The sequence below is a fragment of the Fulvimarina endophytica genome, from assembly GCF_003403015.1.
GTDB classification, from domain to species: Bacteria; Pseudomonadota; Alphaproteobacteria; order Rhizobiales; family Rhizobiaceae; genus Fulvimarina; species Fulvimarina endophytica.
The window spans coordinates 57,672-115,342 of the sequence record NZ_QURL01000001.1; the positions used below are offsets into that span (position 1 = coordinate 57,672).

The following is a 57,671-nucleotide window of genomic DNA, read 5'->3' on the forward strand; positions in this document are numbered from 1 at the left end:
GGGAGTGGAGACGCCGTCTGCCAATGGCCAGGAGAGGCCGGCCCAAAGCGAGCGCGTCGTACTCGGCGAGACCCTGTATCGCGGCGCATGCGCCCGGTGCCACGAGGCGAGCGGCGAGGGGGTGGCGTTCGCACGAGGTTCGTCGCAAGGCCTGCCGCTCTCCCAGTCGACCGCACTTCATGCGCCGGATGGACGCAACTTCGCGCAGTTCGTGCTCTACGGCGTCGAGGCGCCTAAGGGTGAGGCCGGCTGGCCGATGCCGGGCTTTGCCGACCTCCTCACCGACGAGCAGATCGCTGCGATCGCCGACTATCTGCGGCACGATCTCGCCGGTCAGCCCGCCTGGGACGACATGACGGGGCGCATCGCCGGCATCCGGTCGCAAGGAGAGAGCGGCCAGTGACGCCGTCGGGAAAGGGAAGGATCGGATCATGGTCGCAATGACTGTCAATGGCGCGGCGGTGTCGGTTGACGCCGACCCCGAAACGCCGCTCCTCTACGTTCTGCGCAACGAGCTGGAGCTCAACGGCGCGAAGTTCGGCTGCGGGCTCGGTCAATGCGGCGCCTGCACGGTCCTCGTCGACGGCAAGGCGGCGGTCTCCTGCATCCTGCCGATTGCAGCCCTCGAAGGGCGAGCCGTCACGACGCTCGAAGGGCTCGGCACCGCCGAAGCGCCGGGGCCGGTGCAGGCCGCCTTCATCGAAGAACAGGCGGCCCAGTGCGGCTACTGCATCCCGGGTATGATCATGCGGACGGCAGGTCTTCTCGCTGAGACGCCCGAGCCGAACGACGAGGAGATCCGCGCGGCCCTTCAGCCCAATCTCTGCCGCTGTGGCACGCATATGCGCATCCTGCGCGCGGCCCGGCGCGCCGCAGGCAGGCCTTCCGAAGAGGACAATTTCGCCTTCGTGGGCTCCAGGCCGAACGAGGAAGGAGCGCCTTCGTGACCCATTCTCGCTCCTCGTCCTCCATTCTTCCTGCGATCACTCGGCGCGGTTTCGTCGCCGGCGCGGGAAGCCTCACCCTCTCTTTCGCGCTCTCCGGCAGGGCGGCGGCCCAGAGCGAGGAGGCGGGCGTCGTAGACCAGACGGCCGAGCTCCCCGGCAGCCTGTCGAAGGCGCCGTTTCTCGACAGCTGGATCAGGATCGAGGCCGATGGTGCGATCACCGTATTCACCGGCAAGGCCGAACTCGGCCAGGGCATCCGCACGGCGCTTCACCAGATCGCCGCGGAAATGCTGAAGGTCGATCCGCAGCGGATCGAACTGCGGACCGCCGATACGGATTAGACACCGAACGAAGGCTACACCGCCGCGAGTCACTCCATGGAGGAGAGCGGTTCGGCGATCATGAACGCGGCCGCCGAGGTGCGGGCGATCCTCGTTCAGCGGGCCGCCGAGCGCCTTGGGGTCGAGACGGAGAGGCTCCGGGTCGAGGACGGCGTCGTCGTCGGGGGACCCGAGGACATCGCCTACGGTGCGCTCGTCGACGGCGAGACGCTGCATGTGCGCTACGAGGGGCGCGGCAGGCGGGCCGATCCGGCGAGCTACCAGATCATGGGGACGTCGTTCCCGCGAACCGACATTCCGGCCAAGCTCACCGGCGCGCCGGCCTATGTGCAGGATCTGCGCCTGCCGGGCATGGTGCATGCGCGCGTCGTCCGCCCGCCGGTCTACGGCGCGAGGCTCGCCGAGTTCGATCGGGCCGCGGTCGAGGCGATGCCCGGCGTGACGGCGGTCGTGCGGAACGGCAACTATCTGGCGGTCGTTGCAAGCGGCGAATACCAAGCCGTCGAAGCCAAGCGGGCGGCCGAGGGCGCGGCCAGGTGGAGCGGTGGCATCACGCTTCCCGAACGCTCCAAAATCTACGATCGGCTCCAGGCCTCGGCCGCCGAGGAGACGGTGATCCACGGGACCGATGCCGGCTCCGGTTCCCCGGTCAAGCGCCTCGAAGTCCGCTACACACGGCCTTTCCAGATGCATTCCTCGATCGGCCCGTCCTGCGCGGTCGGCTTGTTCGAGGACGGAAGGCTTACCATCTGGACCCATACGCAGGGCGTCTACCCCGATCGCAAGGCGATCGCCGAGCTTCTCTCGATGGAGGAGGGCGCGGTTCGGCTCATCCACATGCCGGGCGCCGGCTGCTACGGCCATAACGGAGCGGACGATGCGGCAGCCGATGCCGCCCTCATCGCGACCGCGCTGCCCGGCCAGCCGGTGCGCGTCCAGTGGATGCGCGAGGACGAGCATCTCTGGGAGCCCTACGGCTCAGCGATGGTGGTGGAAGCGAATGCCGGGCTTTCTGCGGAGGGGAAGATCGTCGACTGGACCTATGACGTCTGGTCCTATCCCCATTCGACACGGCCGGGCGGGGCAGGGAACCTCATCGCAGGCAACCTCGTCGCCGATCCGTTCAGGCTGACGCCGCCGACGAATATTCCGCAACCGGCAGGAGGCGGCGACCGAAACGCCGTCCCGCCCTACGACATTCCCGGGGCGCGGGTGACGAAGCACTTCGTCACCGACATGACGCTCCGCGTCAGCGCGCTGCGCGGGCTCGGCGCCTTCATGAACGTCTTCTCGCTGGAGAGCTTCGTCGACGAACTCGCCGAAGCGGCAGGGGCCGATCCGGTCGCGTTCCGGCTCGCCATGCTCGATGACCCGCGTGCAAGCGACGTCGTTACCGCAGCGGCGACGGATTTCGGCTGGGACGGCTGGACGGCGCCCATGCCCGGCTTCGGACGTGGTTTCGCCTACGCCCGCTACAAGAACCTCGCCGCCTACTGCGCCGTCGCGATCGAACTCCAGGTGACGCCAGAGACCGGTGAGATCCGCATCCACCGTGCGGTCTCCTCGGTCGACAGCGGTCAGATCGTCAACCCCGATGGCGTGCGCAATCAGATCGAAGGCGGGATCGTGCAGTCGGCGAGTTGGACGCTTTTCGAGGAAGTCCTGTATTCATCCGACAGGATCGAGAGCCGGGACTGGTCGGCCTATCCGATCCTTCGCTTCGATGCCGTACCCGCAAGCGTCAGGGTCAGGCCGATCGACCGGCCGGGCGAGCCGTTCCTCGGCACGGGCGAGTGCGCACAGGGCCCGACGGCCGCAGCGATCGCCAATGCCCTAAGGAACGCCACCGGCGTGCGCATTCGCGATCTGCCCTATTCGCCAGAACGGTTGCGGGCAGTTCTTCAGGACACTTGATCGGCACGAGACCACTGGCGAAAACCCGAACGCGTGTCGACTTCAGACGCAGGCAGCGAAGTTCATGGCTGCGTTGGCAAATTCTCATAAGGGCCCGAAGCCGTCGGACCGCGTCCGCGCGTCGGCTTCCTGGGCGCCGATCGGCTCGCCTGGATGGTGAAGGCAACGGTTCGGTTTCAGCCGGGCTAGTCGAAAAGCCGCCGCATCCGGACAGAGTTGGCTTCTCAGTTCGAAGGCGCACCAGTGCCGGTCGGGATGCGGGCGATGACCTTGATCTCGAAGTCGAACCCGGCGAGCCAGGTGGAGCCGATCGCGGTCCAATTCGGGTAGGGTGCCTGCGGCAATGCTGGCATAGCGAATACGGGTCGCAACAGTCGAATGCCGATCCCCGAGGCGCAGTGCGCCGACATTCGTTTCCTCAACGGCCTCGAAACATGGTCGTCAGGCTTGCTCCAGAGCCCTTCCGCGACTGGCCGGCACGGACTTCGCGCCTCGCGAGGAACCCTGTCCCGCATTCGGTTCCCCCGATGCCCGCTTGACGAAGCGGCGGATCGAGAAATGCGAGGCGCGGATATCGAGGGTGATCGCACGGCGTGCAGCCGCACCGTCCCGGCGCGCGATCGCTTCGATGGCGTCGTCGTGGATCTGGACGCCGATCTGGAACAAACGTTCGAACAGGGCGTCGTCCTGGCGCGCGGAGGCGAGGATCGGGCCGGTGCGAAGCCAGAGCGTGGAGACGATCTCCAGGAGCGGTGGCAGACCCGCCGCAGCGTAGACTTCAAAGTGAAACGCCTGGTTCCCGGCCAGCGCACTGTCGAAATCGCCCGCATCCGAGGCTTCGCTGATGGACCGGTTGATCTCGCGCAGTCGCTCGAGCAGGTCCGGGTCCTTCCAGGTGAGGGCGGCTCGTTCGCTCGCATATCCCTCGAGCTGCATCCGGATGCGGATATAGGCTTCGTGCTCGGCGGCGACGTAAGGGGCGACCCGAAGGCTGCGCGGCCCGGACTGTTCGACGGCCCGCTCGGCGATGAGGCGGGCGACCGCATCGCGCACGGGCATGGGGCTGGTTCCCAGAACGTCCGCCAGTCCCCTGATCGAGATCGTCTCTCCCGGCAGAAACTCACCCTTCAGGAGGCCGAGCCGCAGGGTCTGGTAGACGCGCTCCTGAACCGTCGTCAGGTCGACGGGTCCAAGGCCACTCTTCTTCTGCGCGTCTACGATCAAGGCGAACTCCAACCTGTGGTGATGCGGCACGGCCCGGTGAGGCTCGTCCATGCCGTGATGAGGACCTACACTAAGCCGCGACGGACCAGACCGCCACCAGGAACGATAACAAATTTTCGATGTGTGATCACAAATCAAACATATTTTCAAACCGTTCGAACCGGTCTATACGGTTCATGCGCTGGGAGGCGCAGCCCGATCCGATAGGTCCGGGCCTCTGCCGGAAGAGGAGTTCCGGCGAAATTTTGGGAGGAGAACGCTCATGAAGCATTTGACCCTGGTGGCGACGGCGTCCGTGGCAGCCCTTGCGACATCGATCGCCCATGCCGAACCGCTGCGTATCGGCATCATCGAGAGCCTTTCGGGTGCGCAGACCTCGACCGGCCGCCTCTACGCCAATGCAGTGAAATACGGCGTCGATCGCATCAATGAGGCGGGCGGCTTCAATGGCGAACCCGTCGTCGTCACTGAATACGACAATGCCGGCGGAGCGCCGGAGGCGGCCGACAAGTTCCGGCAGGCCGTCGCCGACGGCGTCGACATCATCGTCCAGGGTGCCTCGTCCGCGATCGCCGGCCAGCTGACGGAGGATGTGCGCAAGCACAATATCCGCAATCCCGGCGACGAGATCCTGTTCATGAACCTCGGCGGCGAGGCCATGGAGCTGACCGGCGACAAGTGCCAGTTCTACCATTTCCGCTTCACGACCACCGCCCCGATGCGCGTCAACGCGCTCACCTCGGCGATGAAAGAGGCCGGCGACCTCGGCACGAAGGTCTACGCGATCAACCAGAACTATTCCTGGGGTCAGGACATGCAGGCCGCGATCGAAGCGGCCGCGCCCGAGGAAGGTTACGAGGTCGTCGGCGAAGTGCTGCACGACGTCAACAAGATCCAGGACTTCGCGCCCTTCGTCGCGCGCATCAAGTCGGCCGCGCCCGATACCGTGATCACCGGCAACTGGTCGAACGATCTCCTGCTGCTCATGAAGGCGACCGGCGATGCCGGGCTCGACGTGACCTTCGCCACCGCCTTCCTCGATCAGCCAGGCAATATCGCCAATGCGGGCAAGACCGCGCTCGGCCACTACATCGCCAACAACTACGACAACGCCGCCGGCGACGGCACCTTCGCCGAGACCTATCGCCAGGCGACGGGCCATCTGCCGATCTTCGTGGAAGGGCATTCGGCCTTCGCCATGGCTCAGCTTCAGGAGGCCTTGAAGGGGCTCGATTTCGCCGGCGGTCCGATCAACGTCACCGAGATCGCGCTGGCGCTCGAGAACTCGACCTATGACAGCCCGGTCGGGCCGATCTCCATCCGCAAGGAGGACCACCAGTCGATCCGTCCGGTCGTGGTGTCGAAGGTCGTCGAGAACCCGAAATTCCCGGCCGAAGGCACGACGCTGGGTTTTGCACCGGTCAAGATCGTCGAGGGCAAGGACGCGATCTATCCCGTGCAGGAGAGCTGCGAGATGGATCGCCCGGAGGGCTGATCGCAAGAGGTCGCCGGGTCCGGCAGGCATCCAGCGCCGGGCCCTTCCTCCTGTTCCTTTGCCGGAATCACCATGGAATTTGCGATCATCTCAACGCTCAACGGCGTGACCTACGGCCTCTTGCTGTTCATGGTCTCGGCCGGCCTCACGCTGATTTTCGGCATGATGGGCGTCCTCAACTTCGCGCATGCCTCCTTCTACATGCTGGGCGCCTACGTCGCCTACGCGATCTCGCCCATCATCGGCTTCTGGGCCGCGCTCGTGATCGCTCCGCTCTTCGTCGGCCTCGTGGGCATGGGGGTCGAGCGCTACCTGCTGCCGCGCGTCCATAAGCACGGGCACGCTCATGAATTGCTGCTGACCTTCGGGCTCGCCCTCATCATCGAGGAGCTGATCAAGCTGTTCTTCGGCGACTTTCCGGTCAACTACCAGATGCCGGCGGAGCTCCGCTTTTCCGCCTTCACCATCTTCGGCACCGACTATCCCTTCTACCGCCTGTTCATCGGCGGGGTCGCCGTCGTGATGTTCACGACGCTCTGGCTGCTCCTGACGCGCACGCGCACCGGCATCGTCGTGCGCGCTGCCGAACGTCTGCCGCATATGGCCGAGGCCCTCGGCCACAATATCCCGCTCGTCTTCATGTTCGTGTTCGGCACCGGCGCCGCACTCGCAGGCCTTGCGGGCGCCGTCGCGGGCGCCTTCTATCCCACCAATCCCAATATGGGCATCGAACTCGGCGTCATCGTCTTCGTCGTGGTGGTGGTCGGCGGCCTCGGCTCGCTCAAGGGCTCGCTCCTCGCCTCCCTGCTGATCGGGCTCTTCTCCTCCTTCGCGGTCGGGCTCGACTGGTCTCTGGCCAGCCTTCTCTCGCTCGTGGGCCTTGGCGACTAGGCCCGTTCCATCGGTGGTCTCCTGACACTGGAGCTCTCGTCGGTGAGCGCGACCATCCCCTTCGCCCTGATGTTGATCGTCCTGCTGGTGCGTCCGGCCGGCCTTATGGGGGAGCGCAACTGAGATGATGTCCTTCAGATCCGTCCTTCTCCTCGCAACGCTTCTCGCGCTGCTCCTCGCGGTCCCGCCGCTCCTCGACCTTGCCTGGCAGAACGCGCTGGTCAACGTGCTGATCGCGAGCCTCTTCGCGCTGGCCTTCAATCTCCTCGTCGGCCAAGCGGGCCTCCTGTCCTTCGGCCATGCGGCCTATTTCGGGGTCGGCGCCTTCGCGGCGCTTCATCTGATGATCGCGATCGAGGACGGGCTTGCCTTTCCGACGCCGCTGGTGCCGCTGGCTGGCGCTGTCGTAGGCCTGGTAGTCGGTCTCGTCGCGGGCTTTTTCGCGACCAAGCGCTCGGGCGTCTACTTCGCCCTCGTCACCCTTGCGATCGCGGAACTGATCCACGCTCTGGCGCCGCGTCTGGAAGGCCTGTTCGGCGGAGAATCGGGCATCGGCTCGATGCGCATGCCCTTTGCCGGCATCGTCTTCGGCTCGACGATCGAGGTCTACTATCTCACGCTCGGCTGGGTCCTTTTCTGCGGGTTGGGTCTCTATCTCTACACCCTCACGCCCTTCGGGCGCCTGACCCTCGCGCTGCGCGACAACGAGCAGCGCGTGCGCTTCCTCGGCTACGACGCCCATTCCTCCAAGGTCATCGTCTTTGCGATCTCCGGCATGGTTTCGGGGGTTGCAGGGTCTCTCCTCGCCATCTCCAACGAAACCGCGAACTACTCCCTCTTTGCCACGGATGTCTCCGCCCAGGTGGTGCTCCAGACCTTCGTCGGCGGCTCCACCGTCTTCTTCGGCCCGGTGATCGGTGCGGCGATCTTCGCGCTGTTCTCCTTCCTCGTCTCGGACCTCACGCGATCCTGGGTGTTCTACCAGGGGCTGATCTTCGTCCTGGTCATGCTCTACGCGCCGACGGGGATCGGCGGGGCGATCCAGCATCACATTCGCCATCGCCGTCAGCTCGACTGGCCGGCTCTGGCCGCTCCCTATGCGGCCATGCTCTTCGGCGGCCTTCTCGTGGCGGCCGGCATCGTCTTTGCGACGGAGATGGTCGCGGTGATGTTCGGCGAGGATTATGCCCGTACCCGGGAGGCCGCCGGCGGCGCCCTCATCCCCTTCGAGCTCTTCGGCGCGACGTGGAGCCCGACCGGCCCTTCAACCTACCTGATCCCCCTCGTGCTTCTCGGCGCCGGGATCGCGATCCTCGTAAAAGTCCGCCGCCGGATCGATGCCGTCTGGGCCGCACGGGGCGAGCAAGGATCGAAGACCCAGACACTCGCCACCACGGGAGGCATCCAGTGAGCGCAGACACCAGAGTTCGGCCCGCGTTGAAGCTGTCCGGCGTGACGAAGTCCTTCGGGCCCATCGAGGTACTGAAACACCTAGATCTCGAGATCGCATCCGGTGAACGCCATGCGGTGATCGGCCCGAACGGCGCCGGCAAGTCGACGCTCTTCAATCTCATCTCGGGGATTTTCGCCCCCTCGTCGGGCGAGATATCCCTCAACGGGCGCTCTATCGGCGGAATGGCGCCCGAACAGATCAACCGAGCAGGGCTCGCCAGATCCTTCCAGATCACGAACATATTCCATCGCCTCAGCGTCTTCGAGAACCTGCGGATCGGCGTCCTCGCCCGCTTCGGCGTGCGCTACGGTCTCTTCCGCCCGATCTCCGGAATGCGCAGGATCAACGAGGAGACCGAGAAGGTGCTCGCACAGGTCGGGCTGGAATCGCGCGGACACGATCTTGCCGGCGACCTCACCTATTCCGAGCAGCGTGCGCTCGAGATCGGCATGACGCTGACGACGGGAGCCGATGTCATTCTCCTCGACGAGCCGACCGCCGGCATGTCGCGGGAGGAGACGGCCGAAGCCGTCGAACTCATCCGCGCGGTCACCGTGGGCAAGACGCTCCTGATGGTCGAGCACGACATGAGCGTCGTGTTCAGCCTGTGCGACCGGGTCTCGGTCCTCGTCTATGGCAGCATCCTGGCCACCGACACGCCGCAAGGCGTCAGCGCGAACCACGCGGTGCAGGAAGCCTATCTCGGTCAGGAGGCGGCATGAGCCTGCTAGAGGTGAAAGGGCTTCACGCCCATTACGGCAAGAGCCACATCCTGCACGGGATCGACCTGTCGATCCCGGAGGCTTCGATCGTCTCGCTTCTCGGGCGCAACGGCTCGGGGCGCTCCACCCTCCTCAAGGCCATGATGGGCCTCGTTCCGCCCACGGCCGGTACGGTGACGCTGAACGGCAGGCTGATCTCCGGGCGCCGCCCCTTCGATATCTGCCGCGAGGGCCTCGGCTATGTCCCGGAGGAGCGTCTGGTCTTTCCGAACCTGACGGTCGAGGAGAACCTCGTGATGGGCGTCCAGAAGGGCTCCGGCGCAGGGCATCGATGGTCGCTCCAAGAAATGTACGACTACTTCCCCCGCCTCAAGGAGCGCCGTGCGATCCGCGCCGGCTACCTGTCGGGAGGCGAGCAGCAGATGCTGACCATGTGCCGTTCGCTTCTCGGCAATCCCCGCGTTCTCCTGATCGACGAGCCGACCGAGGGTCTCGCGCCGCGGATCGTCGAGGTGGTGATGGAAGTGATCCTCGATATCGCCCGCCGGGGCGTCGCCGTCGTCCTCGTCGAACAGAAGCTGACCATCGCCCTGAGGGTCGCGCGGACGGTGATGGTCATGGGGCATGGCGAACTGGTCTTCCGGGGGACACCGGAGGATCTCGAAGCCTCCCCCGATGTGCGCCGCAACTGGCTCGAAGTCGCATGAGCCGCGCGATGCCGATAAGCCTCTTACCGAATTGGGGAGACCCGTCATGAGCCTCATGGAACGGATGCGCCCGAGGCCCGGCCTTCGCGTCCTCGTTACGGCGGGCGCGGGCGGCATCGGCTCGGCCATCGCGCGCGGCTTTCTGGAGGCCGGTGCGAAAGTCCTCGTCTGCGACGTGGACGAGGCCGCGCTCGACGCCTTCGCGAGCGCCTACCCGGATGCCTCGACCGTGCGCGCCGACGTCTCGCTGGACGCCGATGTCGCCTCGCTCGTCGATGCCGCTACCGAGCGGCTGGGCGGCCTCGACGTTCTCGTCAACAATGCCGGCATCGCCGGGCCGACCGGCGCGATCGACGAGATTTCCGTCGAGGACATCCGCCGTACGCTGGACGTCGATCTGTTCGGGCAGTTCCTCGTCCTGCGCCGCGCCGCGCCGCTCCTGCGTGCAAGCCCAGCGGGCGCGGTGATCAACATCTCCTCTGTCGCCGGTCGCCTGGGCTACGCCCTGCGCACGCCTTACGCCGCCTCCAAATGGGGCATTGTCGGCCTGACCGAGAGCCTTGCCAAGGAAATGGGACCGGACGGGGTGAGGGTGAACGCGATCCTGCCGGGCATCGTGCGGGGTGCCCGCATCGAGGGCGTGATCCGCGAGCGCGCCGAGGCCGCCGGGGTGAGTTACGAGGAGATGGAGGCGCGCTACCTCGCCAACACCTCGCTGCGCCGCATGGTGGAGCCGGAGGACGTCGCGTCCATGGCGCTCTTCCTGTGTTCGCCCGCCGGCGCCAACGTGTCGGGCCAGGCGATCAGCGTCTGCGGCAATGTCGAAACCATCTGAACGACTGATCGGGAGAGCCGTCCATGGCCGCAGCCGCACGTAAGGTCATCATCACCTGCGCGATCACGGGGGGCATCCATACGCCCTCGATGTCGCCGCATCTTCCCGTCACGCCGGACGAGATCGCCTCCCATGCGATCGAGGCCGCACAGGCCGGCGCGTCGATCCTCCATCTCCATGCCCGAAACCCCGAGGACGGACGCCCGACCCAGGATCCGGAGGTCTTTGCGCAGTTTCTGCCCCGCATCAGGCAGGCGACCGACGCCGTCCTCAACCTCACCACCGGCGGCAGCCCGGTCATGCAGGTGGAGGAGCGCCTCCAGCCGGCGCTGCGCTTTGCACCGGAACTCGCCTCGCTCAACATGGGCTCGATGAACTTCGCCCTGTTTCCGATGCTCGGGCGCTACGACAAATTCCAGCACGCCTGGGAGCCCGAATATCTGGAGAAGACGCGCGACGTCGTGTTCCGCAACACGTTCAAGGACATCGAGTACATTCTCCAGTCCTGCTCGGGCAATGGCACGCGCTTCGAATTCGAATGCTACGATACCGCCCATCTCTACAATCTCGCGCACTTCCTCGACCGCAAGCTCGTGACGCCGCCACTCTTCGTACAGACCGTGTTCGGCATTCTCGGTGGCATCGGCACGCACCCGGACGACATCTCCCACATGCGCCGCACGGCCGAGCGCCTGTTCGGCGACGACTATGTCTGGTCGGTCCTCGGCGCCGGCCGTCACCAGATGCCGATCACGACCATGGCGGCTTCCATGGGCGGCAATGTTCGGGTGGGCCTCGAAGACTCGCTCTGGGACGGACCCGGGCGCCTCGCCGAAAACAATGCCGTTCAGGTGCGCAGGATACGGGGCGTGCTCGAGGGGCTCGGCCTTGCGATCGCAACGCCGGCTGAAGCGCGCGACATCCTGAGCCTCAAGGGAGGCGATCGGGTCGGGTTCTGAATTCCGGCATCGTCCCGCATACTGCTTTCCGTTTTCGCATAGAGGAGGATGCATCATGCTTCGATATCCAGTGGCGGTCCTGACCGCGGGCCTGACGCTCGGCTTCGCCGGCGCAGCGCTTGCGCAAGCCCTGCCGTCCGCCGATCCCGGAAGCGTCGGCATGTCGTCGGACCGGCTGGACCGGATCGGCGACGCGTTTCAGGCGGAGATCGATGCCGGCGAACTGCCGGGCGTCGTCGTCATGGTCGCCCGGGACGGAAAGCTCGTCTATTCCACGGCGCTCGGGGACCCAGCGCTGGGCTCTGCGTATCGCGTCCTGTATCGTGCGGTGTATCGCAGATTAGTGTGATCGTTTCGGGCGATAGCCGAATTTGCGGAATTCCGGCTTAATTGACGGAGAGTCCCCCTCTCCACCATCTGTTTCTCATTTCGAACGCGGATAGGTCTCGTTCAGCCCCATGAACGGCATCGGATCGAGGTCGATCAGGGATCGACTGTTCACTTCCGCAAATTCACCTGTCGCAGCCGATCAGCATGGTGCCTGGTGTCCTCGATGCGTTCCGGCGGCATCTGGTTCCTGGGCAAACACGGTTGGAAGCGTGAGGTCAGTCACGGGGGCAAGATGAGGGGAGACCAAATGGCGCATGCCCGTCTCAAGCGGCCTTGCAAGGGCGTATTCGAGATATCCGATCGAGAATGGCGAGCGCCCAAGCGCACTCGATGAAACCGCGTCCCCTTCGACCGCTCCGCAAGCCCGATGTCGATTGAACGATTCATCGGATGGTTCGTTCGAGCAGACAAGCTTTGGGAGACCCGAACGTGCAGCATGTGAAGACGACGGCTGATTCCATCAGCAGAATCAAGCAGGTCTTCCCCCTGCATCCCATCGGCGCCGTCGCGGCTATGCTTGCCAGGCGCGCTGCCAAAGGCGGAAAACCAGTCGTCTACATCGCTGAAACCGGGCGGCGGCGGCAGGATATTCTTGAGCTGGCAAACCTTCTGGCCGAACCGGGCACGATCGCCGAATTTGCGGCTCCCGATGGCCTCCCGGGCGACGGGCTGCCGGTCAGTGCCGCCATCGCGGGCAACCGAATGGCGGTGTTGCGATGGTTGCTCGATCGCAGGGAGCGGCCGTCCGTCGTCGTCACCACGCCGGCCGCGCTCATTCGCCTCGTGCCTCCGCGATCGATCTGGACGGATCGCCACCTGGAAATCCGGGTCGGAGAGACCCTCGACACGGATCGGCTGGCGACGCGGCTGCGGGGTCTCGGTTACTGGCAGGACGAACGGGTCGACGAGGCTGGCGAATTTGCCTGTGGCGGCAAGGTCGTCGAGATATTCCCCGCCGCCGCCCCGCGCCCTTGCCGGGTCGAGCACGAGGAGGGTGTCGTCACCAGCATCCGATCCTACGATGCCGCAAGCCAGCGCTCCGTTGCCGAGACGGATTGCCTGATCGTCGATCCGGCGAGCGAGTTCGTAACGCTCGGCGACGACAGGCGAGCCGATGCCGACGAGGACGATCACGATCACGATCACGATCATGACGGCGACGACGGGGAAGGCTCGCGGACGCACGAATTTCTCTGCCGCCACTACGATGCCTGCGAAACCCTGTTCGACTACCTGCCGGAGGCCGAGGTGATCGTCGAGCGCAATGCGGACCTGCGTGCGGACGAGATTTTTAAAGCCCTGGGAGGATTGGATCGGGACAGCTCGACAGGCCGAGCGGTCGGGGCCGATCATCTTCGCCCGGAGGATTGGGACGGCATCGTCGCCGATCGGCTCGCGGCGCTCGTCGACAAGGTGGAGGCCGATCACTCCGTCCCGGACTTCGCCCTGGAGACCCAACCTTACAGGGCCTTCGCGGCGTTCGCGGCCTCCCGGCTCGAGGACGGCCATCGGATCGTCATCTCCGGCAGCGACGGCAAGGCCCTCACGGCGGCGAAACGGAAGGCGTCCAGGCTTCTCGATCGTGACGTTACGGACGCGGCCACCTGGCGCGATGTCCTCGACGCCGAACCATCCTCGGTCCTCGCCTTCGAGGCGCCGATCGTGGAGGGTTTCGTCGTTCCGGAAGGTCGCATCACCGTCGTCAGCCTGCACGATCTCGAAGGCGAGATATCATCCCCTCTGTCGAACGAGCGGACGGCGGGCTTTACCGCCCCGGTCGATACGGTCTTCATTGGCGACAGGGTCGTGCATATCGATCATGGTGTCGCGATTCTCGAAGGGCTCGCAACGATCGGAACGGATGAGACTTCCGCGGGCGCCGAGGAAGCACTCGTCCTGCGCTTCGGCAAGGACGAGACGCTCCTCGTTCCCTTAAGCGATATCGGAGCGATCTGGCGTTATGGCGGGCCCTCGAGCGAGGTGACGCTCGACACTCTGAAAGGACAAAGCTGGGCGAAGCGTCGTAACGCGGTGTTCGAGGCGATCTCGTCCACTGCCGAGGGGATGGTGCGACGACTGAAGGAAAAGGCGTCCGCGAAAGCGGCGGTGCTGAAGCCCGACCGCGTCTCATTCGAACGCTTCTGCGCGCGCTTTGCCTATGATCTGACACCGGATCAGAGCCGGGCCGCGAGCGAGGTGCTTGCCGACCTTTCCTCCGGTCGTCCAATGGACCGGCTCGTCTGCGGTGATGTGGGATACGGCAAGACCGAGGTCGCGTTTCGTGCGGCTGCTGCGGCGGTGTTCTCCGGCAAGCAGGTGGCGATCATCGCGCCGACGACGGTGCTCGCCCAGCAGCACTATCGCGAGTTCGTCAAACGCTTCACGCCCCAGGATATCGAGGTCGTTCGGCTGTCGCGCCTTGTCGATAAGGACGAGGCTGCAGCCGCGAATAAGGCTTTGAAGAACGGCACGGCGAAGATCGTCGTCGGCACCCATGCGATCCTCGGCAAGGAGATCGGCTTCAAGAATCTGGCGCTCGTCGTCATCGACGAGGAACAGCGCTTCGGCAGCCAGCACAAGGCCGGGATGCGCGCTTTGGCCGAGGGCCTCCACGTCCTTGCGATGACCGCGACGCCGATCCCGCGAACGCTGGAAGCGGGCTTCGTCGGCCTGAGCGATCTCAGCATCATCGCAACGCCTCCCGTCCGCCGCAGCCCGGTACGCACCGAGATCGGCCCGTTCGAGGACGAGGCGGTGAGGAAAGCGCTTTCGGCCGAATACGCCCGCGGCGGGCAGAGCTTCGTCGTCTGTCCGCGGATCGAAGACCTCGAGTCGATGGCGGCGAAGCTCGCCGAACTTTCTCCGGACCAGTCCGTGGTCACGCTGCATGGCCGGATGAAGCCCGACGAGGTCGAGGATTCGATGCTCGCCTTCGCCAACGGGCAATACGATATTCTCCTTGCCACGACGATCGTCGAGAGCGGGCTCGACGTCGCCAATGCGAATACGATGATCGTCTGCCATGCCGATCGCTTCGGCCTCGCCGAACTTCACCAGCTGCGTGGTCGCGTCGGGCGCGGCGTCAGCCGGGGGCATGTCCTGCTGACGACGGAGGCCGGCGAAGAGATCGGCGAGGAGGCGGGCAAACGGCTTCGCGCGCTTGTCGAGTTCGACACCCTCGGTTCCGGTTTCGACATCGCCGCACGCGATCTCGACCTGCGAGGGACGGGGGACCTTCTCGGAGACGAGCAGGCCGGCCATCTTCAGACGATCGGCGTCGCGCTCTATCGCAAGACGCTGGAGCGGGCGATCGAAGTCGCGAAGGGAAACCCCCAGAGCGACGATGTCCGTCCCGTGATTTCGGTCGGGCGCGCCCTTTCGATCCCGGCAGATTACGTGACGGAGGCGGACATGCGCATCGAGATCGCCAATCTTCTGGAACACGTGCAGTCGGCATCCGAACTCGACGATCTGCATGCGGAGATCGAGGATCGCTTCGGCCCCATGCCGGAGGGCCTCGAAACGAGCTTCGCACTCGCGAGGCTTCGCCTGCGCTGCTCCGAACTCGGGGTTGCGAAATTCGATCTTGGCCCGAAGGCGATCGCTCTCAGCTTCACGCCTTCGACCCTCGAAAGTCTCGAGCTTTCGAAGCTCGGCGAGGAAGACGGCATCAAGCGCTCGAAACAGCGACTGCTCTTCGAACGCCGTAAAGGTGAGGGAACCGCTCCGATGGCGGAGGCGCAGGACGTCCTCGACCAGCTCGAGCGCCTGCTGCATGCACCCGGTTGATTCAGACGCCCGCACCATGGGACTGCGGGCGTCGAGAGGCACGGATTCGACGGGAGCCTGATCTCGTCACGCGCGGGACCCGCGCATCCTCTTCCAAGCCGCAGCAGGCTGATGTCCACGGCTCTGTCGGAACGGTCAGTCGATCCTTCGGTCGGGGTGGACGCGCGAGATCGCGACTTCCCGCTCGATCACAACACGGAAAATCCGGTTCCTGATCGTTGGAGACGGACCCTCATCGCGGCAACTGCCGAAGGTATGGGCTCGATGATTTCCGTATCGAAGGCCGACGAAAGGGATTGCGCGATGTCGGCGAGCGGTCCGCCGCCGATGATGACGGCCTCCGCCTTATCGAGCCGGATGCACCGCTCCACCACGTCGAACAGTTCCTCCCGAAGCAGAGCTGGATCTTGCATGAGCTCCATAGGGTCCAGGGCGGGGGTTCTGATCGAAACCAGTTGGCGATCGAATCCGTAATCTGCGGCGAGCCGGGCAATCGCATCATGCAAGGACGGTGTCGTCGTCGCGATCGCGAAGGGGCGCCGGTGTTCTGCGGCAGCCGTCATGGATGCCTCCGCAATCCCGATGACCGGAATGTCGAGCCGATGTTTGAGGGCCGGAACGCCGGGGTCTCCGAAAGCGGCGACGATGACGCCGCCAAAGAAGCGAGGGATATGAAGGCCGCCGACGACGGTCGCAGCCTCGCCGAGCGCGCGCTCGTCGCTGATGAAAGGCTCGCCTCTGTCTGCGGTGAGGCCGACGATTTCCATGTCGTCGGCATGGGCCCGCGCGACCGCGACCATCCGATCCGTCGTGGCAAGGGATGTGTTGGGATTGATCAGGGCGATGCTTGGAACCGTCATCGATCCGAAGCGCCCCCATGCGTGGACCCGAACGCGGCAAGCTCGGGCGGGACATGGCGAAAGCCATTCCTTTCGAGCCGGCAGGCCATCTCCCGGAGCAGGGGCTCGCGGCCCGGCGGCACGACCAGCTGGAGGCCGAAGGGCAGCGCGCCCGGCCGCCGGGGCGCGGGGATCGACAATGCCGGAAAGCCGATCAGCGATATGATCGCGGTTGGGGCGAGATAGTCGATGATCGATCCGAGACGCTGTCCGCCGACCTCCAGCACCTCCTCCTGTTCGTTCGCAAAGGGCAGGATCGAGCAACTCGGCATAACGAGAAGGTCGAACCTCTCGAAGAACGCCATGGCCCGCCGCCAGATCGCCGAGCGCATCGCCTCCGCCTTCAGGTAGTCTTCGGCGCTGAGCGGCTCACCCTGCCGCACGTTCCAGACAAAGGAGGGGCTGAGCTGGTCTGCGTGTTTTTCGACGAGCGCACGGGACCGGAACCAGCTTTCGGCAGCGCGCAGCGTCTTGAAGGTCGCGAACGCGCCCGTCATGTCAGGCGCTGCGAACTGCAAGGGGCCGAGGATCGTCTCGATCTCGGCGCAGGCCTCCTCGAAGCGCGATGCCACCTCGTGATCCACGGGAAACGATCCGCCAAGGTCGAGGCTCGCGGCGATCCGGGCTCGATCGGGCAGGTGTCCGCACGGCACGGAGGCGATCGAGAGCGGATCGCGCGGATCGCTGCCGGACATCGCGCCCAGCATCAGGAATGCATCGCGGACGCTGCGCGCCAGAACGCCCTCGGTCGCGAGTTGCGAAAAGGCAAGGCTCCGATCGAGGTCTGCGATCGTCCCGGGTGCCGGCCTCAGGCCGACGATACCGCAGAACGAGGCGGGCATGCGCACCGAGCCGCCGAAGTCCGTGCCCTGGGCGAGGGCGGCCATGCCGGTCGCGACCGCGACCGCCGAGCCGCCGCTCGAGCCGCCGGAGGTCCGCGTCGTGTCGTAGGGGTTCCGGGTCGGGCCGCAGAGATCGTTGGTGCAGACGGCACCGAAGGCGAATTCCGGCGTGTTCGTCTTGCCGAGGATGATTGCGCCCGCCTCTCTTAGACGTGAGACCGAGAGCGCATCGGCCTTCGGCACGAAATTGGCGAAGAGGCGCGAGCCTTGTGTCGTGCGGAGCCCCTTCGTCGCCGTCACGTCCTTGATCGCGATCGGCACGCCGTGAAGGGGCCCGCATACGGAACCCGCTGCTCTCTGCTCGTCGAGTGCGCGCGCCGTCGCCCGGGCGCCGTCCTCGTCGATCGTGACGAAGGCGTTGAGCGCGCCGTCCAACCGGCGGATTTGCCCCAATGCTTCATCGACCGCCTCGAGCGCGGACATCCTGCCGTTGCGCAGGGCGTCGGCCAGATCGGTCGCGTCGGTGTCTATCCCGGTCGTCATGAGGCCTCGCCGATCCAATGCCTTGCAATGTCCACGCGGCGGGCGACCCAGACGTGCGGATGGGCCGAGACGTGGTCCATGAACCGCTCCAGCGCCCGGACGCGGCCCGGACGGCCCGCGAGACGAGGATGCAGCCCGACGGACATCATGCGCGCCTGTTCCGCACCCTCGCCGTGCAGCATGTCGAACGTATCGACGAGATAGTCGAGCCAGTCGGACCCGGTGTCGAAGCCCGGTGCTGCGGCAAAGCGCATGTCGTTGGTGTCGAAGGCATAGGGAAGGACGAGGTGGCGCCCCGTCTCGTGGTCGAGGACATACGGCGTATCGTCGTTATAGGCGTCGCTGTCATAGAGAAACCCGCCATTGGCGATGACGAGGCGGCGCGTGTTCGTGCTGACGCGTCCGGTGTACCAGCCGGCGGGCGGCGTTCCCGTCAGCCTCTCGATCGTCTCGATGCACCGGGCCATATCTGACGCCTCGACCTCTTCCGGGACATCGCGATAGTCGATCCAGCGCCAGCCATGGGCCGCGATCTCGTGGCCGTCGCGCGTCAGTCGTGTCGCGATCTCCGGCACCCGCTCGAGCGCAAGTCCGGTCGCGAAGGCGGTGAGGGGGAGCGCGCGCCGGCGGAAGAGATCGAGAAGCCGCCAGATGCCGACCCGGCTGCCATACTCGTAGTGAGATTCCATCACGAGATTGCGCATGCCCGGCCAAGGATCTGCGCGCATGTCCGCGTTCAGATGCTCGGACATGGCATCGCCGTCGAGGAGATGGCGCTCGGCTCCCTCCTCGACATTGAGAACGAAGGAGAGCGCGAGGCGAGCACCGCCCGGCCAGCGGATGCCGGGCCTCTCCTCGCCGCGTCCTCTCAGGTCATCGAGGCGTTCGGCGGCGTCGAGGCGGATCGCGGCCGGCATCAGTCGTGAAGGAAGGCGAGGGCGCGGACGGGCGATCCGGAGGCGCCCGCGATGCGCAGGGGAATGCCCTGGAATTGGAACTCCCCGACGCCGAGCAGCACCTCCAGATTCCAGAGCCACTCGTAATGGACCATCTTCAGGTCGCGGCAGATGCGATGGTTGACGAAGAGGTTCTCGTCGACGCGGTCGGTCGAGGGGCCTTCGACGCCATGGACGCGCGAGCCGCGATCATGCAGCCAGTGCGTCGCCTCTGCGGTGACCTGCGGGTTCATGCTGCAGATCCGGGGATCGGGCCAGTGCCGCGCGTTGATGCCGGTGCACATCAGGACGATGTGTCCGTCGACCTGAACGCCCGCTTCGCGCGCCGCCTTCTCCATGTCGTCCGCGCCGATGTCGCCGCGATCGCCCACATGCCTGAGATCGAGGCAGACCGCCTTGCCCATGAACCATTCGATCGGCATCAGGTCGATGGTCAGGCCGTCCGGATCGTTGTGGGAAAGGGCGTCGATATGGGTTCCCGAATGATCCAGCATTCCGAGATACCATGTCGTGAACGTCAGGAGGTCGTCCGGAGTGCCCTGCTTGTAGCGCTTGGAGGCTTCATGGGTCGTGTGGGGGATGACGACCGGCCGGGCGAGGCGTCCGAGTGCCGGTAGCCCGTCCTCGAGCGGCAAAGTGAGATCGACGATACGGGTCATGGGTTCACCTCCTCAGGAGTGCATCTGTGCCGGAAGCCAGGTCGCGATTGCCGGGAAGGCGATCAGCAGGAGGGCGAAGGCGATCATCAGGAGAACGTAGGGGAATGCGCCCCATGCGACGTCGCGAAACGAGCCGCCGTCGGAGCGAACGCCGTGGACGACATAGAGATTCATTCCGACGGGAGGCGTAATCAGCCCGAGTTCGCACATCAGAATGATGAAGATGCCGAACCAGATCGGATCGATCCCCGCATGCATGACGATGGGCAGGGCGACGGGGATCGTCAGCACCATCATCGACAGGACGTCCATGAACATTCCGAGGACGATGTAGAAGAGGATGAATGCGATCATGAGGCCCGCGGGCGACAGGCCGAGCGAGGCCACCCAGTCGGTCGCGGCCTGTGCGACGCCGCCGAGCGAGAGCGTGACGTTCAGCATGAAGGCACCGACGACGATGAGGAGGATCATGCCGGACGTGCGGGCGGTGTTGAGGAAACACTGGCGCAGGAAGTCGATGCTCATCGCACCGTGGGCGATGGCGAGGAGGAGGGCGGCGACGACGCCGAGGGCTGCGGACTCGGTCGGGGTCGCAAAACCGGTATAGATCGATCCGGTGATGACGAGGAAGATCAGGACCGGCCCGCCGAGATGGCGCAGCGATCGGAACCTCTCGGCCCAGCTGATCGTGTCCGGCGCCCGTTCGCCGGCGGGAAAGAGCTTCGCCTCGATCATGATGTAGATGCTGAACAGGGACGTCAGGAGAAGACCCGGAACGATACCCGCGACGAACAACTGCCCGACCGAGACGCCGGCGAGCGAGCCGTAGATGAGGAGGTTGACCGAGGGCGGGATGAGAATGCCGAGCGTGCCGCCGGCTGCGAGGGAACCGAGCGAGCGCCCGACCGCGTAGCCGCGATCGTTCAGGGCCGGCAGGGACACGGTCGCCACCGTCGCGGCGGTCGCGACCGAAGAGCCGGACGTTGCGGAGAACAGCGCGCTCGCCCCGATATTGGAATGCAAGAGCCCGCCTGGAAGGCGACCGAGCCACAGGGAGAGGGTCTCGTACATCCGGTCTGCGATGCCGCTGCGCAGCAGGATCTCGCCGAGCAGGATGAACAGCGGGATCGCCGTCATGAGGTTGTCGTTGAGAACGCCCCAGACGACCGATCCCATCGAATCGACGAGGGGCATTCCGTAGAGCAGCCAGCCGCCGACGACGCCGGTGATCGTCATGACCGTCGCAACGGGCACGCTCAGGAGAAGGAAGGCCAGCATCACGGCAAAGCCGGTGGCGACGGTCGCAATGTCCATCTTGGTCTCTCCGGTTCAGCGTCTGCGTTCGATGTCGGACAATTCGGCCTCGAGCTGGTCCTTCTCGACCGACGTGCCGAACCTTTGGTTCATTTCCTTCAGGCGGCCCGACAGGAGCAGGCCGGTCGCGTGCGCCATCCAGGCGAGGCTGACGAGGAGGAAGAGGGCGAGCGAGGCGAGCCAGAGCGATTGCGGCCATGCGAGGGGCGTTGCCCAGGGCGTGGGAGCCGTGCTGTGATAGGAGATGGACTCCGTCAGCATCTGCCATCCGAGAAAGACGAGGAGCAGGGCCATCGCGACGAGTGAGGCGAGGGCTACCCAGTCCAGCGCGGCGCGCAGGGCGAGGGGAAGGTGGACGTAGAGAACGTCGATGCGCATATGGGCGCGCTCGGCGAGCGCAATGACGAAGGCTAGCCCCGCGCCGACGGCCAGTATGTAGCCGCCGAGTTCGTCCGCTCCTTCGAACGAGACGGCGAAGAGTTTGCGCGAGACGACGTCGGCCGTCACGAAGAGCGAAAGCCCCACGAGAACGCAGCCGAAGGCGAACGCGGTGACATCCGAGAGAACTTTCATGGCGCGACCCTTCGCATGGGTTCGAGATAGCGGGGGCCGCCGCGCGGGGGTGGCACCCGCACGGCGGCCCGGGCGGTCCTTAGAGGCCCCTTGCCTCGCCCACCGTCTTCGTCCACGCCTCGGAGCAGCCGGGCGTCGCGGCATCGCAGATCGGTGCCCAGTTCGGGAAGGAGATGGTCGCCAACGCGTCCCGGATGGCGGCGAAATCGGCATCGGTGGGTTCGACGGTCTTGAGGTCGTAGCTGCGCAGGTTCTCGCAGGGCGTCTGCCCGGAATTGCAGCGCAGGGCCTCGTCGTAGAGCTCCTTCGAGCGGGTCCAGATCTGGTCGGTCAGGGTCGTGAACGCGTCCTGCACGGCCTTCTGCTGGTCGGGGTCGAGACCGTTCCAGCGATCGAGGTTCATCCCGTATCCATTGAACGCCATGCTGAAGCCGATGGGCATGACGTAGGACGTCACTTCCGGCCAGCCGGCGGAATTGGCCGAGCTCGGCCCGGTCAGGGCGCAATCGACGACGCCGCGCTGCAGCGACTGCTGGACCTCGGTGAACGGCATCGGAACCGGGGTTCCGCCGAGCGAGGAGATGAAGTTCGCCATGCTCTGGTCGAAGACGCGCACCTTCTTGCCGTTGAGGTCGTTCAGACCGGCAAATTCGGGCTTGCAGAAGATGATCTGCGGGCCGAACGGCCAGACGCCGAGGAGCTTGGTGTTGAACTGGTCGGCGAACACCTTGCTGACCTCGGGCAGGAACTCCTCGACCGAGCTGCGAGCCTTCTCGTAGTCCGGGTTCTGGCCGACGAGATCGAGGCCGAGGGCGACCGGAGCATCCCGCGAGATCGGTGAGAAGCGCAGCGAGACGATGTCGAAGAGGCCGGCCTTGGCGATGCGCAGGCCCTCGAGATCCTTGATGCCGGTCGTGTCGACGGGGCTGAACTCGGCTTTCGCGTCGAGGCCGGTACGCTCGCCGAAGTTTTCGAAGAACGGCTTTTCGAGCTCGTCGAAGAGCTTGCCCGTCGAGACCGGCTGACCGAGGACACGGAACGAAAGCGTTTCGGCGTTGATGGGGGAGGCGAGCGCGAGCCCGAGGGCCGCCGAGGTGAGAATGCGCTTCATCATGATGCGTCCTTTTCGGTGTTGAGGTCAGGAGGAGGAGGAGGAAGCGACCCCGGCGGTCGGGCGATCGGAGCCGGCGCCACTCTTCTGGAAGAGGACGCCCTGATTCCCGACGATCGCGGGATCGAGGCCGGCGAGGACGAGCGAATGCCAGAGGGTCAGCGCGGTCGAATCGATCACCGGAATGCCGAGCTCGCGCTCGAGGAGCGGGGCTATCCGAACGCCGTCGAAATTCGTGCAGAAAATGCTGATGGCGTCGGGCGCCTTTTCGGCGACGCGGCGGACCATCGCGGAGATGACGTCCGGGCCGTAGGTGGAGAAGGAGAAGTTGCCCGGGTCTTCCAGATGCTCCTCCGCGACGCAGGCGAACCCCTCGTCTCCGAAGGTCTCGACGATGCGTGACTGGATCGTCGAAAGGTACGGCGTCACCAGGGCGTAGTTGTGCGCGCCGAGCTCGCGGAACGCGGCGATCTGCGCGAGCGTCGACGTCGTCGCGGGGCAACCGGTCCGCTCCGTGATCGCCGCGCAGAGCGCGCGATCGCGCTCGAGCCCCATCCATCCGCCGGAGGTTCCGCACCAGGCGATGACGTCGGGACGGCAATCGGCGAGGCTTTCGGCGGCCGCGAGCTGCGGGGCGAGATCGAACTGGTTGAGCGCATCGTCGTCGGTCGCGATCTTCAGCACCTGGAAGCGGGCGAAATGGACGGTGACCCCGTCCACGCCTGCGAGCATCCGGTAGGTTTCCGGCTCGAGGACCGTGTTGGATGAGGGGGTGATGAACCCGATACGTGCCATTGTCCGCTGTCCTCGTTCGCGAAGCCGGATGGGCTCCGGCGCGGGCGGCAGATGTGGGCGAGGCGCTCTCAGCCCGGACCATCGCCGAAAGTTTGGTATACCATTCTCATCCCCTTGTCAGCCTATTTTTTGATCTTTTTCTGCTTTGCCTACTTCTTGATCTCTTGCATGTATAAGCGGCAGTGAGTTTAAACTCAGCATTTGGCGAGTTGCCTTCCGGCTCGATTGCCGTTTAGACACGGAAGCGTGGGAGTTGGCAGGCGGAGGATAGAGTGGGGATGAGCGAGGATCGGGTGCCGAAGACGGCGCGCAATTCGGATTCCATCGCGAGCGATCTGAGAGCGCGGATCATTCGGGGCGATTTGAGGCCTGGACAGCGGCTGGTCGAGCGTGATCTGGCCGAATGGTATGCCATTTCGCGGACGCCGGTGCGCGAGGCGATCCATCTTCTGAACATCGAGGGGCTCGTCGTCCTGCGCCCGAACCGGGGTGCAGAGGTCGCTTCGATGACCGCAGAGACCGCGCGCGATCTCTTCGCGGTCATCGCGGAACTCGAAAGTCTCGCCGCCCGGGAATTCGCAACGCGCATCTCGAGCGCCCGTCTTCGCGAGATCGAGGCACGCCACACCCGGATGCAGGGCCATTTCGAACGCCGCGAACTGGAGCCCTACTTCGCGATCAATACGGCCATTCACGAGTTCATCATCGAGGAATGCGGCAATCCGATCCTGGTCGATATGATCACGAGCCTCATGGTCCGGGTTCGCGTCGGTCGCCATCTCGCCTTGATGGACGACGGGCGTTGGTCCGAGGCGATGGACGAGCATGAGCAGATGATCGTCGCGTTGCGGCGACACGATCCAGCCGCCGTTGCGGCCGTCTGGCGCAAGCACCTCCTCAATTCCGGACGCGCCTTTGCCGAACAGATTGCCCGGGCGTCCCCGTCACCGTCCGCGGTTCGTGTGGAAGCGCTCGAAAACAGCTCGGGTTGAAAACGACCCGACCAAGACGAATTCAGACTCTAGAGGTGCATGACGGAATGTTCGATCTCATCATTCGGGGAGGGACGGTCGCCACGGCGTCCGATGTCTACGCGGCCGATATCGGCATCGAGGGCGGCGTGATCGTCCAGATCGGCCGCGATCTCGGCGAGGCCAAAGAGGTTGTCGACGCATCGGGCCAATACGTCCTGCCCGGCGGGATCGACAGCCACGTCCATATCGCCCAGCCTTCGGGCGAGGGCATCGTCATGGCCGATGATTTCGAGACCGGCACGCGCTCCGCTCTCTTCGGCGGCAACACGACGATCCTTCCCTTCTGCCTTCAGGAGAAGGGACAGAGCCTCCGCGAGGCCCTGAAGGACTACCATGCGCTCGCCGAGGGCAACTGCTACACGGACGTCTCCTTCCACCTGATCGTTTCCGATCCAACCCCCTCCGTCCTCGGTCAGGAACTGCCGGCTCTCGTCGAGGCCGGCTACACCTCCTTCAAGGTCTTCATGACCTATGAGGCGCTCCGTCTCAGCGACGCTCAGATCCTCGATACGATGGATGTCGCCCGCCGCACCGGGGCGCTCGTCATGGTCCACTGCGAAAACGAGGATGCGATCCGCTATCTGGTCGGACGGCACGAGGCGGAGGGCGAGCTCGCACCGAAGTCCCACGCCTCGACCCGTCCGATCGCGGTCGAGCGGGAGGCGACCCATCGTGCGGTCTCGCTTGCCGAGGTCGCCGACGTGCCGCTCGTCATCGTTCACGTCTCGAACGGCGAGGCGATGGAGGAGATCGAACGGGCCCGCAGGCGCGGCCGCAAGGTGATCGGCGAGACCTGTCCGCAATATCTGATGCTGACGGCGGACGACCTCGACGGCATGGACTGGGAGGGTGCGAAGTTCGTCTGCTCGCCACCGCCTCGCGACAAGGCGAGCCAGGACGCCTGCTGGGACGGGCTCGAACGCGGCGTCTTCGATCTCTTCTCCTCCGATCACTGCCCGTTTCGCTACGACGATCCGCAGGGTAAGCTCAATCCGAAGGGCGCGAAGCATTTTCGGCACATTCCGAACGGCATTCCGGGCGTGGAGCTGCGCCTGCCGATCCTGTTCTCCGAGGGCGTGAAGAAGGGCCGGATCGACCTCCCGCGATTCGTCGCGCTGACGTCGACCAACCAGGCGAGAACCTACGGCCTTTATCCGCGCAAAGGCACGATCGCGATCGGCTCGGACGCGGATCTGACGATCTGGGACCCGAACCTGACCCGGACCGTCGCCCATGCCGACATGCATGACGGGGCGGATTACTCGCCCTACGAGGGTCTCGAACTCACCGGATGGCCGGTGACAGTCGTTCGGAACGGCTCGGTCGTCATCGAGAACGGAAAGCTGAGCGACACTGCGAGGACCGGACGTTACCTGTCGCGAAAGCGCTCATCGTTCGCCTCGACCGCCGGGCCGCTCCCGGTCGCGTAAACCTCGTGACTGTCGCTGGGGCCGGCACTGCACCTTGCCTCAGGGACTTCCGGTTCATCGACACCGCCATGGAGGACTACGCCAACCGCTGAAGGCATTCGAGGTCGCACGGGGCCGAGGGCTGCCCATGGCTCGCCGATTGTTGCGGGAGGCTTCATCCAACGTCGTTTCTGGCGAGCTTTACGCTTTGTCGTGATCAGCCGGCGAATTTCTCGACGATGCGGGCAAGAGCGATCACGCTCGCGTCTTCGAACGGGCGGCCGGCGATCTGGAAGCCGATGGGGAGCCCGTCGCGATCCTTGCCGCAGGGAAGCGTGATGGCCGGCAGGCCGAGAAGATTCCACGGATAGGTGTAGCGCCATGCACTCTCGAGGACGCTCTCCGTCCGCCCCGCCAGCGTGACCTCGCGCTGGCCGACCGTCCATGCGGTCACCGGCATCGTTGGACCGACGATGACATCGATCTCCTGCATGGCTTGGGCGACGCTGCGGCCGAGCCTCGTTCGCAAGCGCTCGGCCTGCAGGTAATCGGTCGCGCGCACGAGTTCGCCCATCTGGACCAGAAGCCTGACGTCCTCGGTGAAATCTTCGGCATGGCCTTGCGTAAGCGACCGCTGGTGATAGGCCGAGGAGGAGGCGAGTTCGATGGCGAAGATCGCACCGAGACCGTATTCGAGATCAGGAAGCTCGAACTCGACGACCCGGGCACCGGCTCTCGTGAGGGCGCCGATCATGGCTTCGACGCTCTGTGCGACGTCGTCTTGCAGGGCTTCGAAGAAATGGTTGCGGCAGATGCCGATCGTGAAGTTTTCGGGCGGGCGTCCGGACGCGCCATGCAGCGCGCTCGGTGAGCGTTCCGACGAGCCGGGATCCGCTACGTCGGGTCCGCTCATCACGTCGGTCAGAAGAGCTGCATCATCGACGCAGCGGGTGAGGGGACCGGCCGTGTCCAGAGACCAACTGTGCGGCACGATGCCGGAGCGACCGATCCGGCCGAAGGTCGGCTTGAAGCCCACTGTACCGCAAAGGCTGGCGGGAATGCGGATCGAACCACCGGTGTCCGATCCGGTCGCTGCGAGACACATGCCGGCGGCAAGCGCGGCGCCGGAACCGCCGCTCGATCCGCCCGGCACGCGGGTCTCGTCATGGGGGTTGCGTGCCGGCGGCGTTTCCATGCCCCAGGCGAATTCATGCATGCGCGTCTTGCCGATCAGGATTGCGCCGGCGGCACGCAGTCTGGCGATCGCGGCTCCGTCCTGCATCGGAAAATCGATATCCGCATTCGTGCCGGCCTTGGTCGGCATGTCGGCGGTCAGGTAGTTGTCCTTGATCGCGATCGGAATGCCGTGCAACGGCCCGATGCTCCTTCCCTCGCGAAGGGCCCGTTCCGCTTCGACGGCCTGCTTGCGCGCCGCCGGGTTCAGATGAACGAAGGCATGAAGCGTCTCGTCGCGTGCCTCGATCTGTTCGAGGCAGATGTCCAGAAGATCGACGGGCGAGAGCCCGCCTTTCGCGAACTCGTTCGAGATCTCGAAGATCGAAAGATCGGGAAAACCCGGCTTGCTCATTGATCAGACCTCTCGACGGGCACGGGACGAAAAACGACCGCAGGGTGTTCGTCGGCGAGGTCGAGTTCGCGAAGGCGCCGGATGTTTTGCTCGATGACGGCGAAGGCCGTCTCGATCTCCGCCAGTCTCGCAGCGCCTTTGCCGTCCGGTTCGGCCGTCGTCTCCTTAGATTTCTGGTCCCATACGTCGCTCATGGCTCGCGTGATCCTCCGCCTTTCGGTCGTTCCGGTGGGGATAGAAGCAGAAGGTCCATGACCTCGCGCGGAAAGGAACTTCCACCGTCGCGTTTCGGCATGCCGGCGACGAATGGCGCCAATTGCGCGCGGGCGATTTCGAAGAGGGCTCGCAGACGGCCCACCGGATCGGCGTCCTCGTCGACGCGCAGATCGACGAGGGCATAGGCCTCGTGGCTATGGACGAGCACCGCTGCCGACTGCTTGCCGCGCTTGTCGCCGCCAGCCGACTGGGCCGCCGTCAGGCAGGACATCAGGCGCTCGGCGAGGGTTTTGTCCATGTCGGCATCGAAGGCCCGCTTCATGGCCTCCAGCACAGGCGCACCGGTGAGCATATTGCCTTGGATCGCGTAACCCGGACCGGTCAGCGATCCGTGCCAATCGGTACAATCGGCCCCGGTAAAGCTGGCTGAGCGGCCGGACGCATCCACGACGCCGAGCTGGCGCAGGTCGGCCTCGCTATCCGAGGCGAGCGCACGACCGAGAGCCCCCTCAGCATCCGCGCCTGCCGCGATGTCGTCGAGGATGGCGATGGCGAGGTAGGGATTGACCCAGGATTGGGTCGTGACCGCACCGACGCCGGTCCGTACATAGGGGCAGATCGCACCCACGGCCGGCACCGCCGAGGCGACAGCGATGCCCAGTTCGCCGGTTCGGGCACAGCGCGCGACGATGGAATAAGTATTGGCGAAGGCCGATCCATCACGCATCGTCGCTATCTTCGAAGACATCGGCTTCAGATCCTCAGATGTTTTTCGAGTTGGGCGGCAGTCTCCGTGCTCGCAACGCGTCCGCTCTCGACGATCTCGCCGATCTGGATGACCGCGTAGCGGTCCGCGACCGAAAGCGCGAAGTCGAGATTCTGTTCGATGAGGAGAATGCCGACGCCGCGATCACGCGCCTTGCGAAGAATTTCCGCCATGCGTTCCACCATCGTCGGCTGCAATCCCTCCGAAATCTCGTCGATGAGCATGATCTGCGGACGCGAGACGATCGCTCGGCACAGGAGAAGCATTTTCTGTTCTCCGCCGCTCAACGTGCCGGCGCGCTGGGAGAGGCGCTCGATCATCCGGGGAAAGGCGGCCTCGACATCGCCGAGTCGCTGTTTCAGAAGATCATCGTTCCCGACACCGAGCCGCAGGTTCTCCTGAACCGTCAGTTCGCGGAAGATGGCGAATTCCTGCGGCGTGTAGGCAATGGAGCGCCGGGCGATCTTATGGGGTTCGGCGCTTGTGATGTCGTCTCCGTGGAGAGCGATGCGGCCGCTGTTCGGCTTCACGAAGCCCATGATCGTCTTGACGAGTGTCGACTTCCCCATTCCGTTCTTGCCGAGAACCGTGAGGATCTCGCCCGCTTCGAGGTCGAGCGAGATGTCGCGAAGGATATTGCCGCCGCCATAGCCCGAGCAGATCCCGTGAACCGAGAGAACGGGGGACGAGATCGCTGCGTCGGATCCAAGAACGTTCGTCACGATGCGACCTCCGTTCCGTGTCCGGAATAAACAGATTTGACGAGATCGGAAGAGACGACTTCCTCGACGCTGCCATCGAGAACCATCCGGCCTTGGTGGAGAACGACGATACGGTCGGATATCTCGCGGACGAAATCGAGATCGTGTTCGATCAGGATCACGCAGAGCCCGTAGGTCGTCGTGAGGGACAGGAGGACCTCGCCGATCGCAGTGCGTTCGGCTTTCGTCAGCCCGGCCGTCGGTTCGTCGAGCAATAGGACCTTCGGTTCGGTCGCGAGGACCATGGCGAGTTCGAGACCACGCTTCTGACCGTGGGAGAGATAACGGGTCTCCTGATCGAGATGCCGATCGAGACCCGTCGCCTTCAGAATTCCGAGGGCCGGCGCGGGCAGAGAGACATGGCTCGTACGCCGAAAAAGCCGCGCGCCGTCGACTCGATATCGCGACAGTCGAAGACAGTCGCCCACCGTCAGACTGTCGAAGAGGCTGGTGTTCTGGAAACTTCGTCCGACGCCGAGGCCAACGACCCGTTCGGGCGATCTGCGTGCAATCTCCTGGCCTGCGATTTCGACGGTGCCGGCAGTCCGCTCCTGTCCGTTGCTGATGCATCGCATGAGCGTCGTCTTGCCCGCACCGTTGGGGCCGACAATGCTGAGGAGTTCGCCGGATCTGCCCTGAAAGCTCAGATCGGCGAGTACGCTCAAGCTGCCATAGCGACATCCCAGTCCCTCGATGGCGATCGGAGATTGGTCGCCGGTCACCTCGCGGGTTCCGGCTGGGGCGGTGCGAAGCACGATCGATCCGCTGCCATGCTCATGTCCGGACGCTGGACTGCGCCGACCGGGTCCGAACTTCTTCCATGCGCCGGTCACGAGGGACGCGAAGCCGTTCGGAAGCACCACGATGACGATCACGAAGAGGACGCCGACGATGAATTTCCAGAGGAACGGCAGGCTCCCAGAAAGATAGGAGGACGTGACGTCGATGCCGATCGCACCGAAGATCGGGCCGATCAATGTTCCGCGTCCGCCGAGTGCGACCCAGATCAGGGATTCCGTTCCGAGCAGGAAGCCGCCGAGTTCCGGAGCGACTACATTGGTGAACGCGGCATAGCCGAAGCCCGCCGCGGCCCCGATCGCACCGCAGACGGTGAAGAGTGCGATCTTGATGCGCGAGACGGGAATGCCGAGATAGGCGCACCGATCTTCGTTCTCGCGGATTGCGATGAGGATGCGCCCGAGATCGGAGCGTACGAAGAGCCATGCGAAGCAGGCGACCGCGACGAGAAGCGTGCCGGCTATTACGAACCAAGTTTCGACCGCCCAGTAGTAGGTCGGAAAACCGGAGATGCCGCTGCTCGATCCGGTGAATCGGCCGCCAGCGAAGATGATCTGGACGAGAACGATCGGCAGCGCGAGCGTGATGATCGACGAATAGAGCGGCGAGGCTCCATGATAGAAGGACAGGATACCGACGAGCCATGCCGTCACGGCGGCAAGCGCGAGTCCTATTAGGAATGCGCCGAAGAACCAGAGGGGGCCGAACCCGTAATGGGTCGCCAGGAGGGCGCACGCATAGGCACCGATCCCGAAAAAGGCCGACTGGCCAAAGGTGAGAACGCCGGAAAAGCCCCAGACGAGATCGACCGTGATTGCGAGGACCGCCAGGAAGAGCGCCCGGATCAGGACGTTCACGAGATACCGATCGAGAAACAACGGGGCTGCGTAGACGATGGCGAGGGCCATGACGGCCACAAAACCCACGAGCCAGAAGCGACGGCGGTTCCGGGCGGATACCGAGGATTCAAAATCAGCCACCGAACAGTCCTTTCGGGCGGATGCGCAGAAGAATGGCGGCGAAGACGACGATGGTGATACCGCCGAGGATCGGACTGACGAAGGTGCTGACGAGAACCTGGGCTCCGCCGAGAAGGAGCGAGGCGAGGGCGAGCCCGGGGATCGCCACGCCGGAAACGAGTACGAGCATGAAGGAGTTGACCAGCCAGGGCAGGCCCATGTTCGGGTCCACGGACAGGAGCGGAGTAATAAGAGCGCCGGCCGTGCAGGCGAGAGCTGCACCGAGCCCGAAGGTCGTTATTCGCACCTTCGTGCTGTCAATACCGAGGCCACGGGCAAGATCCTCGTTCATGATCACCGCACGCGCGTTGAGACCGAAGCGGGTCAGATAGAGAAGCGCAGTCAGCCCGAGGCCGAGAAGTACTGCGACGAGCACCAGAACGAGGCGCCAGGCGGAATAGTTGGTGGCGAAGACTTCGAGGGTTCCGGACATCGGGCTCTCGGCGAACTGCACACCGCGTCCGAAGGCAAACACGATGATCTGAGTGATGACGATGCCCAGGCCCCACGTCGCGAGGATCGCGTCGAGAGGCCGTGAATAGAGCGGTCGAACGACCAGACGTTCGACCGCGATGCCGAGGACGAACCCGACAAGCGCCGCGAACGGCACCGTAAGCCAGGGGCTGAACCCATAATCGGTGACGAGATAAGCCGAGTATCCACCGACCGTGAGAAACGCTCCGTGCGCGAAGTTGATCAGCTTCATCACGCCGAGGATGATCATCAATCCCGCGGCAACGATGAACAGGATCGCCGATGTCGTGACGATGTCGAGGAGGAGGGGCATCGTGTCGATCCCAAGTGGTGGCCTGGAGCGGACGCGAGCGCCGAAGCGTTCGCCTGCGAAAATCAGACCGTCCGGACCGATCGATCGGGGCCGGACGGTCGATGTCGTTTCAGCTCAGAGATTCGGGCACTGCTCGCCCGGATCGACGTTCTCGAAACGTTGAATCACCTCGACGCTTCCGTCCTCCTGCACTTGGCCGAGATACATGGTCAGCGGCGTATGGTGCTGAACGCTCATCTGAATATCGCCGCGCGGGCCGGTGTAGGAGACTTGCGGGAGCGCTTCGATGACCGCCGCCTTGTCGGTGGAGCCGGCCTTTTCGACCGCCGCCTTGTAGAGGTAGATCGCCTCGTATTGCGGCACCGAGAGATCGTTCGGCGTTTCCAGATCGGAGCCGAACTTCTCTTCCATCGCGGCGAGGAAGCGCTTGTTCTCCTCGCTCTCGATCCCGGTCAGGTACGACTGCGAGATGTAGATGCCGGTCGCATCCGAGCCCATGCTGGCAGCCGTGCCCTCGTCGACGGCAAGGTTGCCGTAGGGCACGTCGATCCCGGAATTGCGCATCTGCTTGGTGAGCGTCACGTTCGGCGCGCCGCCGGCCGTCGAGGTGATGATGGCATCGGGACCTTTCGAGCGAACGTCCGACAGGATCGGCGTCCAGTCCGAAGCGTCCATCGGCAGATATTCCTCGCCGAGTACGGTGCCGCCGCTCTCTTCGATGTACTGACGCGTGAACTCGAGCATCCCGCGACCGAACTCGTAGTCGCTGCCGATCAGGTAGAAGGTCTTCGCTCCGAGTTCCTTCATGAACTGGTCGACGATCGGTGTCACCTGCTGCTCGGGGACCCAGGCGTCGACGAACATGTTCGGGCTGCAGGAGCGACCCTCGTAGAAGGACGTGTAGATATACGGTGTGCCGGAACGGTTCACGATCGGAAGCCCCGCGTTGCGCGCGGCGCTCGTCTCCATCGAGATGAGGGCGTCGACCTCCTCCTGATAGACCAGAGAGTCGAAAGCGCGTTGTGCACCCTGCGCACCGCTGCCGTCGTCCGCGACGACGAGTTCGACTTGGCGTCCGAGAATTCCGCCGGCCTTGTTGATCTCTTCGGCAGCAAGTTCGCTCGACTGAACGACGGACGGGGCGACGACGCTGTTCGCGCCGCTGAGCCCGACCGGAATGCCGATCTTGATCGGCCCTTCCTGCGCGTTGGCACCGATCGAGAAGGCGAGTGTCAGAGCGAGACCACTCACAAGTGTCAGATTTCTCATGGGCAGAAGTCCTTTCGTTAGTGCGGCTCGATCACTGCAAATCGGGGATAGCCGCGCTCCCCAGCGTCTCACCGTAGAGATCGCTGCGCCGATCCCGGACGATCTGGTTGAAGCTGTTCCAGTTCCTTCCGCGCCTCGCTGCGGCAAGATCGACTTCGGCGGAGATCATGGCGGGCTGATCCATGCTCGCAGGGCCCGCAACGGGCCATCCGGTATGATCGACGATCAGGCTCTGGCCGATGAAGGGCTGGCCGCGCTCCGTGCCGATCCGGTCGCATGCGGCAACGACGAAGGAATTGACATGGGCTGCGGTCATGCAGAGCAGGTTCGCCATTGCCGGAAGGCCTTGCGGCTGCTTCGGCATCGGAACCCAGTTCGTTGGCACACAGACGATGTCCGCGCCGGCAAGCGCGAGAAGCCGCCAGGCTTCGGGGAACCACCCATCGTAACAGATGAGGACGCCGAGGCGGCCGAAGGGCGTGTGGAAGATCGGGAAATTTCGGTTGCCGCGCTCGAAGAACAAGGCCTCCGCATCCCAGAGGTGGTTCTTTCGATAGGTCCCTATGATGCCGTCGGGGCCGATGACGACGGCGCTGTTAAAGAGGCGGTCCTCATCACGTTCCAGAAAGCCCGCGACGAGGTGGATGCCTCGCTCCCTGGCAAGGCCGATCCAGGCTTCGATCGTCGGACCACCGGGTGCGGTTTCGGCCAGCGAAAACGCTTCCTTGCGGCTTTCGATGACGTAGCCGGACTGACAGAGCTCCGGCAAGACCACGAGATCGGCACCTTCGTCGGCAGCCTGCGAGATAAGCGTCAAGCTCGTCTCTCGGTTTCGGGCAACCTCGCCGATCCTCGGCTCGAACTGAGCGCAGGTCACGCGAATGCTTGCTTCTCCAGCCATTGAGGCACCGTCTCCAGCTGTTTCTGACCGCGCTCGAGGCGCCGTTGACAGCCAAGCTGACGCAAATGCACGGATCGTTCAAGCGACTTGAACGAGTGTTTGCACATTTTTTGGGTTTGCACTCAAACTAGGCGGAATGACCGACCGAATGCTTCTCTCATGGGCTCGAAGGCAATCCTTGAGACCTGTCATTCAGCATCGAACGTCCGATGCGGCACGCTCTGATGGTCCAGAAGGAGGTCGAAGCGCCGTCACTTGTACCGTTTCCTTGTACCGACTCGATGCGCGGCTGGGAGCAGAGCCGAGGACGGCAGCTGCCGAAAGTCCAACTCTTGCGTGTCAGAAGCTCGGCGGAGTGTTGACCCACAAGACCCGCGCAACCGCTTCGCTTTCGTTGTGATAGGAGTGCGGTACGGTCGAAGGGAATGCGAAGGAGTCGCCTTGGTGAAGGTGGAAGGTTTCGCTTCCGACGGTGAGGGTGATCGCGCCTTCCAGAAGGTACCCCATTTCTTCGCCCACATGGCTGAATGCACCTTCGGTCGAGCCGCCTGGTTCGACGATATGAATATTGGCCTCCAGCAGACTTTGCTGCGAAATCGGCGGCAGGCGCTCCAGCCGAATTGCGATCCCGTCCGACGCGCGTCCCACATCGAGAATAGGACGCTCGCCCTGACGATGAACCACATCTTCGGGTTTGGCGTAGGTCTCGAAGAAGAAGGCGATATTGACGTGAAGCGCGTCCGCGAGCTTCCGAAGCATCGTCATCGTCGGTCGAACCTTCGCGGTCTCGACCTTCGACAGCATGCTTTCGGAGCAGCCGACGGTTTCGGCGAGTTGCTTGAGGGATTGTCCGTGAATACGCCGCAACTGGCGAAGTTTGCCGGCAGTGGTCTCGTCAGCGCTCTGTTTCATGTGCAGCACTCCGTTCGCGGCCAGAAGAATTGGCTGTCATAGGCCTGTGTCGCACCCGGTGAACACCAAAATTCGCGCCCGACATACGACCCCGGCTCACGGCCCTGGCGATGTGGGCCTCGAAACGTCATTCTGTTCATGACGACGCGGCTTGGACCGGACCTGTGGTGACCGGGTCCGGGCCATGCCACTCGTCATGGGTCAGCCCTTGTCTTCGGCAGAGCCCGTCAGCAGCGCCTGGAAGTCCTTGTCGAGGCGTTCGAGCGAGTCGTCGATCCGGGTCGTGCGGGTCTCGATCCATGTTTCCTGGGCCAAGAGTGCTTCATCCGCCGCGGCCAGCATGCGCGTCATCTCGGATGGCTGCGGCCCGCCGATGGTCGCGCGGTTCTTCACGATCGCAACCGGATCGAGCGTTGCGCGGAAGGCGTCCTCCGACAGCGGCAGGTCCTCAGAATGATCGGTCCCGGCCATGGTCTCGGCATAGATCCGCTTCGCCTCCGCATAGGGGAAATCGAGCGGACCCATGTCGTTCGCACGGGCGAATGTGACGATTTCCGAGGCGAAGTGGTGACCTTCGCGGAACGGGAGGCCGTGTTCGCGCATGAGCCGGTCTGCGAGTTCCTGGGACGCCGTCCAGTCGCTGTTCAACTCCTGAAGCGCGCGGTCGGGATTGATCTTCAGGGCCTTCAGAACGCGGTCGAGCCGGGCGAGCGTGTCGATCACCGCTTCGACCATGGCGGAATTGTCGGCCACGTCCTTCGGGTCGCTCATTCCCGGCGTGATGTTGTGGGTCTGGAAGATCGGTCCCATGGCGAGCGTCAAAGCGTTCGAGGCGGCGCTCCGGGTCCCGTTGAGGAGGCCCGGATTGCGCTTCTGCGGCATCGAGCTCGACACGTAGGTATTGCCGCCGCCCTCCTCGAGCAGGATCCAGGGTCGCGTCTGGGCATACTGGGTCATGACGTCTTCGACGAAGTTGCCCGTGTGCAGAGCGATCGTCGTCACCACGCCTGAAACCTCGACGGGCTGCTCCATCGAGGAGATCTGCGAGGCGTCGTAGGCATTGTCGACGATCGTCGCGAAGCCGAGATAGTCCGCCATCCGCTCCCGGTCGAGCGGCCAGCTCGTTCCGTTCAGAACCGTCGTGCCCATCGGCGAGCGATCGATGCGGGCATAGGCTTCGTGCAGCCTTTCGGCGTCGCGCAGGAAGCCGGCGGCATGGCCGAGCAGCATGTGGCCGTAGCTGTTGGGTTGGGCGGCGACGCCGTTGGTATAGTTCGGGACGATCGTGTCGGCATTCGTGCGGGCGACGTCGACGAGGGTGCGCGTCGTCGTGTGCAACTGCTCGGCGAGCGCCAGGAGATCCTGACGCAGGATGGCGGCCCGATAGGTCGCGTGCATGTCCTGACTGGATCGTCCCGCATGAAGGAGCGTCACCTCCTGCCCGCCGGCCTCGATCAGCAGGGGCTCGAAGGTGATGACCGTCCTCGGCCGATCCGCGCCCTGCTTCGAGCCGTCGTCGATCACCGTCTGGAGCGCCTTGGCGATCGAGGGTGCAAGGCTGAGATCGAGCAGGCCTTCCTCGGTGTTGATGACTGCCGTTGCCTTGTTCATCTCGCCCAACCAGAAGAACTCGTCTCTGGGTGCCTCGGCGTCCTCAGCCAAAGCAGCCGGGATCGGAGACGCCAGAGCGCAGACGGCAAGGGTCAGAAAGCCGAGAAGGCGGCTCTGCCGCCGGTTCGGCGCGAAACGCGATTGCATCATGAAATCCTCCCATGGCTTGCCTGCTGAAGGGGCAAGCCATGGGAACCATACCATCCTGTCGCCATGCGTCGACCACGCGATGTGCCGACATCATCAGGCGAGGGTTCGGTTTGCCGGAATCGCTCGGGTCGCCGCGATCCGGGCCGCCTCCTCATCCTTCGGAAGGTCTTCGGGTGGCGATCGGCATCCCTCCGCGATCGGCTTTCGCACTCGGTGCGGGATCGGTGCCGCCGCTGATCCGTCGCCTCAGTTTTCCCGGAAGGCGCGGGCCATGCTGTCGACGACCGGTTTGGCGATATAGTCGAAGAACGTCCGTTCCGCCGTCTGGATCATGATGTCGGCGGGCATGCCCGGCGTCGCCGCAAATCCGCGAACCCGGGAGAGTTCGCTCGAGGCAAGCTTGACCCGTGCGACATAGACCTCCTGGTTCATGCCGGCGCTCGCATCCGGAAGCGAGTCGGCCGACACGTAGAAGACCTTGCCGTTGAGGATCGGGGTCGTTCTCTGGTTGAGGGCGCTGAGGCGCACCATCGCGTCCTGACCCACCTTCACGCTGTCGATGTCCGTTCGCGGAACCTGAACCTCGATGATGAGCGGCACGTTGGACGGCGTGATCTCGGCGATCGGCTTGCCGCTCTCGATGACGCCGCCTGCCGTATGGTAGTAGAGCCTCACCACGGTTCCCGCGACCGGCGCGTTGATGGTCGCCCGCTTCAGGACATTCGACGTGTTGTGGCGCTCTTCCCGCGTCGAATCGAGTTCGGCCTCGATCGACTGAAGCTCCTCGAGCGCCGCCTGCCGGTAGGCCGCGATGGCCTGGGCGACCTGCTTCTCGTATTTCGCGACCTGCGAGATCGTCTCGTCGATCTCCGAGGAGAGACGTCCGATCTGTCCCTCGGCCTCCGCGATCGCCCTTCGAAGCGAATGGATCTGCGTCTTGTTGATGAAGCCCTTCTCGAAGAGGGACAGCTTCCCCGAGAGCTCGTCCCTCAGAAAGCCCAGTTGTCGTTCGACGGACGCGCGCTGGCGCTCGTAGCCTTCGGCGCGGAATTCGAGCGACTCCGTGTTCGTCTTCAGGAGGTCCACTTCGGTATCGAGCTTGGTTCTCGCCGCGTCGAAGTTCAGGCGCTGGCTGTTCATGATGTCGGCGATCTCGACGTCGCCGGCGTTCGCGGTGAGGATGGTCGGGAATTCGATCGTGTCCAGCGCCCCGTACTCGGCGAACAGTCTGGCATTGATGGCTTCGAGACGGGCCAGCCGAAGCCATAACTGCCGGTCTCTGGCGAGGGCCGACGTCTCGTCCAGCTTCACGATGGCGTCGCCCTTCTGCACGATGTCTCCCTCGCTCACGAGGATCCGGTCGATGATCCCGCCTTCGAGGTGCTGGACGATCTTGTTCTGGCCCGTGGCGACGAAACTGCCCTGGGCGATCACGGCGGCCGCGAGCGGCGCCGAAAGCGCCCATGTCCCGAAGCCACCGAGCGCGACGATCATCAGCACCAGACCGAAGATCGTCTGTCTGGCGATCCCCCGGGGGATCGTCGCATACCATTCGGGGCGGTTGTCGTTTGCGAGAGCCGTGTTCATCGTCGTTTCTCTCAAAGGATCGAGCGGCCGAGATTCGGGCCTGCCGCACCGCCCGCCAGTTGCTTCAGAACGTCCCGGCGCTCGCCGAAAAGCGCGATCGCGCCTCGCGAAAGCACCATGATCTTCTCGACGCTTCCGAGGATCGTCGGCTTCTGGGTGATCGTGACGACCGTGATGCCCTGGCTGCGGGCGTGTTCTATGGCGTGGGCGAGGGCGGCGTCGCCGGCGGTGTCGAGATTGGAATTCGGTTCGTCGAGCACGATGAGTCGCGGCGAGCCGAAGAAGGCCCGGGCGAGGGCGATCCGCTGCTTCTGTCCGCCCGAAAGCGGCGAGCCGTCGGCGGCCACCATGGTCTCATAGCCCTGGGGCAGCGAAGCGATCATCTCGTGCACGTCGGCAAGCCGCGCCGCCTCGTAGATGTCCGCGTCCGAAACATCGTCGCGCATGCGGGCGATATTGTCCTTGATCGAGCCCGGAAAGAGCTGCACGTCCTGCGGCAGATAGCCGATGTTGACGCCGAATTGCCGCTGGTCCCAGTTCCGCAGATCCATGAGGTCGAGCCGGACAGCGCCCGATGTCGGCAGGATGGAGCCGACGAGCATCTTTCCCAAGGTCGTCTTTCCGGCCCCCGAGTCCCCGATGATGGCGATGGAATCGCCGGCCTTGAGAGAAAAGCTGATCGCGTTGAGAACGACGCGCTTCGTCCCGTCCGGGACATAGAGCAGCCTTTCCACGTCGAGCCGGCCCTGCGGGTTGGGAAGGACGAGGCGTTCGAAGTTGAGAGGCGATGCCTTCAACAGGGTCGCGATGCGCCCATAGGCCGCCCGCGAGAGGGCATACTGGTTCCATCCCTCGATCGCACCCTCGATGGGTTGCAGCGCGCGCCCGGCGATGATCGACGCGGCGATCACCATTCCCCCTGTGATCTCGCCCTCAATCGCGAGAAAGGCGCCCCATCCGAGCATCGCGACCTGGGTCAGCAGCCGGAAGCCCTTGGAGAAGGCCGCCGCGACGATGTTCCGGTCCTGGGCCCTGACCTGGGCGGTGAGCGATTCCGCCGTATCCCTGCCCCAGATCCTGACGGCTTCGGGGATCATCGCGAGTGCGTTGATGATCTGCGAATTGCGGGACATCGAGTCGAGATGCACGTTCGCCCGGCTCAGATGCATGTTCGCCGTCGCGAAGGGGCCCTCCGTCAGCTTCTGGTTCACATAGGCGATGAGAAACAGGCCGAGTGCGGTAAGGACGACGATCGTGCCGAGATCGGGGTGGACGAGATAAATCCCGAGGATGAAGATCGGGGCGAAGGGGACGTCGAGCATGGCGAGAAGCGTTCCCGAGGTGAGGAAGGCTCTCATCTGCTGGAGATCGCCGAGCGTCTGGTATTCCCGGCCATTGCTGTGCAGCGAGGCCCTGGCGGCAGCACTCAGGATCGGAGCCCCGAGTTTGGCTGCACATTCGACGGCCGTTCGCATGAGGATGATCCGCCGGACGGCATCGAAGATGGCGTTGAGGACGACCGCTCCGACGATGACAAGGGTCAGCATCCAGAGGGTGTCGAGCGAGCGGCTGGTCAGCACCCGGTCGGAGATCTGGAAGAGGTAGATCGGTATGGCGAGAACCAGAAGGTTCGTTGCGCATGTGAAGATCATGACGATCAACAGATTGCGGCGGATCGCAGCGAGCCCCTCCTTGAGGTTTTTCGAGAAGTCGACCGGTCCGAGCCGCTTATGAAAACCGCCGCCGCCGCTCCCGCCGGAGCCGTTGATCCCGCTCGGCGGGCCACCCTTGCCGGTTGCGCGAACCGGTCCGCTCTCGACATCGATCGTCTTTGCGGCGAAGGGCGTCTCCGTCTCGATCTTCGCGAACGAACGGTCGCCGGATGTCTCCGCAGTCGGTTCACGGACGGGCCCAGGCTCCGCGATGGGGGAACGGCCTTCAGTCCCCGTGTTCCCTTGCCCGCTCCGGGCCTCTTCAGCGAGAGGTGGCGTCCTGTTCTCTTCAGCCTCCTCGGCGGCGATCGATTTCAGATCGTTCAACGCCGAACGCATCCGAACGTCCCAATCGACTTCGTCGATCGTCCCCGCTCTCGGTTCGGCCGCCTCGGCCTGCCTTTCCGACGGTCTCGTGACGCCTTCCATCTCGCTCCCCTAGGTCAACATCGTCTGCAGCATGTCGTCGTGATAGCCGTCGGTCGGGCCGATCTCCGGCGCGTCCGGGTGGTCCGGTCCGATGTCCGAGACCATGCCGTCGGCCAGGAAAAGGACTGCCTCGGTGGCGAGGTCCGATCCGAGGTCCGGAACCCCCTCGTCCAGAAAGCCGGCCTGGTAGATGATCGAGTCCGAATAGGTCGTGCCGCCGACCTGAACCTGCTGGTTCACCCCGTATTCGATGATGGCCGCGAGATTGATCGCGACGTTCGCCCCGGTGTCGAGATCGGTCTCGCCGAGCGATCCACGCTGTTCGTCGATCCGAAGCCGGTCGCTGTCGGAGACGATGTTTCGCTGAACGACGTAGTCGAGTTCGAGATAGCTGCCTTCGATGACGAGGACGTCGAGCGTTCCGAGGCCGGCGAAGGCGGGGTCCTGCAGTATCTCCAACGTGATGGCCGCGGGGCCCTCCGCGATCCTTGAGACAAAGGCTTCGGCTTCCGGGCTGAGTGCTGCGAGGCTCGTCTCGCCGACATGGACGATGGACGCCTCGTTCCAGGCGAGATTGCCGCCGCCCGAGATCTCGTGAGTGCTGGCCGCTGTGCCGTTTGCCACCGACGCCTGGTCGTCATCGAGGATGATGTTCGACTGGTGAACGACATTGGCCTTCCAGACATTCTGGAGAACCACGATCAGATCGAAGGTCCGGCCGAGTTCGACGACATCCGCGGAATTGACGAGGCGGTTTTCGCCCGTCGTCAGGATGGTCTGCGAGCCGCTCCGTGCAACCCCGATCCAGTCGTCGTCCAACAGCCGGTTGGTCTGTTCGATCCAGTCGATATTGACGAAATTGCCTTCGAGGCGGGTGACGTTGAAGCTGCGGGGGAGTGCGAGTTCCGATCTGTCGACCCCTTCGAAGGGATCATTGGCCTCGATCAGGCGAACGGCGACGTTCATCGCCTCGTTCGCCGCCGAAATGTCGCTGAAACCTTCCGCCAGATGGTCACGGTCCGAAAGGACGTTGGTCTGCACGATGATGTCGAGGCTGGTGTAGTCGCCCCGGACGAACATCAGTGGCGAGGCGAGAAGCGCGTCGACGAGAATGGCTTCGTTGATGGCGGTGTTGCCGCCGGCGGCGACTTCGAGCGTTGACGGGGTCCCGATCCGGCCCTCGCCGGGCACAACGCCCGTGCGATCGCCGTCCTCTTCTTCCTGCGAAGACGAACGCATCGCCTTCAGTCGATCGGCAAGGCTGGGTCCGTCCTCTGCCGCGACGCCGTTCACGAAGGTGCCGACGGTGTCGTCGCCGGTGAAGACGGCCGCATGATCCGAAGGTCCCGCGGGCTCGAAGCCTTCGATGCGGGATACGAGATCGACGAGGTCCGCGATCATCTCCGCGATCGCCGCCTCGCTCGATGGCGGCAGGAAGACCTGATCGATGGGGTTGATCGCATCGCTGACCCCGATCAGCGCCGGAAGACCCGACCCTGCGGCCGCGAAGTCCTCTGCGTCGAAGATGCCTGGAATGAATTCGACGATGTCGACGTCTTGCATAAGGTTCGATTGGCGCAGCAGAAGAGCGATCTGGTCCGGAGGGGGAAGCTCGCCGAAGGACAGTCTGACGACGGTATCGATCTTCACCGAGATCTGCGGGGGGCCATCGAAGGCGTAGGTCGGCGGCGTCGAAGATCCGGTGATCCGGTTCCAGCCGAGCTCGGGTATCGCGACCTGCGGGAAGATCGGGCCGGGCGGCGGCTCGGAGAATGCCGGGTAGAGCTCGTAGGTCGGCGGAAGATAGAGGACGTTCGGGCGGTAGGGATCGAGATCGAACCGGTCCCTTACCGATGCTTCGAAGCGTGGCAGATCCTCCGGATCGATCTGGTCGGCTTGGCCGTATGCGAACCGGTGATAGATCGGACGGTCCCGCATCTCCTCCTGCGTCAACGCGAAGAGGCCGACGAAATGGGCAATCTCTTCAGTGACGATATCCATAGCGTCGCACGTCCCTTGGTTGTGTTGGGTCGACGAAACGAACGATCGAGGTCGCTAGGCTGCAGGTATGGATCGGCGGCGGGGATGAAGATCGACCCGCCGCCGAACACGAACAGTGGTAGGGGGCCCGCGGGGGGCTACGGGCTCACTGTTCGATTGCTCAGGCGCCGTCGTCCTCGCCGGTGAGGCTGGACGAGAAGTTCCCGCCGACCACGGTCATGTCGACCTGGTTGCCGAGGATGTTGGCGCCCATCACGATGGACTGGTTGAAGGCCGTCGTATCGATGGATGCATCCGCGGTCGCCTGCGAGATGCCTTCCACGAAGCCGTCGTCTCCATTGCCGGAGCCCCACATGCCGCCGGCACCACCGTCGCCGCCGGCGCCCGCATAGAGGGTTCCACCGGCACCACCGGCACCACCGAAGCCGGACGTCGCCGCGCCGCCGGAGGCGTTTCCACCGAGGCCGCTGCCGGCCAGGATGGCGTCGATGGACGCCGTGCCGCCCGCGCCGCCGTCTCCGCCGAGGGCGCCGTTCAGCGAGTAGGCGTTTCCGAAGGCGGCCTCGATCAGACCGGCATCGCCGGCATCGACATCGCCGCCCGCACCGCCGGACCCGCCATTGCCGGAGCCGGCATCACCGGTCGAGCCACCGGTCGTCGCGCCGGAGGCACCGCCGTCGTCGACGCCCGCGCCGGTCACTCCGAAGGCGTTCGCGACGGAGCCCGAGAGGCTGGCTGCTGCCGCGTCGCCGCCGCCGTCCTCATCCTGCCCATGGGAGCCACGATGGTGACCACCGCCGCTTTCGCCGCCGGATCCGGCGTTCGCGTCGGAGCTGGTGTCGGGAACGCTGACCGCGACCGGAACCGTACCGGCGACCGCCACCGCATCCCCGGCATCGCCGCCCTGCGTGTTCGCGGCATTGCCACTGGTCGCCTCGCTCGCGGCACCGTTGCCACCGGCTGCGCCATCACTGTCGGTGTTGTCGCCGCCATCGGCCTGGCCCGCGGCCACCGCGCCGATCGCAGCCGAAAGAGCTCCGGCATCGCCGCCATTGCTGCCGTCGCCGGCGTTCACTCCCTGAGCGGAAGCCGCGCCGCCGATGCCGCCGAGGGCCGCCGCGAAGCCGCCGAGGGCAGCACCACCCATGGCTCCCGAACCGCCTCCGGCATCGCCGGTCCGACCGCCGACACCACCCGTGCCACCGGCCGTGATGCCTTCGGAGGCATTGGCCGTGCCGCCGTCAGCATCGCCGTTCTGGTTGAAGGTGCCGTCGTTGGAGACGCGCGGATCGCTCAGCGTGTCGTTGTCGATGAGACGGGCATCCTGGCTCATGACGAAGGCGTTGTCGTTGCCTTCACCGTTCAGGGCGTTGTCGAGAATGTCCGACATCGTGATGTCGTCGCCCGGATCGATGTCGATCGTCCCGTCGTCGTTGACGAGGAGATTTCCGACCGTGGAGCTGTGCAGATCGATATCGGCGAAGTCGTCGTCGCTCGGATCGAAGCCTTCCATTCCGATGTCGACGGCGACGTCGACCGTGGTCTTGGTGGTCGTCGACGTGAAGTTGCTGTTGGAGTTGTGGTTTCCGTTCAGGTTCCCGTTGGCGTTCAGGTTGCCGTTGCCGTTGAGATTCCCGTTGCCGTTACCGTTCAGGTTGCCGTTGCCATTCCCGTTCAGATTGCCATTCCCGTTCAGATTGCCGTTCTCGTTCACCGAGTGCGTTTCCGACGAGGAATGCTGGGTCTGGCCCTGTTCCTGACCCTGGGCCTGCTCCTGCCCTTGATCCTGGGACTGGGACTGACCGGCTTCGTCGTCCTGATCGGTCGGATCCTGCGGATCCATCCAGGGAGGCATGCCGCCCCCGTAGTCGTGGCCGTTGTTCTGGTGGTTTCTGCTCTGTCTGGTCGACATCTGACTGTCCTCTCAGGTTGGAGGACGGCACCGCCTTGCATCAACGTTTTGCGCGGCATTCGGCCGTCCGTTGCGTGAGCCGTCAGGAGTCCGATCGACGACCGTCGCGGTCGTCGGCGTCGTCAGCGCCATCTTACGTAGAGGAAGTTGCGACTGTCGGCTCCCTGCCGGCAATCGAACGGTCGCAAAGGGGAAAGCTTCGCGTAAGCTAGCAAAAGGAGCGTCAATCCCCGCTCGGGACCCTCCGCACGTCGATCGATCGTGACGGATCGGCGCTGCCCCGCATAGATCGAAAGAGCTATTTCCGAACGGAACGTCCAGGTTTCGCCGAAACGGGCGATCGTTAATAAGTCGTTAATCGCGAACCATGAATCGTCTCGACGTCGAAGTGCTCCGAAGGGCGAAAAATCGCAGGTCGAGTAGTAAAAAATATCGACTACAATCCGGTCATTCATTCGTATATAAAATGATCATCGTGTCTGACGATCGGGCTTGGGGCAGTCTGGTCGAGGTTGAGTCGACCGAGGGAGGGGGGAATGTCTCTAATCCAACCGTATGCTGTCCCAAGGGAATCACTGTCGCAGCTTTCCGCCAGTCTTCGTGAGAGGGCGGATCTCCCGAGGACGAATTTCGTCCTGCAGAAGCAAAGTCTCTTTCCGGAATGCTACCGAGCCGTCCTCAGAGAGACGTTCGGGCATACGCATTTCTCGGACATCGAAACATTCGTCGGTGGAATGGAGAACCGACTGGGAGAGCGGACCCTGATCGTTCTCGACGCCCTCAAGACCCTGAACTCTGTTTCGAGCATCGAGACGTTGTCGAAAGCGTTCCCGGGCGCTTCCTTCGCCTTGGCGACCGAGGGGCTTCCGGAACGGCGCGAACTGGAGCGGTTCTACGCCCGACCTCATTCCTGCAGCCTGCTGCCGATGGATGTGAGGCTGGATCTCTGGTTGTCCTCGGTTCGGATCATGATCGACGGGCACGAATACGTTCCCGCGCATTATGTCCGCCGTTGTCTTCTGGGAGGCAGCGAACACTCTTCTGCGAAGAGCGAGCCGATTTCTTTCGAACCGATCGCCAGCGCGGCGCCGATGAATACGCCTTCCAAGGTTCATCTGACGGACCGCGAGGCCGATGTCCTCGAACTCATCGCCAGCGGAACGCCGAACAAGCTGATCGCCGATCGCCTCGATCTGAGCGAGCATACCGTCAAGCTGCATGTTCACAGGGTCATCCGGAAGCTGGGCGTGCGAAACCGGACCGAGGCGGCGACGCTCGCGCACAAGCTCGGTATTCTGCGAGGCGGCGAGGGCGGGCGGTGAGTGCGGTGACGTCCGCCAGCGCGTCGAACTTCAACGCGATGCTGAAGTTCGTCGGAGAACTGAACTACACTTGGACCAATACGGAGAGCCTTCTCGTCCACGTGATCGCGGGCCTTGCCGGGGTCGACAAGGAGACGGCGACGGTCATCTTCCTGACGCTTTCAAACTCGCGGTCGAGGATCGCCCTCGTCGAGCGTCTCGCAAAACTCGAGCGGACGAGTGCCGACAGGCGCAAGGCGATCCTTGAGGCGACCGGTCTTCTCACGCGCTGCCAGAAGCTTCGCAATCATTACAACCACTGCCTCTATGCGTTCGACGAGCACCATCTGCCCACGAAGACGATCAATCTGCGGATCGTCGAAACGAAGGACTCGCTCCGTCTCGACGGATCGAGAGACATCGATCACCGCACCTTCGCCGAGTTCGAGACCTCGCTCGCCGATATGCGGAAAGCCAATGAACGGCTCTGGAGCATCATCAAGGAGTACGGCTTTCCGCTCTGACCCGGGTTCGGCAGGCGAGGGGACGGTGAGCGGTAGGGCGCCGCATCGATCCCCCGAGCGGAAGCGGCCAAGCGGCTCGGCAGCGGAGCCGAGGGGCGATCGAAAGTCTCTTCCTCAGACGACCGGACGGTTCTCCTCGACCTCGTTCAACGTCTCCTTGCGGCGCCGGAAGCGCTTCCAGGCGGGCGTCTGCGAGGCGAAGATGAAGACGACCGACAGGAGAAGGACGAGCGAAAGTGGGCTGGTGACGACGCCCATCAGGAAATCGGTCATGCTGCCGCGCTCGCTGATGATCGCGCGGCGCCAGTTGTCGTCGAGGAGGCGGGACAGGATGACGCCGAGGATGACCGGGCCGAGCGGAAAGCCGTAGAGCTTCATGAAATAGCCGAACACGCCGAAGCCGAGCATCCAGTAGACGTCGGTGATCGAGTTGTTGATCGCATAGGCGCCGACGATGGACAGAAGCATGATGAGCGGGATCATCACCCCGCGCGGCATTTCGACGATCTTCACGAAGAGCTTGATGCCGGTGAGGCCGAAGATCAGCATGAAGATATTGGACAGGACGAGCGATCCGACGATGAACCAGAACATGTCCGGCTGATCGACCATCAGCATGGGCCCCGGGTTCAGGCCGTGGATGAACAGGGCGCCGATGATGATGGCGGTCACGGCGTCGCCGGGAATCCCCAGCGTCAGCATCGGAATGAATGCGCCTCCGATCGCGGCGTTGTTCGCGGTTTCCGGCGCCACCAGTCCTTCGATGGCCCCGTCGCCGAAGGCGCGCTCCGGGTTCTTCGTGACGCGTTTGGCGTGATCGTAGGCCATCAGCGCCGCGATGTCGCCGCCGGTGCCGGGCAGGGCGCCGATGACCACGCCGATCGACGAGGTCTGGAGCGAGAGCGGCAGATGCTTGCGCAGGGTGGAGAAGGAGGGGACGATCCGGCTGAGCTTCTGGCGAACGGCCGGCGTATCCACGTGGTGAAGCTGTGCGAGCGCCTCCGATACGCCGAAGAGGCCGATCATCACGGCGACGAAATTGATGCCGCCCTGCATGGCCTGGAGATCGAAGGTGAAGCGCTCGGTGAAGGTCAGCGGATCCATGCCCACCGCACCGATGCCGACGCCGAGCGCCGCCGAGAAGATGCCCTTGACCAGCGATCCGCCGGACAGCGAGCCGACGAGGAGCAGGCCGAGGACGGCGAGCAGCATGTAGTCGCGCGGCTGGAAGGACAGGGCGAAATCGGCGACGAGGGGCGCTGCGACGGCGAGAACCAGAATGCCGACGAAGCCGCCGAGAAAGCTCATCACCGTCGTGACGCCGATCGCGGTGCCCGCTTCGCCGCGCTGGGCCATCGGATAGCCGTCCATCGCCGTCGCGATCGCCGACGGGGCGCCGGGGATGTTGAGGAGGATCGCGCTGCGCGAGCCGCCGTAGACGCCGCCCATATAGATGCCGATCATCAGCGCGATGGCGGGATAGACCGGCCAGGGGAAGGTGAAGGAGATGAGGATCGACACGGCCATGGTGACCGAAAGGCCGGGGATCGCGCCGATATAGACGCCGGCAAACGTGCCTGCGGCGACCAGAAGCAGCAGCGTCGGGTCTGTATAGGCGGTGAAGAAGGCTGCGAAATGGTCCATGGCAGGATCACCCAAACAGGCCGCGAAGGACGGAGAGCATCTCAGCTTCCGGCACGATGCCCGCCGGCATCAGGACGGTGAAGACGATGCGGAAGAGCGCGTAGATGAAGGCGAGGCTGCCGAGTCCGACGCCGATGGAGAACAGCCAACCCCGCCCGGCGAGAAGCTTGATCGAGACGATCAGGAACAGGGCCGATGTCGGCAGGAAGCCGAGCGGTCGCAGCAGGAAGGCATAAGCGATCAGGAGGGCCACCATCAGGAGGACCTTGCCCGGCAGAATGTCGCGCCGGAGCGTCTCCTTGCGGTCCAGCGGCTTCTTCAGCGCCTTAACGGCGAGGATCAGGGCCGTCACCGCCATCACCGCCGTCGTCGCCATGGGAACGGCACCGGGCGAACTCAGCGATTCGAAGCCGGCGATGCCATAGGCGTCCCAAAGAAGATAGGCGCTGACGACGACGAGAAGGATGGCGAAGGCGGCTTCGCCCGGCCGCCTGGTATCGGGCTGATGCATTGGTCACCGATCATGAGCGCACACGCCCGAGCGAGAATCCGGGCGTGTGCATCGATTGGAGGGTTACTGCGTGTCGGCGGGTTTCGGAATGCCGAATTCCTCGGGCGAGGTCTTCGCCATGCCGGCATCCTGCAAGAGCCACGCGGTCGTGCTCTGCCAGGTCTTCATGAAGTCCTCGGCCTCCTGGCCGCTGATGTTCATGAGGGCATAGCCGCGATTGTCGAGGAGCGACTTGAACTCTTCGGTCTCGGCGGCCTGTGAATAGGCATCCCGCAGTTTCGAGATCGCGTCCTCGGGGGTGCCGTTCGGAACGAAGATGCCGAAGAACGGACCCCAGGGGAGATACCGTCCGAAATCCTCGTTATAGGTCGTGATCGGCTTGACGTCGGGAAGCTGCGCGACCGGCTCTTCCGTCACGACCGCCAGAGGCTTCATGTTTCCGGCGCGGATCGATTCGATCGCGGCGCCGAGCACTGCGGGCATCACGTCGATGGCACCGGACTGGAGCGCCGTGAGCGCCGGGCCGTCGCCGTCATAGGGAACGAAGGTGACGGGCAGCCCGTCCTCGACATCCGCGATCATCGCGGAGACGACGGAGGGAAGGCCGCCGGGACCGGTCGATCCGAAGCGGATCTCGTCCGGGTTCTCCTTCACATAGGCGATCATCTCCTCATAGGTCTCGAACGGCGCGTCGGGCCGCGCGACGAGGATCGGGGTGCCGCGCGCCAGGATGCTGATCGGCGTGAAGTCGGAATAGTCGCGCTGGCCGAGGCCCATGACCTTGTAGATGAGCGGGTTTTCGGCTCCCATCAGCATGGTGTAGCCGTCCGCATCGCCCTGCGCGACCTGGTTCAGCGCGATCGCACCGACGCCGCCGGTCACGTTCTGAAGGACGATGGACTGGCCGAGGATCTCCTGCGCCTTCGGCGTGACGGCGCGCATGACCGTGTCGGTGGAACCGCCCGCGCCCCACTGGATGATCCCCTGGATCTCCTTCGTCGGGTAGTCCTGCGCGGAGGCAGGCATGCAGGCGGCGGCGAGAGACAGCGCGGCGAAGGCGGCGCCCAGGATCGTTTTCATCTATGTCCTCCCAATATGGCATCGGCTTTCGGCGGCCCGGTGCCGGGATGCGCCACCGGCCGCCGGAACGGCAAGTATCAAGTCCGGACGAGATTGAACATGATAATCCTGACGCCCGGGTCTTTCGCCATCTGGTGAGCTCGGCGCGCCCGTCGCGGCACGGGGGTTCGTCTCGCATCTGAATGTGCGTGACAATCCCCTGGAATTTACAATCGGCTGACGCTAGGTCAGAGCCACAATCGACAGAAACTCCGTGGAGAAGGGGTCGTCAGGCATGGGGGATGGCGACCGCTACGCGTCGGCGTTCGAGGACTGCGCGGTGGTGGCGGTCCCTGCCGCGGACGAGCGACCGCTCACCTATGACTCATGGCAGGTGGGTTCGCTCCGGTTCCTTTCGGGTTCTTCGGCCCCAGTGAGCGTCGACCGATCCGGCGACGAGGTCGCCCGGTTCGAGGTGTTCACGATCTCGCTCCTCGTCTCGGGAACGTCGAAGGTCACGGCGGAGGGGCGGACATGCCTCTTCGGGCCGGGTGATCTGATCCTCATCGACGAGCGCTTCCCCTACGCAACCGAGGCGAGTGCGACGAGCTTCGTCACCATGCTGATCGATTGCGGGCGCGTGCTGATGCCCCATCAGCTGCCGGACGAGTTCTCCACCAATGCGCGCAAGACGGCCGGGTTGGGTGCGACGGCGCTCGCCGCCTTCGTCCGTACCATGATCTTCAACCGCCAGCCGACGAACATGATCGAGGCGGAGCAGATCAGCCGTGCCGCGGGGGAGCTCGTGCGCGGCGTCCGCCTGACGATGCGGCTGCCGACCGCATCCGACGATCGGCGGCACCCGGTTCACGACAGCGTCAGAGAATTCGTGACGAACAATCTCACCTCGCAGACGCTCACGCCGGAGGCGATCGCCTCGGCCCTTCGCATTTCGCGCTCGACCCTTTATCGCGCCTTCGCGGCGACGGGCGGTGTCGCCCAGCTGATCCAGGCCATGCGTATGGATGCCGCGCGCGATCTTCTTCTGATGCCGGGCGAGACGCGGAGCATCGCGGAGATCGCCGATCATTTCCACTTCTCGGGCGCTGCGCATTTCAGCCGCGTGTTCAAGACGAGATACGGTGTCACGCCGCAGCGCCTGCGTGCGCGGGGCCGGATCGGCGACCCCGACGATTGAGGGGACCTGCGGGACACACCGGGCGTGAAGTCGTCATCCGGGACCCGGTATCCGCCCAATGTTCTGAAAGTCTTGCTGATCTTTTGAGACGCCCAGTCAATCGCGTGACACGCACGGCTATCACGCCACACGCGCGGGACGTGCTTAAAGCGTAAGGATCGACACCTTTGCCCCGGCAAAGGCTGGCAGCTCTCATCCAGAAGTGGGGCGGCCGATGACAATGGGAAGGGCATCATGATGATTTTCGATCGACGGGCCGGATGGCTCCTGGCAGCGACTGCGACCCTCTTCTCCTTCGGCGCGCATGCGCAGGCAGCGCCCGAGGCGCCTGCCTTGATCGAGGCGCTGACCGGATCGGAGGCGGCGACGCGGGGAGCGCCGGCGACAATCGAAGGCTTCCGCTCGGCGAAGTTCGGCATGGACGAGGCCGCGGTCCGCTCGGCGATCGAGAGCGATTTCGGGGTCGCCTCCGATGCCATCGTCGAGAGTGCCAACGGGGCCGAGCGTACGCGTATCCTCACCGTCGACGGCGTCGAAGTCCTCGACGGCGGTGGCCCGGCGGCCGTGTCCTACGTCTTCGGCTATGAGTCGAACACGCTCGGTCAGGTCTCCGTTCTCTGGGCTGTCGGCGGCGAGGGCGGCGAAGGCGGCGAGCAGGTCGTGAATGCCGACAAGCTGGTCGCCAATGCCGACGTCCTCCAGAACTACTTCCTCCAGAGTGGCTACGCGGCCGATTCGGTGGTGGTCAACGTACCGGTCCCGGAAGGTCTGGTCGTCTTCCGCGGGTCGGATGCCGAGGGGCATATGGCCGTGCTTCTCCTGCGCGGAACGCTGGCGGAAGGCGAGGCGGGCGCCGATGGCGCCGCCGCCCAGCCGGTGCTGACGCCGACCAATCTTCTTCTCGCCTATCTCGCCGATCCGCAGAAGCCGGACGTCTTCCGCGTCGAGCCGGGCCAGTTCTGATCTTCCGACGCCCGGCCGTGAAAGCCGGGCGTCGTCGCATGTGCCTTCCGTGAATGCCGATCCAATCTTGAAGGACCGAAGATCATGAGCAACCGTCTGAAGACCGGCCGCCGCCTTCTGTTGTGCTGCTCGTCTCTGTTTCCGGTTCTCCTGACGGCTGCGCCAGCCTTCGCGCAGGCGGTCAATCTCGGCGGTGCGGGCAACCTCATCGTGCCCGACGGGCGCACGCAGACGAGCGTCACGAACAGCGGCAACGTCACGGATGTGCGCACCGACACGGTGCGCGGCGATGTCGGCTTCAACTCCTTCTCGCGCTTCGAGGCCGGCGCCGGAAACACGGTGAACCTGCATCTCGCCCCCAACACGGGCACGCTGGTCAACGTCGTCCGCGACGCGCCGGTGGTCGTCGAGGGCACGGTCAACGCGTTGAAGAACGGCACGATCGGCGGCAACGTCGTCTTTTCCGATCCCTACGGCTTCGTTCTCGGCAAGGAAGGCACGATCAACACGGGCGGACTGACCGTCAACACGCCGACGCGTGAATTCCTCGAAGGCGCCATCGGGCGCGACGGGCGGATCGACACCGGCATGACCGATCGCCTGATCTCCGGCGACGTGCCGATCTCGCCGGACGGTTCCGTGGTGATCCGGGGCCGCGTCAACGCGCAGACCCATGTCGACATCAATGCGGCCTCGATCGACATCGATCCGGAAGCCAAGCTCCGCCGCCATCGCGAGAACTTCGAAGCGAGCGTCAACACCGAAGGCGGCGCATCGCAGGGCGCGGCACTGGTGGTGCGCGACGGGCGAATCCAGCTCGTCGCGACCGGAAACGTGCGGGTCGGCGGATCGCTGGCCGCGCGCGCGACCAGCCGGGAGAGCGCCGCAAAGGGCGCCGGCCGGGTCACGATCCGGGCTGGCGGCAATGTCACGATCACGCCGACCGCGCGGATCGAGGCGTTGGCGGCGATCGCACGCGAGAAGGGCCCGGAGGCCGTGACGGCGATCGTGGGTATCGAGGCGGGCGAGGATCTGGACGTCGCCGGCGAGGTTCGCGCCATAGGCGAGGGCGGAGCGGGCGCGAGCGTCAATCTCGCCGCCGATCGCATCGCCATCAAGGCCGGCGCGCTCATCGCCGCACAGATCGCAGCCGAGGCGCGTTCGGCCTCCGTGAACATGGCGGCGACGCGCGACATCGCCTTCGACGGGCGCGTCGAGGCGAAGGGTGCCGCAAGGACGAAGGGAGGCGAAGTCGCTCTTCGCGCCGGTAGCGACATCGTGCAGGGCGCCGCGTCGTCGATCGATGCGAGCGGCGAGGAAGGATCGGCCGGCGGCGACATCGCCGTGGTGGCGAGGCGCGATCTGACGGTGGCCGACGGTGCCGGCGTCTCCGCGCGCGGCAGCGGCGAGGCAGACGGCGGCTTCGTCGAACTGTCGGGGCACCGGGACGTCCTTCTCGGCGCAGTCGCGCTCGACCTCAGCGGTTCGGGAAGCGGCAAGGGCGGTCATCTCTACATCGATCCCCTGAACCTCACCGTTTCGGCGGGCAGCAACTATCACGCCGGTCAGGGCGGTCTCTTCGAGACCGTGGACTCCGCTGAGATCGACGTGATCGACAAGATCACGGTCGCCGGCGGCGGACGCGTCGACGCCGGGACGAAGAGCCTCGTCCTGACGGCGCGGCAGATCGAGATCGCACAGGGTGGCGAGGTGCGTGGCCGGGACGTGACGATCTCGACCCGCACGATCGATCCGACCGGCCAGGTGCTTCCGGCCGAGATCCTGATCGCCGGCACGCTCTCGGGCGGCGACATCACCCTCGATGCAATCGACCAGATCCGCATTGCCGGCACCGGCATCGTGCGCAGCGAGACGATCGCCGGAACGGGCGCCTCGATCGCTCTTTCCTCCCGTAAGGTCGTCGTCGACGCTGGTGCGAGCGTCTCTGCGACCGGCGACGTGACGATGACGGCGACACGCGCCGGTTCGCTTCTCGACCAGATCACCGACAAGACGGCCTTCGTCGAGGTGTCCGGCGCCGTCTCGGGGCGCACCGTGACCGCCAGCGCCCTCGATCGCATCGCCGTCCGTTCCGGCGGATCGGTGACGGGCCAGCGCGACGTCGCGATCCCCGGCCAGACGCCCGCGACGCGCTTTGCTATTTCCCTTGCCAGCGAGACGATCACGCTCGACGCCGGAAGCACGCTCGCCAGCAATTCGGGCACGGCAAACCTCTTCGCTGAGGCACTCGCGACCGGCGGCATCGGCGAGACCGAGGCCAAGGCCTCGATCTCCATCGGCGGCATCGTCACCGGTCGCGACCTCGTCGCGACGGCGACGACCCTCGTGATGGCCCAGAAGAACGGCGCCGGGGAGATCGACCTCGACGAACCGGAGACGCTCGTCGAGACCATCGCCTCCAACCGCAAGCTGACCCGCCTGATCGGAACGCAGACCGGCCTTCGGGCCGGCTATTACGGGGTTTTGTCGGAAGCGAGCGTGAAGGTGCTGGCTTCGGCCGACATCGACATGACCGGCGACGTCAAGCTCGCCGCGGAAGGAACCCAGTTCGTCTCCAACTTCGTGCGTCGTCCCAAGCGCCAGGCGCAGGACACGGCGACGGGCGTTCCGCTCGGCCTGTCCGTCTATGTCGGCAGCATCCGGTCGACGACCGAGGCGACCATCGAAGCTGGAGCCAGCGTCGATGCGGGCGGGCTTCTTTCGGTCGCGGCGCGCAACGATGCGACCATGAGCATGAAGACCACGCTCGTCGGCAAGAAGTCGACGATGGCCGATGCGGCCGTCGCGGTCGGGCTCACCGATATCGAGACGTCCGCGATCATCCATTCCGGAGCCAGGATCTCGGCCGGCCGGTTGTCGATCGCCGCCGAAAACCTGAACACCCTGTCCGTCGTCTCCAAGACCACGGCCGCAGGCGAGGCGACGGCCGGGCTGTCGCTCGCGATCCAGCTGTCGGACACCGCCGCCACCGCGCGTCTCGGGGCCGATTACGGCAGCACCGCACGGCCGGGCGGCGATGTGAGCATCGCTGCCTACAACAACACCATCCTCAACCGCACGAAGGCCGATGTCACCGTCGGCGGATCGACGCAGGAGAAGGACAGCGGCACCAAGGGCAGCAGCCAGAACAGCGGCGGCGGCGGCAAGGCCGCCGGCTCGGCCTTCTTCAAGTCGGTCGGCTTCCTTTCGGCGGACGGCTCCATTCCGACCCTTCCCGCCAAGGGCGGTCTCGCCCTCGGACTGAATCTGTCGACCCATGCGGCGGACGCCTCGATCGCCGCTGGCGCGGGAGCCACCGCTCCTCGTCTCGTCACCGCCGGCAATGTCGTGGTCGCTTCGGCGGTCTACGACGCACCGATACGGTCCAATGCGTCGGCCGACGTGAAGGAAAGCAAGGACGCGGGCGGCGGAGGCGGGACGGGGCAGGGCACCGGCCAGACCGGTGGTACGAGCGGCACGCAGACGCCTCCGGCCGGCGGCACCGGAGGCACGCAGACGCCGGGCGCAGGAGGCGGGCAGACTGGCGGCGCCGACATCGGCGGCGCGCTGGCCTTCTCGATCGCAGCGGTCAATCACGTCTCGCACGCGACGATCGGCGAGGGCGTTCGCATCGAGGCGGCCAATCTCGGCGTCTCGGCGACCTCCGACACGCCGATCTTCGTCGGCCTCAACGCGCTCGGTCTCGACGAATTGTCGAGCCCGAAGCAGATCCGCCGCGTCGTCGAATCGATCCGCAAGGTCGAAGGCGCCGTGGTCGACATGATCGGCACGAGTTTCGCCGGCACCTCGACGAACATGTCGAAGCTCGGCATCGGTGCGGCGGTCAACTATCTCGAGCTTTCGCACGACACGCGCGCCTGGATCGCGAGCGACGCCTTCGTCCGCACCAGCGGAACGAGCGCTTGGTCCACGACGCTCGACGTCGGCGTGCGTGCCCGCCCGCTGACCCCGTTCGAACGCGCGGAACTCGCCACCGAACTGCTCGGCGACCTCGTGACCGACGGGACGCTCGGAACGCTGCCCGCGGTGATCGATGCCGACGTGCGCGGAGCGAACAAGACCCTGTCCTTCCGCTCGGGCGTCGATCTGACGGCACGCTCGGAAACCCAGACGATCAACATCGCGGGCAGCCCGGCCTGGCTCATCACCAGCCCCGGAACCGGCAGCGACAAGTCCGAATCATCCGTCGGCGGCTCGGCCAATATCAACGTCTTCCGGACCTCGACGGTCGCCGGCATTGGTGCGGGTGCCGACATCGGGTCTGCCACCGGCATCAACGTCGACGCCAAGACGCGCGACATCGTGTTCGCCATCGCGCCGACATCGGGAGAGGGCGCCGGCATTGGTATCAACGGCCTCGTCTCGGTGGTCGCGATCGACAACAAGACCACGGCCACGATCTCGAACGCCGCGCTCGTCAGCGCGGTGACGGTTGGGGTGAACGCCCGCCAGCAGACCGACCTTCTCTCGGTCGCCGGTGCGCTCAGCCGTTCGGGCGGCACGAGCGTCGGACTGGCCGGGGCCTGGACGAACGTCGCGACTCAGACCTCGGCCTTCGTCGGCAACAACGATTCCGTGGTGAGCGGCACCCCCGTTGCCAACCGCGCTAATACGGCACGCGGTTCGATCTCGACCGATGCGCTGACGGTCTCCGCCCAGTCGGACGGCAGCATCCTCTCGCTCTCGGTGGCGGCCGCCGTCGCCCAGCCGCAGCCCCCCAAGGCACCGCCCGCCGGCGGCAATTCGATGCCCGCGGCAGGTTCCGGCGGCGCTGCGACGCAGAACGGGCAGTGGACGGCGGCGACGGCATCCGGCAATCGCGGCAACATCCAGATCGGATCGCAGCGCGCCGGTGCGGCTCTGACCAACAACGCCAAGCTTCCGGGTGCGGGCGCGGACCCGCAGGCCGCTGCGACCAAGGTGCAGAACTCGATCGCCGTTTCGGGCTCCGTTTCGGGCGTGACGACCGGCATCGACACGCTCGCCTATCTCGACGGGGCGACCGTCCTGCGCTTCGGTGCGGCGGGCTCGGTGGCCGTGACGGTCGATGCTGTGAACGACATGCTCATTTCGACCACCAGCGGCGCGGCCTCGCTGTCGCTCGCCGGGCAGGGCGGCGGCGGCGGCATGAGCGCGGCGGTGGCCGGCGCCGTGGCGATCGCCCTCAGCGACAACAAGACCGGAGCGTTCATCCGCAACGGTTCGATCGTGACGGATGCCGGCGCGACGCGCGTCAGCGCGCTCGCCGCGGGCCAGCAGACCGTGCTCGGCCTCGGCCTTGCCGCCAATACCAATGCCGGAAGTGCGTTCTCGATCGCCGGCTCGATCTCCCTCGGAATGATCTTCGACAACGTCAATGCCGGCATCCTCGACTCGACGATCACCGCCTCCTCGGCCTCGGACCTCACCGTCCAGGCCTATCAGAAGAGCGATATCGGCATCGGCGGTCTCGCCATCGCAGTCTCGACGCAAGGCTCGGCCGGCATCGGTCTTGCGATCACGGGGACGGTCATCGGCGACGCCCTCGATCCCACCGATACGACCAGCAAGGCAGCTTCCGCCACGATCGAGAACTCCGTCGTCACGGGCTACCGGAACGTAACGCTGGATGCCGCGACGCTGAGCCGTGTTCTCGCCGGCGCGGGCTCGGTCGGCGTCGCACCGAACGGGATCGGCCTCACCGGCGCGATCGCCTTCAACGACATCTCGTCCACGACCTTCGCCGGCATCACCGGCACCGCGGGGCTTCACCGTGTCTCGGCGGTGAATTCTGTCGTCGTGCGCTCCGGCAGCAAGCGCACGAGCGAGGCGGATACGGCGCTCGCGCGCCTCGATGCCAACCGTCACGTCGCCAAGGGCTTCGATTTCTCGCAGGACGTTCTGGGCGAAAGCACCACCGGCTCGCTGATCTTCTCGGGCGCCATGGCCGGTGCCGGCGGCAAGAATGCCGGCGGCGTCGCGATCCTCTACAACGGCGTGCGTCAAGGCCATGAATCCCTGATCGAGGGCGCGAGCGTCTCGGCTGCGACCGGCGACATCAGCGTCGAATCCAGCGACGATACCCGCATCATCGGCGTCGCCGCCGGCATCTCGGTGGCCACCGGAGAGTTCGGCGGAGCCGGCTCGATCGTCGTCAACCTCGTGAAGAACAAGACCAGTGCTACGGTTCGCAACGCGACGTTGAGCGCGCGCGACATCGCGGTTCTTGCCGAGAACACGTCTCTGGCCG

At 64.9% G+C, this 57,671-nt stretch carries 43 protein-coding genes and 3 pseudogenes (2 of these 46 cut by a window edge); 19 read left to right on the forward strand and 27 right to left on the reverse strand.

Going from position 1 to position 57,671, the window contains the following annotated elements; all coding sequences use genetic code 11:
• The 3 genes and pseudogenes from DYI37_RS00255 to DYI37_RS00265 form a co-directional block, all read left to right on the forward strand.
• Window positions 1-403, forward strand: partial view of a c-type cytochrome gene (locus DYI37_RS00255; RefSeq protein WP_116681209.1) — the end only. The gene continues 884 nt to the left of window position 1, outside the view; the window shows 403 of its 1,287 coding nt (coding positions 885-1,287); the start codon falls outside the window, past its left edge; it ends in the stop codon at window positions 401-403.
• 28 nt (window positions 404-431) lie between these two features.
• Window positions 432-947, forward strand: coding sequence for a (2Fe-2S)-binding protein (locus DYI37_RS00260; RefSeq protein ID WP_116681210.1), 516 nt, complete (start codon window positions 432-434; stop codon window positions 945-947).
• Window positions 944-3,202, forward strand: a pseudogene (locus tag DYI37_RS00265) (xanthine dehydrogenase family protein molybdopterin-binding subunit). Before DYI37_RS00260 ends, DYI37_RS00265 begins: the two are co-directional and overlap by 4 nt.
• Window positions 3,203-3,426: 224 nt before the next feature.
• Here the strand turns inward: DYI37_RS00265 and DYI37_RS00270 are convergent.
• Window positions 3,427-3,540 (reverse strand): annotated as a pseudogene (locus DYI37_RS00270) (RidA family protein); the annotation flags it as partial.
• A 103-nt stretch (window positions 3,541-3,643) separates the two neighbouring features.
• Window positions 3,644-4,477 carry a GntR family transcriptional regulator gene (locus DYI37_RS00275; RefSeq protein ID WP_116681211.1) on the reverse strand — a complete coding sequence of 278 codons (834 nt, stop codon included), beginning with the start codon at window positions 4,475-4,477 and terminating at the stop codon, window positions 3,644-3,646.
• Between the two features lie 211 nt (window positions 4,478-4,688).
• On the opposite strand from DYI37_RS00275, the gene DYI37_RS00280 reads away from it, so the two are divergent.
• The 9 genes and pseudogenes from DYI37_RS00280 (at window position 4,689) to DYI37_RS00320 (ending at window position 15,667) form a co-directional block, all read left to right on the forward strand.
• Window positions 4,689-5,921: a branched-chain amino acid ABC transporter substrate-binding protein gene (locus DYI37_RS00280; RefSeq protein WP_116681212.1), complete on the forward strand. Its 1,233-nt coding sequence runs from the start codon at window positions 4,689-4,691 to the stop codon at window positions 5,919-5,921.
• A gap of 72 nt (window positions 5,922-5,993) precedes the next feature.
• Window positions 5,994-6,935 (forward strand): annotated as a pseudogene (locus DYI37_RS00285) (branched-chain amino acid ABC transporter permease).
• A 4-nt stretch (window positions 6,936-6,939) separates the two neighbouring features.
• The gene (locus tag DYI37_RS00290) at window positions 6,940-8,223 is read left to right on the forward strand and encodes a branched-chain amino acid ABC transporter permease (protein ID WP_116681763.1); all 1,284 of its coding nucleotides are present in this window, start codon (window positions 6,940-6,942) and stop codon (window positions 8,221-8,223) included.
• Window positions 8,220-8,987: an ABC transporter ATP-binding protein gene (locus tag DYI37_RS00295; protein ID WP_116681213.1), complete on the forward strand. Its 768-nt coding sequence runs from the start codon at window positions 8,220-8,222 to the stop codon at window positions 8,985-8,987. The genes DYI37_RS00290 and DYI37_RS00295 overlap by 4 nt, the downstream gene beginning before the upstream one ends.
• Window positions 8,984-9,694, forward strand: a complete 711-nt coding sequence (locus tag DYI37_RS00300) for an ABC transporter ATP-binding protein (RefSeq protein WP_116681214.1) — start codon at window positions 8,984-8,986, stop codon at window positions 9,692-9,694. The genes DYI37_RS00295 and DYI37_RS00300 overlap by 4 nt, the downstream gene beginning before the upstream one ends.
• A 46-nt stretch (window positions 9,695-9,740) precedes the next feature.
• Window positions 9,741-10,529 carry an SDR family oxidoreductase gene (locus DYI37_RS00305; RefSeq protein ID WP_116681215.1) on the forward strand — a complete coding sequence of 263 codons (789 nt, stop codon included), beginning with the start codon at window positions 9,741-9,743 and terminating at the stop codon, window positions 10,527-10,529.
• Between the two features lie 23 nt (window positions 10,530-10,552).
• A complete protein-coding gene (gene kce, locus DYI37_RS00310; RefSeq protein ID WP_116681216.1) occupies window positions 10,553-11,488 on the forward strand; it encodes a 3,5-dioxohexanoate:acetyl-CoA acetone transferase in 936 nt (311 codons plus the stop codon).
• A 55-nt stretch (window positions 11,489-11,543) separates the two neighbouring features.
• Window positions 11,544-11,837 carry a hypothetical protein gene (locus tag DYI37_RS00315; protein ID WP_147307836.1) on the forward strand — a complete coding sequence of 98 codons (294 nt, stop codon included), beginning with the start codon at window positions 11,544-11,546 and terminating at the stop codon, window positions 11,835-11,837.
• A gap of 479 nt (window positions 11,838-12,316) precedes the next feature.
• Window positions 12,317-15,667 (forward strand): DEAD/DEAH box helicase, encoded by a 3,351-nt coding sequence (locus DYI37_RS00320; protein ID WP_158555043.1) that lies wholly within the window; start codon window positions 12,317-12,319, stop codon window positions 15,665-15,667.
• A 188-nt stretch (window positions 15,668-15,855) separates the two neighbouring features.
• Here the strand turns inward: DYI37_RS00320 and DYI37_RS00325 are convergent, their stop codons facing one another.
• From DYI37_RS00325 to DYI37_RS00360, 8 genes are all read right to left on the reverse strand, one after another.
• A complete protein-coding gene (locus tag DYI37_RS00325) occupies window positions 15,856-16,527 on the reverse strand; it encodes an aspartate/glutamate racemase family protein (protein WP_116681219.1) in 672 nt (223 codons plus the stop codon).
• Entirely contained in the window at window positions 16,524-17,951 is a 1,428-nt protein-coding gene (locus DYI37_RS00330) for an amidase (protein ID WP_116681220.1), read from the reverse strand. The genes DYI37_RS00325 and DYI37_RS00330 overlap by 4 nt, the downstream gene beginning before the upstream one ends.
• Window positions 17,948-18,868, reverse strand: a complete 921-nt coding sequence (locus tag DYI37_RS00335) for an allantoinase PuuE (protein WP_116681221.1) — start codon at window positions 18,866-18,868, stop codon at window positions 17,948-17,950. Before DYI37_RS00335 ends, DYI37_RS00330 begins: the two co-directional genes overlap by 4 nt.
• Window positions 18,868-19,566 carry a cyclase family protein gene (locus DYI37_RS00340; RefSeq protein ID WP_116681222.1) on the reverse strand — a complete coding sequence of 233 codons (699 nt, stop codon included), beginning with the start codon at window positions 19,564-19,566 and terminating at the stop codon, window positions 18,868-18,870. The genes DYI37_RS00335 and DYI37_RS00340 overlap by 1 nt, the downstream gene beginning before the upstream one ends.
• A gap of 12 nt (window positions 19,567-19,578) precedes the next feature.
• Window positions 19,579-20,880, reverse strand: coding sequence for a TRAP transporter large permease (locus DYI37_RS00345; protein WP_116681223.1), 1,302 nt, complete (start codon window positions 20,878-20,880; stop codon window positions 19,579-19,581).
• A gap of 15 nt (window positions 20,881-20,895) precedes the next feature.
• Window positions 20,896-21,453, reverse strand: coding sequence for a TRAP transporter small permease subunit (locus DYI37_RS00350; RefSeq protein WP_158555044.1), 558 nt, complete (start codon window positions 21,451-21,453; stop codon window positions 20,896-20,898).
• Between the two features lie 79 nt (window positions 21,454-21,532).
• Entirely contained in the window at window positions 21,533-22,567 is a 1,035-nt protein-coding gene (locus DYI37_RS00355) for a TRAP transporter substrate-binding protein (protein ID WP_116681225.1), read from the reverse strand.
• A 24-nt stretch (window positions 22,568-22,591) separates the two neighbouring features.
• Window positions 22,592-23,359, reverse strand: a complete 768-nt coding sequence (locus DYI37_RS00360; RefSeq protein WP_116681226.1) for a maleate cis-trans isomerase family protein — start codon at window positions 23,357-23,359, stop codon at window positions 22,592-22,594.
• Between the two features lie 278 nt (window positions 23,360-23,637).
• Between DYI37_RS00360 and DYI37_RS00365 the strand changes: the two genes are divergently transcribed.
• Window positions 23,638-24,351, forward strand: coding sequence for a GntR family transcriptional regulator (locus tag DYI37_RS00365; RefSeq protein ID WP_116681227.1), 714 nt, complete (start codon window positions 23,638-23,640; stop codon window positions 24,349-24,351).
• 47 nt (window positions 24,352-24,398) lie between these two features.
• On the forward strand, window positions 24,399-25,823 hold the full coding sequence (gene hydA, locus DYI37_RS00370) for a dihydropyrimidinase (protein WP_116681228.1): 1,425 nt from the start codon (window positions 24,399-24,401) through the stop codon (window positions 25,821-25,823).
• A 196-nt stretch (window positions 25,824-26,019) separates the two neighbouring features.
• On the opposite strand, the gene DYI37_RS00375 is transcribed toward hydA, so the two are convergent.
• From DYI37_RS00375 to DYI37_RS19855, 14 genes are all read right to left on the reverse strand, one after another.
• Entirely contained in the window at window positions 26,020-27,390 is a 1,371-nt protein-coding gene (locus DYI37_RS00375) for an amidase (protein ID WP_116681229.1), read from the reverse strand.
• On the reverse strand, window positions 27,387-27,584 hold the full coding sequence (locus DYI37_RS00380; RefSeq protein ID WP_116681230.1) for a hypothetical protein: 198 nt from the start codon (window positions 27,582-27,584) through the stop codon (window positions 27,387-27,389). Before DYI37_RS00380 ends, DYI37_RS00375 begins: the two co-directional genes overlap by 4 nt.
• Window positions 27,581-28,333 carry a DUF1028 domain-containing protein gene (locus DYI37_RS00385; RefSeq protein WP_116681764.1) on the reverse strand — a complete coding sequence of 251 codons (753 nt, stop codon included), beginning with the start codon at window positions 28,331-28,333 and terminating at the stop codon, window positions 27,581-27,583. The genes DYI37_RS00380 and DYI37_RS00385 overlap by 4 nt, the downstream gene beginning before the upstream one ends.
• 26 nt (window positions 28,334-28,359) lie before the next feature.
• Window positions 28,360-29,094: a branched-chain amino acid ABC transporter ATP-binding protein gene (locus tag DYI37_RS00390; RefSeq protein WP_199520045.1), complete on the reverse strand. Its 735-nt coding sequence runs from the start codon at window positions 29,092-29,094 to the stop codon at window positions 28,360-28,362.
• Window positions 29,091-30,839, reverse strand: a complete 1,749-nt coding sequence (locus DYI37_RS00395; RefSeq protein WP_425365018.1) for a branched-chain amino acid ABC transporter ATP-binding protein/permease — start codon at window positions 30,837-30,839, stop codon at window positions 29,091-29,093. Before DYI37_RS00395 ends, DYI37_RS00390 begins: the two co-directional genes overlap by 4 nt.
• Before the next feature lie 64 nt (window positions 30,840-30,903).
• Entirely contained in the window at window positions 30,904-31,737 is an 834-nt protein-coding gene (locus tag DYI37_RS00400) for a branched-chain amino acid ABC transporter permease (protein WP_116681231.1), read from the reverse strand.
• 114 nt (window positions 31,738-31,851) lie between these two features.
• A complete protein-coding gene (locus DYI37_RS00405) occupies window positions 31,852-33,006 on the reverse strand; it encodes a substrate-binding protein (RefSeq protein WP_116681232.1) in 1,155 nt (384 codons plus the stop codon).
• 31 nt (window positions 33,007-33,037) lie between these two features.
• On the reverse strand, window positions 33,038-33,907 hold the full coding sequence (locus tag DYI37_RS00410; RefSeq protein WP_116681233.1) for a nitrilase family protein: 870 nt from the start codon (window positions 33,905-33,907) through the stop codon (window positions 33,038-33,040).
• 339 nt (window positions 33,908-34,246) lie between these two features.
• The gene (locus DYI37_RS00415; protein WP_116681234.1) at window positions 34,247-34,819 is read right to left on the reverse strand and encodes a cupin domain-containing protein; all 573 of its coding nucleotides are present in this window, start codon (window positions 34,817-34,819) and stop codon (window positions 34,247-34,249) included.
• A gap of 201 nt (window positions 34,820-35,020) precedes the next feature.
• Window positions 35,021-36,580, reverse strand: a complete 1,560-nt coding sequence (locus DYI37_RS00420; RefSeq protein WP_116681235.1) for a lyase family protein — start codon at window positions 36,578-36,580, stop codon at window positions 35,021-35,023.
• Window positions 36,581-36,826: 246 nt separating this feature from the next.
• Entirely contained in the window at window positions 36,827-38,167 is a 1,341-nt protein-coding gene (locus DYI37_RS00425) for an HlyD family type I secretion periplasmic adaptor subunit (protein ID WP_116681236.1), read from the reverse strand.
• Window positions 38,168-38,178: 11 nt separating this feature from the next.
• Window positions 38,179-40,308 (reverse strand): type I secretion system permease/ATPase, encoded by a 2,130-nt coding sequence (locus DYI37_RS00430; RefSeq protein ID WP_425365012.1) that lies wholly within the window; start codon window positions 40,306-40,308, stop codon window positions 38,179-38,181.
• A 9-nt stretch (window positions 40,309-40,317) separates the two neighbouring features.
• Window positions 40,318-42,309, reverse strand: a complete 1,992-nt coding sequence (locus DYI37_RS00435) for a hypothetical protein (protein ID WP_116681237.1) — start codon at window positions 42,307-42,309, stop codon at window positions 40,318-40,320.
• A gap of 160 nt (window positions 42,310-42,469) precedes the next feature.
• Complete coding sequence (locus DYI37_RS19855; protein ID WP_158555045.1) at window positions 42,470-44,221, reverse strand: hypothetical protein; 1,752 nt, start codon at window positions 44,219-44,221, stop codon at window positions 42,470-42,472.
• 734 nt (window positions 44,222-44,955) lie between these two features.
• Between DYI37_RS19855 and DYI37_RS00445 the strand changes: the two genes are divergently transcribed.
• Complete coding sequence (locus tag DYI37_RS00445) at window positions 44,956-45,543, forward strand: response regulator transcription factor (RefSeq protein ID WP_199520046.1); 588 nt, start codon at window positions 44,956-44,958, stop codon at window positions 45,541-45,543.
• Window positions 45,540-46,046, forward strand: coding sequence for a hypothetical protein (locus tag DYI37_RS00450; RefSeq protein WP_245413711.1), 507 nt, complete (start codon window positions 45,540-45,542; stop codon window positions 46,044-46,046). Before DYI37_RS00445 ends, DYI37_RS00450 begins: the two co-directional genes overlap by 4 nt.
• 114 nt (window positions 46,047-46,160) lie before the next feature.
• Here DYI37_RS00450 and DYI37_RS00455 read toward each other — a convergent pair whose 3' ends face one another.
• From DYI37_RS00455 to DYI37_RS00465, 3 genes are all read right to left on the reverse strand, one after another.
• Entirely contained in the window at window positions 46,161-47,690 is a 1,530-nt protein-coding gene (locus DYI37_RS00455; protein WP_116681239.1) for a tripartite tricarboxylate transporter permease, read from the reverse strand.
• Between the two features lie 7 nt (window positions 47,691-47,697).
• Complete coding sequence (locus tag DYI37_RS00460) at window positions 47,698-48,201, reverse strand: tripartite tricarboxylate transporter TctB family protein (protein ID WP_116681240.1); 504 nt, start codon at window positions 48,199-48,201, stop codon at window positions 47,698-47,700.
• A gap of 63 nt (window positions 48,202-48,264) precedes the next feature.
• Complete coding sequence (locus tag DYI37_RS00465; protein WP_116681241.1) at window positions 48,265-49,281, reverse strand: Bug family tripartite tricarboxylate transporter substrate binding protein; 1,017 nt, start codon at window positions 49,279-49,281, stop codon at window positions 48,265-48,267.
• A gap of 274 nt (window positions 49,282-49,555) precedes the next feature.
• Here DYI37_RS00465 and DYI37_RS00470 point away from each other — a divergent pair, with 274 nt between their 5' ends.
• From DYI37_RS00470 to DYI37_RS00480, 3 genes are all read left to right on the forward strand, one after another.
• Window positions 49,556-50,458 (forward strand): AraC family transcriptional regulator, encoded by a 903-nt coding sequence (locus DYI37_RS00470; protein WP_116681242.1) that lies wholly within the window; start codon window positions 49,556-49,558, stop codon window positions 50,456-50,458.
• 234 nt (window positions 50,459-50,692) lie between these two features.
• Complete coding sequence (locus DYI37_RS00475) at window positions 50,693-51,421, forward strand: hypothetical protein (RefSeq protein ID WP_116681243.1); 729 nt, start codon at window positions 50,693-50,695, stop codon at window positions 51,419-51,421.
• Between the two features lie 84 nt (window positions 51,422-51,505).
• Window positions 51,506-57,671: the start of a leukotoxin LktA family filamentous adhesin gene (locus DYI37_RS00480; protein WP_116681244.1), read on the forward strand. The gene runs 12,551 nt beyond the window's last position; 6,166 of the gene's 18,717 nt are visible here — the first part of the coding sequence; its start codon is at window positions 51,506-51,508; the stop codon falls past the right edge of the window.

What these genes read in the sequence shown, in the direction of transcription:
- DYI37_RS00415 (WP_116681234.1), bottom strand. Translation starts at nt 34,819, where the DNA reads ATGAAACAGAGCGCTGACGAGACCACTGCCGGCAAACTTCGCCAGTTG.
- DYI37_RS00290 (WP_116681763.1), top strand. Translation starts at nt 6,940, where the DNA reads ATGTCCTTCAGATCCGTCCTTCTCCTCGCAACGCTTCTCGCGCTGCTC.
- DYI37_RS00260 (WP_116681210.1), top strand. Translation starts at nt 432, where the DNA reads ATGGTCGCAATGACTGTCAATGGCGCGGCGGTGTCGGTTGACGCCGAC.
- DYI37_RS00355 (WP_116681225.1), bottom strand. Translation starts at nt 22,567, where the DNA reads ATGATGAAGCGCATTCTCACCTCGGCGGCCCTCGGGCTCGCGCTCGCC.
- DYI37_RS00365 (WP_116681227.1), top strand. Translation starts at nt 23,638, where the DNA reads ATGAGCGAGGATCGGGTGCCGAAGACGGCGCGCAATTCGGATTCCATC.
- DYI37_RS00330 (WP_116681220.1), bottom strand. Translation starts at nt 17,951, where the DNA reads ATGACGACCGGGATAGACACCGACGCGACCGATCTGGCCGACGCCCTG.
- DYI37_RS00435 (WP_116681237.1), bottom strand. Translation starts at nt 42,309, where the DNA reads ATGGATATCGTCACTGAAGAGATTGCCCATTTCGTCGGCCTCTTCGCG.
- DYI37_RS00350 (WP_158555044.1), bottom strand. Translation starts at nt 21,453, where the DNA reads ATGAAAGTTCTCTCGGATGTCACCGCGTTCGCCTTCGGCTGCGTTCTC.
- DYI37_RS00300 (WP_116681214.1), top strand. Translation starts at nt 8,984, where the DNA reads ATGAGCCTGCTAGAGGTGAAAGGGCTTCACGCCCATTACGGCAAGAGC.
- DYI37_RS00430 (WP_425365012.1), bottom strand. Translation starts at nt 40,308, where the DNA reads ATGGAAGGCGTCACGAGACCGTCGGAAAGGCAGGCCGAGGCGGCCGAA.
- DYI37_RS00460 (WP_116681240.1), bottom strand. Translation starts at nt 48,201, where the DNA reads ATGCATCAGCCCGATACCAGGCGGCCGGGCGAAGCCGCCTTCGCCATC.
- DYI37_RS00325 (WP_116681219.1), bottom strand. Translation starts at nt 16,527, where the DNA reads ATGACGGTTCCAAGCATCGCCCTGATCAATCCCAACACATCCCTTGCC.
- DYI37_RS00340 (WP_116681222.1), bottom strand. Translation starts at nt 19,566, where the DNA reads ATGACCCGTATCGTCGATCTCACTTTGCCGCTCGAGGACGGGCTACCG.
- DYI37_RS00345 (WP_116681223.1), bottom strand. Translation starts at nt 20,880, where the DNA reads ATGGACATTGCGACCGTCGCCACCGGCTTTGCCGTGATGCTGGCCTTC.
- DYI37_RS00280 (WP_116681212.1), top strand. Translation starts at nt 4,689, where the DNA reads ATGAAGCATTTGACCCTGGTGGCGACGGCGTCCGTGGCAGCCCTTGCG.
- DYI37_RS00420 (WP_116681235.1), bottom strand. Translation starts at nt 36,580, where the DNA reads ATGATGCAATCGCGTTTCGCGCCGAACCGGCGGCAGAGCCGCCTTCTC.
- DYI37_RS00375 (WP_116681229.1), bottom strand. Translation starts at nt 27,390, where the DNA reads ATGAGCAAGCCGGGTTTTCCCGATCTTTCGATCTTCGAGATCTCGAAC.
- DYI37_RS00385 (WP_116681764.1), bottom strand. Translation starts at nt 28,333, where the DNA reads ATGCGTGATGGATCGGCCTTCGCCAATACTTATTCCATCGTCGCGCGC.
- DYI37_RS00335 (WP_116681221.1), bottom strand. Translation starts at nt 18,868, where the DNA reads ATGCCGGCCGCGATCCGCCTCGACGCCGCCGAACGCCTCGATGACCTG.
- DYI37_RS00305 (WP_116681215.1), top strand. Translation starts at nt 9,741, where the DNA reads ATGAGCCTCATGGAACGGATGCGCCCGAGGCCCGGCCTTCGCGTCCTC.
- hydA (WP_116681228.1), top strand. Translation starts at nt 24,399, where the DNA reads ATGTTCGATCTCATCATTCGGGGAGGGACGGTCGCCACGGCGTCCGAT.
- DYI37_RS00400 (WP_116681231.1), bottom strand. Translation starts at nt 31,737, where the DNA reads ATGCCCCTCCTCCTCGACATCGTCACGACATCGGCGATCCTGTTCATC.
- DYI37_RS00470 (WP_116681242.1), top strand. Translation starts at nt 49,556, where the DNA reads ATGGGGGATGGCGACCGCTACGCGTCGGCGTTCGAGGACTGCGCGGTG.
- kce (WP_116681216.1), top strand. Translation starts at nt 10,553, where the DNA reads ATGGCCGCAGCCGCACGTAAGGTCATCATCACCTGCGCGATCACGGGG.
- DYI37_RS00395 (WP_425365018.1), bottom strand. Translation starts at nt 30,839, where the DNA reads ATGGCCCTCGCCATCGTCTACGCAGCCCCGTTGTTTCTCGATCGGTAT.
- DYI37_RS00360 (WP_116681226.1), bottom strand. Translation starts at nt 23,359, where the DNA reads ATGGCACGTATCGGGTTCATCACCCCCTCATCCAACACGGTCCTCGAG.
- DYI37_RS00455 (WP_116681239.1), bottom strand. Translation starts at nt 47,690, where the DNA reads ATGGACCATTTCGCAGCCTTCTTCACCGCCTATACAGACCCGACGCTG.
- DYI37_RS00275 (WP_116681211.1), bottom strand. Translation starts at nt 4,477, where the DNA reads ATGGACGAGCCTCACCGGGCCGTGCCGCATCACCACAGGTTGGAGTTC.
- DYI37_RS00315 (WP_147307836.1), top strand. Translation starts at nt 11,544, where the DNA reads ATGCTTCGATATCCAGTGGCGGTCCTGACCGCGGGCCTGACGCTCGGC.
- DYI37_RS00425 (WP_116681236.1), bottom strand. Translation starts at nt 38,167, where the DNA reads ATGAACACGGCTCTCGCAAACGACAACCGCCCCGAATGGTATGCGACG.
- DYI37_RS00445 (WP_199520046.1), top strand. Translation starts at nt 44,956, where the DNA reads ATGGAGAACCGACTGGGAGAGCGGACCCTGATCGTTCTCGACGCCCTC.
- DYI37_RS00465 (WP_116681241.1), bottom strand. Translation starts at nt 49,281, where the DNA reads ATGAAAACGATCCTGGGCGCCGCCTTCGCCGCGCTGTCTCTCGCCGCC.
- DYI37_RS19855 (WP_158555045.1), bottom strand. Translation starts at nt 44,221, where the DNA reads ATGTCGACCAGACAGAGCAGAAACCACCAGAACAACGGCCACGACTAC.
- DYI37_RS00410 (WP_116681233.1), bottom strand. Translation starts at nt 33,907, where the DNA reads ATGGCTGGAGAAGCAAGCATTCGCGTGACCTGCGCTCAGTTCGAGCCG.
- DYI37_RS00380 (WP_116681230.1), bottom strand. Translation starts at nt 27,584, where the DNA reads ATGAGCGACGTATGGGACCAGAAATCTAAGGAGACGACGGCCGAACCG.
- DYI37_RS00475 (WP_116681243.1), top strand. Translation starts at nt 50,693, where the DNA reads ATGATGATTTTCGATCGACGGGCCGGATGGCTCCTGGCAGCGACTGCG.
- DYI37_RS00405 (WP_116681232.1), bottom strand. Translation starts at nt 33,006, where the DNA reads ATGAGAAATCTGACACTTGTGAGTGGTCTCGCTCTGACACTCGCCTTC.